Here is a 42760-nt window from a genome sequence, read left to right as displayed (position 1 = left end):
GGCGTGGTGAAGCCCATCTTGTCGGTGCGGTGGATCACCGAGCGCGGCAGCGTGCCCCCGGCCAGCCGGCGGAGGACGGGCTTCAGGTCGCCGTTCCCCAGCATCGCGCGCGGGTCGAGCTTCTGCACATGGCGCACGAGGCGCTGGTGCAGGAACGACGGTCGGCTCTCCAGCGAGTGGCGGCCGCACATCTTGTCGTCGATGTTCAGCAGCCCGCTCAGGAAGTAGCGCCGGTCGAAGCGCAGCATCGCCGCCAGGTCGTCACCTTCCAGCCGGCACTCGTCGAACGCGGCGCGGAAGGTCTGCTCCACCACGGGCTGGTAGAAGCGGTAGAGCGCCACGTCGCCCTTGCTGTGCGTGGCCTCGAAGCGGTCGGCCGCGGTGGGAAGCTGGCGCACGCGGTTGAAGAGCGCGCGGTAGCTGTCCTGGAAGCAGTCGCCCAGCACCAGCTGGTAGCGCACGTAGCCGGCGAACAACTCGTCGCCCCCCGTCCCCGTCAGAATCACCTTGTAGCGGCGCTTCACCTGGGCCAGCAGGTCGTCCAGCGGCAGGATCACCGAGCCGATGGTCAGCTCGTCGAAGTCGCCGACGATGTCGGCCAGCCGCTGCACCAGGTTGAAGTCCTCCTCCTGCGCGTTCACCGTGAACAGCCGCGTGGCCGACCCGTCCACCACCTGCTGGGCGAAGAAGGTCTCGTTGCACTCGGGGTCGGAGAAGTTGCAGTGGTACGCGATCTCCGGCTGCGCCAGGCGGGTGATCAGCGACGAGTCGATCCCGCCCGAGCAGAAGGTGGTGAACGAGGTGTCGGAGATGGTGGAGTCGAGCACGCACTCGGCCAGCAGCGCGCGCGTCTCCTCCAGCCACGCATCGGTCAGCGCGTGCAGCTCGCCTTCCGTGGGCGCCAGGATGTCCTCGTAGCGCCGGCTGGTCACCTGGCGGGTGGCCAGGTCGATCTCCACCCAGTGCCCGGGGAGGACCTTCTTGATCCCCCTGAGGAAGGTCTTGTCGCCGAAGGTGAACTGGTAGCGGCAGTACTCGCTGAGCGCCTCCCAGTCCAGGTCGCGCGGCACGTCGGCCGCCTCGAGCACGGTGCGCAGCAGCGACGACGCGCACACGGTGTCGCGCGACACGTGGTAGTACATCGGCTTGATGCCGAACTGGTCGCGCACCAGGGTCAGCGTGCGCCTGCGCTTGTCGTACACCACGAAGGCCCAGAAGCCGGCCAGCGCGGTGAGCACCGCCGGGCCCCAGTGGCTCCACGCCTGCAGCAGCACCTCGGCGTCGTTGGCGCCGCTGCAGCGCACGCCCTCGGCCTCCAGGCGGCGGCGGATCTCCTGGAAGTTGTAGATCTCGCCGTTGTAGACCAGCACGTGCGTGTCGTTCTCCATCGGCTCGGTGCCCCGCTCGTCGAGGCCGATGATGGATAGGCGCGCGTGCCCCATCTGCACGTCGGGGTTCACCCAGAACCCGATCTCGTCGGGCCCGCGCTTGCGCAGCGAGCGCAGGCTACGGTGGTGGAAGGGGCGCTCGACGCCGCTGGTGACCAGGATCCCGCACACGGTTCAGGCTCGTCGGGTTGAGTTCAGGGCCGCGCTCAGGCGGCGAAGGCCAGCGCCGCGCCGTCGCGGAAGGCCACGGGGTCGCGACCCAGCAGCGCGCGCAGCGTGGCGGGGTCGCCCAGGCAGTGGCGCATGTCGCCGGGGCGGAAGCCGCCCACCACGCGGGGCGTCACGGTCGACTCCACCGCCTCGGCGATGTACGTGCACGCCTCGGTGAGCGTGGTGCCCACGCCCGAGCAGACGTTGACCACCGGCGGCGCGTCGGCGCCGTTCAGCAGCGCCAGCACCGCGTCGACGATGTCGCCCACGTACACCCAGTCGCGGATCTGCCGGCCGTCCTCGAACAGCGAGGGCGCGTGGCCGTCGCGGATCCACCCCGCCAGCTTGGCGATGATGGTGGCCTCGCCGTCGTCCAGCCGCAGCCGCGTGCCGTAGACGGAGGAGAAGCGCAGCGTGGTCACCGGCGCCGTGTCGAAGCCGCGGAAGGCCAGCTCCTGCATGTACTTCGACGCGCCGTACCACTCCAGCGGGCTGGGCGGCGTGTCCTCGGTCACCGGCAGCACCTCGGTCTCGCCGCCGCAGCGGGCGCACAGCACCTCGAAGCGCCCCGCCTCCAGGTCGGCCACGTTGCGCTCCGCGTTGCGGTGCGCGCCGCAGTTCCGGCACCGGTAGCCGTAGTTGGAGCCGTAGACGCTGAACGATCCGGCCAGGACCACGCGCCGCAGCCCCTCCCACCCCTTCATCGCCTCCACCAGCCGGGCCGTGCCCCCCGCGTTGGCGGTCAGCACGTTCTCCGTCTCCTTGGCCGCGCGGCCCACGCCGCCCAGGGCCGCCAGGTGGACCACCGCGTCGACGCCGTCGAAGCGCGCGTCGGGCTGCCAGTGGCGCAGGTCGGCGAAGCAGTAGTCGACGTCGCCGCGCAGGTACCCCGGAGGCGCGTGGTGCACCCCCGGGTCCAGCGAGTCGATCACGATCACCTCGTCACCCCGCCCCGCCAGCGCGTCCACCACGTGCGAGCCGATGAACCCGGCCCCGCCCGTCACCACTACCTTCATCGCGCGGCCCCCGCGGTCTCCAGGACCTCGCCCGTGGGAGAGACGATCTCGGCGATGCGCTCGCGGTTCTCGCGGAACCAGGCCACCGTCTTCTCCAGCCCCTCGCGCAGCCGCACCTGCGGATCGAGCCCCAGCAGGTCGCGCGCCTTGCCGTTGTCGGCTTGGCGGCGGAGCGAGTGGTCCCACGCGCGGCGCGGGTGATACTGGATCTCCGAGTCCGACCCGGTCAGCTCGAGCACGGCCTGGGCCATGTCGATCACCCGCGTCTGCACGCCGGTGCCCAGGTTCACCGCCTCGCCGTGCGCCGCGGGCGTCACCGCGCAGCGCACCAGCCCGTCCACCAGGTCGTCGACGAAGATGAAGTCGCGCGTCTCCTCGCCCGTCCCGGTGATCGGCAGCGGCTCGCCGTTCATCGCCCGCCACACGAAGTTGGGGATGACGTTGCGGTAGCGGCCGGGGACCTCGCCGGGGCCGTAGGAGTTGAAGAAGCGGCAGCGAACCGAGGAGACCCGGGTGAGGAAGTAGTTGCAGTAGAACTCCCCCAGCGCCTTGGTGATCTGGTACGGCGTGTCGAGGTGCAGCGACACGGGCATGTCCTCGCGGATGGGGGCGTCGATCCCGTGCCCGGCGATGGAGCACCCGGCCGACGCGTAGACCACGCGGCGCGCGCCCGCGTCGGCCGCCCAGCGCAGCACGTTCAGCGTTCCCAGCCCGTTGGTGTGGAGATCCTCGTCGGGATGGTCCACGCTGTTCTGGTTGGCGAAGAAAGCCGCGAGATGGAAGACATGCGGCGTCTCGACGCCCAGCTCCATCTCGGGGAGATCGACGACGTCGTCGACCACCAGGCGGACGCGCGGATCGTCGGGAAGGAGCCAGGGATAGCCGGAGGAAAGGTCGTCGACCACGACCACCGTGCGCGCGCCGTCGTCCAGCAGGCGGCGCACCAGGCGCGAGCCGATCGCGCCCGCGCCGCCGGTGACCACCACGTCCCCAAAGTCCTGCTGCATCGTGCTCCTCGTATCGTCAGAAAGGCCCCCGCGGGGGAAGCCCGATAGTGTAAACCGTTGCGTGAACCCCACGCAAGTGAAGATCACGCCGGATTTTCGCCTGGACGGGTGGCCAAGGGCGCCGGCGGAGCGCCGCCGCAGACCTCGCGCACCAGCGCCACCAGCCGCTCGGCGGCCGCCTCGGTGGCGAAGCGCGCCCGCGCGGTGCGGTGCCCCTCCGCGCCCATCCGTCGCCGCTCCGCGGGGTCGCTGGCGAGGCGGGAGATCGCCTCCGCCAGCGCCTTCGCGTCCTCCACCGGAACGAGCAGGCCGTTCTTCCCCGGCTCGATCACGTCCGCCACGCTTCCCACCGGCGTGGTGACGACGGGAAGGCCGGCCGCCATCGCCTCCACCACCACGTTGGGGAAGCCCTCGAAGTGGCTGGGGAGGACGAACACGTCGGCGGCCGCAAAGGCGTCCAGCTTCTCCCGCCCGGTGATCCATCCCGCGAAGCGCACGCGGTCCGCGATCCCCAGCTCTTCCGCGCGCCGCTCCGCCTCGGCGCGCGCGGTCCCGTCGCCCGCGATCACCAGCCGCACCCCCGGCGCCGAAGCGGCGAGGGAGGCGACGGTGTCGAGGAGCTCGAACACCCCCTTGGTGCGCTCGACGTGGCCGACGAAGAGGAGGCTCACCTCGCCCGCGGCGGCGGCGCGGCGACCGCGATCCTCCGCCAGCGCCAGCAGCCCGGGCGAGGCGACCCAGTTCTCCACGATCGGCAGCCGCTCGCCGGGGAGCGCGAACGTCTCCGCGAAGTAGCGCTGCCAGGTGGCGCCCTGGCACAGGAGCATCCGCGGCGCGCCCACCAGGCGCCGCGCGAGCGCCCGGAACAGCCGCGAGCGCCGGTACTGCCCCATGAACCCGCCGTCGCGCATCGACAGGATCGACGGCACGCCGCGCAGCCGCGCGTAGGCCGCGTACGCCGCCTTCTCGGCGAAGCTGGCGCCCGCCGAGCAGAAGAGGAGCACGGCGTCGGGGCGCGACCGCTCGAGCGACGCCACGAACCGAACCGAGCGGGCCAGCCCGTAGCCGATGCGCGCCAGCAGCGGCGGCGCGGGCACGGTGCGGGCGCTGGAGTCGAGGGTGAGCACCTCGAGCTCGCGGGCGAACGCCGAGCCCATCAGCCCTGCGCACGCGGTGACGTTGCCGCCGAACACGTGCCGTTCCGGCGGCGGGAACGAGCCCACGAACAGGATGCGCGCGCGCGCGCGGCGGCGGCTCATCCGCCCGCCAGGCCGGCCGGGGTCCGCTCGCGCGGCGCGCGCGCGGGCGCCGCCAGGTACTCCTGCTGCCAGAGCGCCAGGTGCAGGATCTTCCAGAGGAGGAAGCCGTGGTCGCGCGCGCCGGAGCGGTGCTCGGCCACGCGGCGGGCCAGCGCGCGGGGCTCGAACAGCCCGGCGCGCTGCACCGCGGGGTCGCCCAGCACCTCGTCGAAGAACGGCGCCAGCGAGGTGCGCAGCCAGTGGCCGAAGGGCACGCCGAAGCCGGTCTTGGGCGCGTCGAGCACGAAGTCGGGAACCACGCCCCGCAGCGCCTGGCGCAGGATCCACTTCTTGGCCCCGCGCCGCACCTTCAGCCGCGCGGGAAGCCCCATCGCGTACTCCGCCAGCTCCGCGTCGAGGAAGGGGACGCGCACCTCCACCCCGTGCGCCATGGTCGACTTGTCGACCTTCTCCAGGAACTGGCAGGGGAGAAGGACCTGGGTGTCGGTATACAGCATCCGCTGCACCGGATCGAGCCCGGCGAAACGCGCGTCGGCCGCGCGGTAGGCGGCGAACGGGTCGGTTCCCTGCAGCCGCGCCCGCCACGCGGGCGACAGCAGCGCGGTGAGGTCCGACCCGGGATCCTCGGCCGTGAGGAGGAGCGCCATCCGCAGGGCGTCGTCGCGCTCGCCGGCCGCCAGGGCAAAGCGGCGCGCCCGCGCGGCCCGCGCCGCGAGCGAGGGCGGCGCCAGGCGCGAGAGCGCCACGGCCGCGGGCCCCAGCGCGCGCCATGCCGCGCCCGCCGAGAGCACCGCGTAGCGGCGGTAGCCGGCGAAGATCTCGTCGCCGCCGTCGCCCTGCAGCACCACCTTCACCTCGCTGCGCACGCGCTGCGCCAGCAGGTACAGCGGGAGGTTGGCCGCGTCGGCGAAGGGCTCGTCGTGGCTGCGCACCAGCGCGCGGATCACCTCCGGCAGGTCGCCGCCGGCCAGGTGCAGCTCGTGGTGCTCGGTCCCGAAGCGCTTCGCGACCGACCTCGCCCGCGGCAGCTCGTCCACCCCGCCCGCGAAGTCGAATCCCACCGAGTACGTCGCCAGCCGGCCCGCGTGGCGGCTGGCCAGCGCGGTGATGGCCGACGAGTCGATCCCCCCGCTCAGGAACACGCCCACGGGCACGTCGGCGATCAGGTGGCGGCGAACCGAGGCGTCCAGCAGCTCCAGCACCCGCGCGGCCGCATCCCCGGCGGAGTCGGCCACGGGGGCGATCTCCTCCGGCCGCCAGTAGGCTTCGATGCGAATCCCCCGCTCCCCGATCTCCATCCAGTGGCCGGGGAGGAGCCGCCGCACGCCGGCGTACAGGGTGCGCTCGCCCAGCGCGTTGCCGTACCACAGGTACTCGTGCAGCGCCTGGGGGTCGACGTCGGGGGAGACCATCCCCCCCGCGATCAGCGACTTGACCTCCGACGCGAAGGCGACCGCCGTTCCCCGCCGCGCGTAGTAGAGCGGCTTGATGCCGAAGCGGTCGCGCGCCAGGACGACGCGGCGCGTCCGGCCGTCGTACAGCGCCAGCGCGAACATCCCGTTCAGCCGCGAGAAGGCCGCGGGGCCCCACGCCAGCCAGGCCTGCAGCACCACCTCGGTGTCGGTCCGGCTGCGGAAGCGCGCACCCAGCGCCTCCAGCTCGCGGCGCAGTTCGGGGAAGTTGTAGACCTCGCCGTTGTACGCCATCACCGCCGTGCCGTCGCCGCTCCTCATCGGCTGGTGGCCGGCGGAGGAGAGGTCGATGATGCTGAGCCGCGCCTGCCCCAGCCCCACACCGCCCTCGCACCACGTCCCCTCGTCGTCGGGCCCGCGGTGGGCGAGGGAGCGCGTCATGGCGCCCAGCGCCGCCGCGTCGCAGACGGCGCCGGGGGTGAGGTCGACGGTCCCGCAGATCCCGCACATCAGAGCTCGGTCGGTTCGGGGTGCAGCAGGGCCGCCGGCGAACGGACCGGCGCGGGCGCGGCCAGGTGGCGCGGCCGGCGCAGCAGGAGCACCAGGGTGAACCCGAGGTAGACGAGGAGCGCCGTGGCCGCCGCGCCCATCAGCCCGTAGCGGGGGATCAGCAGCCACCCGCCACCCAGGCTCACGCCGAGGACCGCCAGCTGCCCCACCGTGCCGGCGAAGGGATCGCCCCGCCCCATCAGGTCGTGCAGCCGCAACAGGCCGATGGCGTGCACCCCCGCGGCCAGCAGGAGCGCGGCCAGGGCGGGCGCGCCCGCGGCGTACGCCGGCCCGAACACCGTCCCCAGCAGCCAGCGCCCCGCGAAAAGCGCCACCAGGGCGGCGATGGCCGCGACCCCGGCCACGATGCCGTACGCGAGCTGCTGGTCGGCCGCCGAATGCGAGCGCGACGCGGCACGCGCCAGCACCACCTGCCCCAGCGCGTTGGGGAGGTAAAGGAAGAGCTCGGCCACCGCCAGCAGCACCCCGTAGACTCCCACGTCGGTGGGCGAGAGGTAGAGGGCGATCAGGTACAGCCCCGCCCGCAGGTTCAGCGCGCGCGCCAGCGTGCCGGGGATGGTGCGCGCGCCGTAGGCCAGCTGCTCGCGCAGCACCCCCCGGTCCCACCCCACGCGCGCCACGGCGCCCGCGTCGGGGCCCAGCAAAACGGCAACGGCCACCAGCAGGGACGCGCCCCAGGCGGCCAGCACCGCGCCGTAGCCGACCGCGGTGGCCAGGAGCGCGCCAGCGAGCCACACGGCCGCCGTGGCCAGGTTGGCCGCCATCAGCCGCGCATAGCGGTGCGTGCCCAGCGCGTACGCCTGCAGCATCAGCTGCAGCGACATCAGCGCGGTGCACGCGGCGAGCAACCCCACCCGCGTCGCGAGCCCCGGCCCCTCGCCCGCCGCCTGCGGGAAGAGGGCGACGAACCCCAGCACCCAGAGAGGCGACACGAGCACGGCGGCGGCGAACACGCCCAGGGAGTTGCGCGCCACGGCCGGCGCGTGGGCGGGGTTCCGCCCCGCCACGTAGCTGTTCGCGTAGTCCAGCCCCAGCGCGAAGATCGCCGCGCCGAACGCCATCCCCGCGATGGCCAGCGAGAAGCCGCCCTGCACCGCCGGCCCCAGGCGCCGCGCCAGCAGCCAGAGCGCAGCGGCCTTGGCGGCGCCCAGCAGCAGCGTGCCCGCCAGCACCACGGCGCCGTGCCGCAGCACCGCGTAGCGCGGCGCGCCGGCCGGGCCTGTCGAGTCGGCCACGGCGCTCACAGCCCCCTCGCGCCCATGCGCACCAGCAGCTTGGCCACCAGCGCCACCAGCAGCATGGGCATCAGCGTCAGCAGGAGATAGCTCTTCACGAAGCTGGTCATGTCGAGCCGGAAGAAGATCACCAGCCAGGGCACCACCAGCGCGTAGCTCACCCCCACCCAGGGGGGAAGCGCGTCGTACAGCTCGAACTTGCGCTCCACCACGGCCACCGCGCCGCCGATCAGCAGGAAGACCAGCACCACCCCCGCGTAGCCGAAGTTCAGGTACGCCTCGGCCACGGGCGAGAACGCGAACCCGCCGCCGCTCTCGAAGTACGACGGGTAGAAGGTGGCCGAGTACCACTCGCTGGGGGCAAGGGGGCGCCCGGGCCAGAGCACCAGGGGCACCATGTTGGCCGCCACCATCAGGTAGGTGGAGCCCAGCCGGTACTCCACGCGCGAGGGGATGAACTCCACGATCTCGGAGACGGTGCCCAGCGGCGAGCCGAACTCGTTGTTGGCGGGATTGTACACGGCCACGGGCACCTCGCGGAGCCGCGCCAGCGAGCCGCCGCCGCGCACCAGCGACAGCACGATCCCTCCCCCCATCAGCGCCACGACGATCACCGCGAAGGTGAGGGTCCGCACGCGTCGCCCCGAGACGTGGCGCACCACCAGGAAGGCCATCGCCGCCTGCACCAGCGAGCCCCGCATCTCCAGGATCCCCGTCCACAGCACGAGCAGCGCCAGCGTGACCACCATCCCCACGCTCAGCAGGGTGCGGCCGCGGCGCACGTCGTCGGCGTACAGGATCACGCCGCCGATGGTGAGCATCGACAGCCCGCTCGTCAGCGGGCCCAGCCCCCGCAGCAGCACGTAGCGGCCGCCGTAGGTGCTCTGCAGCAGCGTGCCCAGGCCGATGACCGCCACCACCAGGTACAGCAGCAGCCCGCCGCCCATGAAGATCAGCCCCCACGCCACCAGCTTGGCGGCGGTCGGCTGCCAGGTGCTGAAGAAGCGGGAGAAGGGCTTCACCGGGGGCGCGTGCGACCGCACCAGCGCGTACCCCGTCCACGCGGCCAGCATCGCCCAGCCGCAGATCCACGCGGCGCGGGTCAGCGCGTAGGGGCGGATCTCGCGATCCTGGAGCAGCACGCCGCCCACCAGCAGCGTGAAGGCCATGGGCGCCATGTACATCAGCCCGCTTCCCATGAACACCGTGAACGGCGCCAGCAGGCCCAGCTGGCTGCGCCGCACGTGCAGCACCACGGCGGCCGCGATTCCGCCCGCCGCCAGCACCGAGCACAGCAGCCTCAGGTCGGGCACGGCGCCACAGGCCAGGCACGCCAGCGTCCACAGGTAGGCGAAGCCGCGCAGCGCGGCATACCGCCCCAGCCGGCCGGAGCGGACGGGGGCGGCCGCCGGGGCGGCGGGCACGGGGGCAAGGGCCAGGGTGGTCACTGCGCGGCGCGGGTCAGACGGCGGCCGGCCGGCGGCGGAGGGCGTCGTCGGCATACCAGCGGAGCGTCTCGGCCAGCCCCTCGGCCACCCGCCAGCGCGGCTGGTAGCCCAGCTCGCGCGCGGCGCGGCCGATGTCGGCCAGCGAGTGGCGGATGTCGGCCGCGCGGAAGTCCAGGTAGCGCGGCCCGGCCTCGGCCACCTCGGGGCGGATGGCGGCCAGCCCGTCGCGGATCAGCCGGAAGAGCTCGTTCAGCGTGGTCCGCTCTCCGCAGGCCACGTTGTACACCGCGTGCTCGCGGGCGGTCTCCGGCGTGGTCGCGGCCAGCAGGTTGGCCTGCAGCACGTTGTCGACGTAGCAGAAGTCGCGGCTGGTCTCGCCGTCGCCGAACAGCTCGCAGGGCTCGCCGGCCAGCAGCCGCCCCACCCAGCGGGGGATCACCGCCGCGTAGGCGCCCTCGGGGTCCTGCCGCCGGCCGAACACGTTGAAGTAGCGCAGCCCCACGCAGTCCATCCCGTAGGCGCGGCGGAACACTCCCGCGTACGCCTCGTCCGTGGCCTTGGTCACCGCGTAGGGCGACAGCGGCTCTCCGGTCACCTCCTCGCGCTTGGGGAGCGCCGGGTGGTCGCCGTACACCGAGCTCGAGCTGGCGTAGACGAAGCGGCGGACGCCGGCGTCGCGCGCGGCGGCCAGCATGTTCACGAACCCGTTGACGTTCACGTCGTGCGTGCGCAGCGGGTCCTTCAGCGACCGGGGGACGGAGCCCAGCGCGGCCTGGTGCAGCACGTAATCCACCCCGCGGCAGGCGGCGCGGCAGGCGTCGAGGTCGCGGATGTCGTCCTCCACGAAGCGCAGCCGCGCCGCGGCCTCGGGGCCCACCCGCTCCGCCACGTCCTCCAGGTTCTCGCGCCGCCCGGTGGAGAAGTCGTCGATCGCGACGACCTCCTGTCCGAGGGAGAGGAGGAGCTCGGTGAGGTTCGAGCCGATGAACCCCGCCGCGCCGGTCACCAGCCAGGCGGCCGGGCGGCGGCGCAGCTCGTCGAGGCAGCGCTCGTACGCGCTCATCGCGCCACCCCCGCCGTCAACACCTCGGTGGACGTCGATCGCCCGGTCGGGGACGCGCCCCGCCGCTCCAGCTCGGCGACGATGCGCTCGGCCGCCTTCCCGTCCCACCCGTCCGGACGCGGCACGCGGGGCGAGCGGCCGCGGGCCAGCGCGTCCGCGAACGCGCGGTAGACGCCGGCCGGGGTCAGCGGCCAGGGCGCCAGGCGGTTCGTTCCCTCGGTCACCGTGATCGGCCGCTCCGTCTGCTCGCGCAGCGTGACGCAGGGGACGCCCAGCGCGGTGGTCTCCTCCTGCACCCCGCCGGAATCCGTGAGCACCACGGCGGCGCCGTCGACCAGCGACACCATCTCCCGGTACGAGAGCGGCTCCTCCACGCGCAGCGCCTCCAGCAGGTCGCCCAGCCCGAACTCCTCCGCCCGCGCGCGCGTGCGCGGGTGCACGGGGAAGACCACCGGCATCTCCGCGGCCACGCGGCGCAGCGCCCGCAGCACCGCGCCGAGCGCCGCGGGCTCGTCCACGTTCGATGGGCGATGGAGGGTGGCCACGGCGTAGCGCCCGCGCTCGAGCCCCATCCGCGCGGCCACGTCGAGCTCGCGGGCGGCGGGAAGCTGGGCGAAGAGGGCGTCGATCATCACGTTGCCCACGAACGCCACGCGCGCGGGGTCGATCCCCTCGGCCTGCAGGTTGGGGTGCGCGTCGCGGCTGGGGGTGAGCAGGAGGTCGGAGAGGCGGTCGGTGAGCACCCGGTTGACCTCCTCGGGCATCCGCCAGTCGCCGCTGCGCAGCCCCGCCTCGACGTGGGCGATGCGGCACCCCAGCTCGTGGCGGAGCTTGGAGGCGACGAGCGCGCAGGCGAGGGTGGAGTTCACGTCGCCGACCACCACCAGCCAGTCGGGGCGCTCCTCCAGCAGCACCGGCTCGAACGCCTCCATCACCCGCGCGGTCTGCTGCGCGTGGCTTCCCGACCCCGCGCCCAGGTGGTGGTCGGGCTCGGAGAGCCCCAGGTCGGCGAAGAAGGCGTCGGACATGCGCGCGTCGTAGTGCTGGCCGGTGTGCACCAGAACCACGGCGTGCCCCGCGCGGCGCAGCGCCTCGACCACGGGCGCCACCTTCATGAAGTTGGGGCGCGCGCCCGCCACCACCATCACCCGCATGGCCACCCTGCTGCTTGCGTCCATGCTCAACGGGCGGCCGCCACCAGGTCGGGCGCGTCGGCCCGGCGCACGGTGCCGGAGATGCCGATCACCCGCGCGCGGCCGCCCGTGGCGCGCATGGCGCCGCGGGTGTCGACCACCAGGGTGGCCAGCTCGGCCACGCGCTCCCAGTCGGTGGTGCTGTGGTCGGTCACCACGACGACCACGTCGGCGGTGCGCAGCGCCGCGTCGGTTAGCTCCACGCTGCGCAGCGGCAGCCCGGCGATGGCGGTGTGGCCGTCGTCGCGGATCTCGGGGCAGAACGGGTCGTGGTACGACACGCTGGCGCCCTTCTCCTGCAGCAGCCGGATGATCTCCAGAGCCGGGCTCTCGCGCAGGTCGTCGATGTCGCGCTTGTAGGCCACGCCCAGCATCAGCACGCGGCTTCCCTTCACCGCCTTGCACTCCAGGTTCAGCGCGTCGGCCACCTTCTCCACCACGAACGCCGGCATCCCCGCGTTGATCTCGCTGGCCAGCTCGATCATCCGCGTCTTGAAGGCCAGCGTGCGCATCTTCCACGACAGGTAGTGCGGGTCCAGCGGGATGCAGTGGCCGCCCAGCCCGGGGCCGGGGGTGAACTTCATGAAGCCGAAGGGCTTGGTGTCGGCGGCCTCGATCACCCCCCACACGTCCACGCCCAGCTTCTCGCACACCTGCGCCAGCTCGTTGGCCAGGGCGATGTTGATCATGCGGAAGGTGTTCTCGTACACCTTCACCAGCTCGGCCGCCTCGGCGCTCTCCACCGGCACCAGCGTGTCGAACACGCGCCCGTACACCGCCGTCCCCGCCTCCAGGCACCCCGGGGTGACGCCGCCGATGACCTTGGGGGTGTTGCGCGTGTGCCAGACGGGGTTGCCGGGGTCCACCCGCTCGGGGCTGAAGCAGAGGAAGAAGTCCTCGCCCACCGCGAGCCCCGACTCGGCCAGGATGGGAAGCACGACCTCGCGGGTGGTGCCGGGATAGGTGGTGCTCTCGAGCACCACCAGCTGCCCCGGCCGCAGCGCGTGCATCACCGCGTGCGCGGCCGAGACCACGGCGGAAAGGTCGGGGTCCTTGACCTTGTTGAGCGGGGTGGGCACGCAGATGCACACCGCGTCGCACTCGGCCAGCCGCGACAGGTCGGCGCTGGCGGACAGGAGCCCCTCGCCCACGAAGGCGCTGACCAGCTCGCCGGGGACGTCCTGCACGTGGCTTTCGCCGCGGTTCACCCCCTCCACCACCCGCTCGCTGACGTCGAAGCCCAGCGTGCGATATCCGCTCTTGGCCATCTCCACGGCCAGCGGAAGGCCCACGTACCCGAGCCCCACCACCCCCACCACCGCCGAACGGTCCTCGAGGCGGGCGCGCAGTTGCTCACCGGCCGCGACGGAATTGCTCATCTTCTGCTCTGCATGACGTATTGGAAGGGCGGCCCGCCCGCCGGATGGCGCGCGGGCCCTGAACCGGCCTTGATGTTAACCCGGACACCGCGTTGTGGCAACACGACATGCCCCGCATTCGCGGCGTTTCCGCACCGTGGTCGCACGGTGACCGGGCCGCCGCCGGACGAGGCCGCGCGCGGCCGGCCCCTCTCCGCTTTTCCGGAAAACGCCCGGAAGGAGGCGTCTCCTTCGGTCGTAAACATCTGGGGATCGCCCGTCCCGCGAAAGGCCCCTCGCGCCGCCGGCCGACGCTCAGCGCACCCGGGCGGCCCGCGCGCCGCGCTCGCGCAGCGGCGCCACGCACTCGGGCACCAGCTCGCAGACGGCGCCCACCACGTCGTCGGGGCTGCCGATCTGCACCGCGGCGGCCAGGCGGTCGAGCCCTTGGGTCAGCACCTCGGGCGCGGGGTCGTCGGTGCGCACGATGCGCACCTTGGCGATGTCCGTGGCCGTGGTCTCCTCGCGCCCGCCCACCAGCTCCTCGTGCAGCTTCTCGCCCGGCCGCAGCCCGGTGAACTGGATCTGCACGTCGCGGTGCGGCTCGAGCCCCGAGAGGCGGATCAGGTTCTCGGCCAGGTCCACGATCTTCACCGGCTCGCCCATGTCCAGCAGGCAGATGCGCCCGCGCGCCTCGGGAAGCGCCCCGGCCTGCAGCACCAGCTGCACGGCCTCGGGGATGGTCATGAAGTAGCGGGTGACGTCGGGGTGCGTCACGGTCAGCGGCCCGCCCGCGGCCAGCTGCCGGCGGAAGAGGGGGACCACGCTGCCGTCGGAGCCCAGCACGTTGCCGAAGCGCACCGCGCGGAAGTCGGTGGACGACTGCCGCAGCTCTGGCCACCCCAGCACGATCAGCTCGGCCACGCGCTTGGTGGCGCCCATCACGCTCGAGGGATACACCGCCTTGTCGGTGGAGATCAGCACGAACTTCCTGGCCCCGGCGCGCGCCGACGCCTGGGCCACCAGGAGGGTGCCCAGGACGTTGTTGCGCGCGGCCTCCACCGGGTGCGCCTCCATCAGCGGCACGTGCTTGTACGCGGCCGCGTGGAACACGCAGTGGGGCCGGTGCTCGCGCATCACCTGCTCGACCCGCGCGGCGTCGGTCACGTCGCCCACCACGGCGGTGACCTCGAGCCCCGGGTGGTTGCGCAGCAGCTCCAGGTGGATGAAGTACAGCGCGCTCTCGGCCTGGTCCAGCAGCACCAGCCGGCGCGGGTTCAGCCCCGCCACCTGGCGCGCCAGCTCCGAGCCGATCGACCCGGCGCCGCCGGTGACCAGCACCACGCGGTCCTCGATGTCGCGGCGCGGGCCCTCCAGCCCCAGATCCACCTCGTCGCGCCCCAGCAGGTCCTCGATCTCCACCGCGCGCAACTGGCCCATGCGCGCGCGGCCGTCCAGCAACTCGCGCATGGAGGGAACGATCTTGAACTCGATCCCCGTCTCCAGGCAGTCGTCCACGATGCGGCGGATCTCCTGCCCGCTGGCCGAGGGGATGGCGATCACCAGCAGCTCCACCTGCTCCTTGTCGGCCAGCCGCCCCAGCTCCGCCGTGGTCCCCTGCACCGCGACGCCGTGGATGCGCATCCCCTGCTTGGCGGGGTCGTCGTCCACCAGCGCCACGGGGTAGAGGTCGGCGGCGTCGCTGCGCTGGCACTCGCGGATCAGCCGCTCGGCGGCGGCGCCGGCGCCCACGATCAGCGCGCGCTTCCCCGGCGGCGGGCGCCAGCGCCACTCGCGCACCCCGCGCGCGGCGAAGCGCACGCCGCCCAGCAGCAGCACGGCCATGATCCAGTCCAGCGCCAGCACCGCGCGGGGGAGCCCCTCGGCGCGCTGGGTGAGGAAGAGGAGGAGAAGGAAGAGCCCCGAGCTGAGCGTGACCGCCTTGATCAGCGCCAGCAGGTCGCGCATCCCCACGTGCCGCCAGAAGCCGTGGTACAGCCCGAACACGGCCAGGCAGGCCACGCGCAGCCCCGCCACGATCCACACCGTCTGCCAGAAGTACTGCGTCTGCTCGGCGGGCGGCACCAGGTCGAAGCGCAGCGCGAACGCCGCGTAGTAGCCCAGGGGCACCAGCGCCAGGTGCAGCGCGACGATCACGGGACGGCGGAACCGGACCAGCAGCGTCGGGGGGAGCATCAGCGTTCGTTCGGGGTTGTCCGCGGGCGGGCCGCACGGCGCGCGTCCGCGCCGTCACTGTGCAGGATGCGAATATTGGGCCGGTGGCGGGGCGGTGTCCACCCCGCGCACGCTGACGAGCGGAACGGGCCCACCGTCACCGGGCCCTCCGGGCGCGCGCCAGCTGCCGTGCCCAGTACGAGATCACCAGGTCGGCGCCGGCGCGGCGGATCGACGTCAGCGCCTCCTCGTGCGCGCGCGGGCCGTCGATCCACCCCAGCCGGGCGGCGGCCTCGATCATCGCGTACTCGCCCGAGACGTGGTAGGCGCACACGGGCCATCCCGTCTCGTCCTTCACCCGGCGGATGATGTCGAGGTAGGCCAGCGCGGGCTTCACCATCACCATGTCGGCGCCCTCGGCGATGTCCAGCCGCACCTCGCGCAGCGCCTCGTCCGCGTTCGCCGGGTCCATCTGCGCGGTGCGCCGGTCGCCGAACTCGGGGGCGCTCTCCGCCGCCTCGCGGAAGGGGCCGTAGAAGGCGCTGGCGTACTTGGCGGCGTAGGAGAGGATCGCCGTCCGCCCCAGCCCCGCCTCGTCGAGCGCGGCACGGATCGCGCCCACCCGCCCGTCCATCATGTCGCTGGGGGCCACCACGTCCGCGCCCGCGGCGGCGTGCGTCACCGCCGTCCGCGCGAGGAGGGGAACGGTGGCGTCGTTGTCCACGTCGCCGTCCACGATCACCCCGCAGTGGCCGTGGCTGGTATACTCGCAGAGGCAGACGTCGGTCATCACCACCAGCCCGGGCATCTCGCGTTTCACCGCGCGTACGGCGGACTGCACGATCCCGTCGTCCTCGTACGCGCCGCTCCCGCGCTCGTCCTTCTGCGCGGGGATGCCGAACAGGATCACCCCGCCGATGCCCAGCGACAGCGCCTCCTCCGCGTCCTTCAGCAGCTCGTCCACCGAGGTCTGCTCCACCCCCGGCATCGAGCCGATGGGCTTGCGCACCCCGCTCCCCGGGACGGCGAAGAGGGGGAGGATCAGGTCCGACGGAGACACGGTGGTCTCGCGCACCAGCGCGCGCAGCGGCTCGCTGCGGCGCAGGCGGCGGGGACGGTAGGCGGGATACTTCGGCAGATCGCTCACGGTGATACGCTGTGTCTCGATTCAGAACAGCCAGGCGAACGTGGCGCGCAGCGACTGCTCGCGCCACCCGTCGCCGTCTTCCAGCGTCCACCCGGCGCGCAGCTCCGCGCGCGGGAAGATGCGCAGCGCCGTGTCGAGCCGGCCGCCGGTGCTGCGCCCGGTGCGCTGCGGGGTGAACAGGTTCCCCGCGCCGAAGCGGGGGGACTGCAGGGAGTGGTCGCTGCGGTCGGCGATCCACGCGCGCCCCTCCATCCGCAACCGCGCGTCGAGCAGGTCGGCCTGGGCGTAGGCCGCGTACTCGGCGCCCTCGCCGCCGAGGGGATGCCCCAGTGGACGATCACGCACCGCCCAGTTCCCCGGGAAGGTGCTGTTGACGTACCAGGCGCCGTGCCCGCAGCACGCGGCCTTGAAGTACGTGTACTCCACCCCCAGCGCGGCCTGCGGGGCGCCGGGGAGGATGGGGAGGAAGAGGCCGATCACCCGCGCCGGCGTCTCGTCCAGCGCGCCCGCGGCGTCGTCCGCTCCCCACTCGATGTACGCGGTCGCGGGGAGGACGCGGTCGGTGGGAAGGCGCCAGCGCGCGTCCACCGAGATCACCTGGTTCTCGAAGCGGCTGCGGATCACCCCCAGCACCATCTTCGCCAGATTCGAGACGGTGATGGGGTCGTCCTCGCCGCCGAAGATGGCGCCGCGGTTGGCGCCGAAGGTGAGCCGCGGGTGCGGCTGGAAGGCGGCGCGCATCCCCCACAGGTTGGGCCCGGTGGGATGCCGCGCGTCGTCGTTCACCGGCCCCGCGAAGGTCTGCAGCGTTACCGGCCCCACGTGCCGCAGGAAGCCGGGGAGGCGGAACGGCCGCGTGGTCCGCAGCTCCACGCGCGGGAGCGGGTCGGGGTCGGCGTACACGAGCCCCCCCGTGCGCCCCCAGCCGTAGCCGACGGGCGCGCGGCCCACGGAGAGCTGGAAGGCGCCGGCGCCCACCGCCACGTCCCACTGCCGCAGCACCGCCTCGCCGCCGCGCCACGCGCCCTCGGCACTGGCGCTGGCGTTGGGGATCGCCACCCCGCCGAGGAGGCTCGCGCGCCCGTCGGAGACGTCCGGGAGCGGCCGCGGGTCCTGGCGGATGGAGAGGAAACCGATGGCGGGCGTGATCCGTCCCGTCCAGCGGTCGTATCCCACTGCGGCCTCGCCGCCCAGGAGCGTGACGCCGCCGCGGGTGCGGCCGGGGCCCGCGTACTCGGGGAACTCCTCCACGAAGCGCACCATCCACCCCTCGGCCAGGTCCTGCAGCGCCGGTGTCCCGGCGTTCGCCTGCGCCTCGAACAGCGCGCGGGCCACCTCGGCGCGGGGAACGGCGCGCTGCGCGGGAAGGAAGCGGGTGAGCCCCAGCGCCTCGGCCCGCCACGCCGCGCGCACCGCCCAGTGGTCCTCGGGCAGCAGCGGCGAGGCGTGGAAGCGGGTCTCCGGCACCCCGCCGCACTCCACGTCGCCGGGATTCGCCGGCGCCGCGGGGATCGCGACCCGCGCGGAGTCGACCGCGACGACGGTGTCGGTGAGGTAGGGAATCGTGTCCGTTGAGACGGCGATGGTATCTACGGAGACCGCGATCGTGTCCGTGGAGACGGCCGTGGTGTCCTGCGCCGCGGCACGCACGGAGACGCACACCGCGACGATCGCCATCATCCCCCCGCTCCACCGCCTCATCCGGCGCTCTCCGCGTAGAAGCCCCGGATGGCCTCCACCAGCCCCGGGATGGTGTAGTCCCGTGCCTCCACGTCCACGCGCATCCCCAGCTCGCGCACGGTCTTCGAGGTCACCGGGCCGATGGACGCCACCCGCGCCGCGCCGACCTCCGCGCCCACGAGATCGGCGAAGTTGCGCACGGTGGAGCTGGCGGTGAAGGTCACCAGGTCGATCTCCCCCGCCTCCAGCCGCCGCCGCACCTCGTCCGCGCCGGCGCCGTCCTGCACCGTGCGGTACGCCGTCACCTCGACGACCTCGGCGCCGCGCGCGCGCAGCCCGTCGGGAAGGACGGAGCGCGCGATCTCCGCGCGCGGGAGGAGGATGCGCTTCCCCTCGACGCCTTCCGCCGCGAGCGCCTCGACGGCCGCCTCGGCGACGAACTCGTCGGGGACCAGGTCCGCGCGGACGCCGTGGCGTGCCACCTCCTCGGCCGTGGCCGGGCCGATGGCGCAGACGCGGACGCCGGCCAGCGCGCGCGCGTCGCGCCCCGTCTCCTCCAGCACGGCGAAGAAGCGCTCCACGCCGTTGACGGAGGTGAAGACGAGCCAGTCGAAGGTCGCGACGCCTTCCGCCGCCTCGCGCAGCGGCGCGGGATCGTCGGGCGGGGTGATGCGGATCACCGGCAGCTGCACTACCTCCGCGCCCAGCTCCTCCAGCGCGGTAGCGAAGGTGCTGGCCTGCGCGCGCGCGCGTGTGACCACGATGCGGCGCCCCGAGAGCGGCCGCCGGTCGAACCACGCGAGATCTTCACGCAGGGAGACCACGTCGCCCACGATCACGACCGACGGCGCGCCGAGGTTGGCCGCGCGGACGATCTCCGGCAGCGTGGCCAGCGTACCCGTTACCGTGCGCTGCCGCGGATACGTTCCCCACTCCACCGCGGCCGCGGGGGTGTCGGCGGAGCGGCCGGCGGCGACGAGGTGGGCGAAGTTCTCCTCCATCCGTCCGACGCTCATGTAGAACACGAGCGTTCCCGTCCCCTTCGCCAGGAACTCCCAGTCGACCTCCGTCTCCGCCTTCGTGGGATCCTCGTGACCGGTGATGAGGGTGACGCTCGTCGACAGCCCGCGGTGGGTGACGGGAATCCCCGCGTACGCCGGCCCGGCCACGCCCGCGGTGACGCCGGGGACGACCTCGAACGGAATCCCCGCGCGCGCCAGCTCCAGCGCCTCCTCGCCGCCGCGCCCGAAGACGAACGGGTCGCCGCCCTTCAGCCGCACCACCGTCTCGTGCTTCCGCGCGAGATCGACCAGGAGCGCGCTGATCTCCTCCTGGGAGAGAATGTTCTTCTTCCCCCCGCGCTTACCGGCGAAGATCCGCTCCGCCTTCACCGCGCGGTCCACGATCTCGGAAGAAGCGAGCGCGTCGTAGACCAGGACGTCGGCGCGCTCCAGCAGCTCGGCGGCGCGGACGGTGAGGAGGCCGGGGTCGCCGGGGCCGGCGCCCACGAGGTAGACGGTGCCCGTCACGCCGCCTCCGCGTGCGCGGCCAGGGCGCGCTCCTCGTGCGCCAGCAGGTCCGCCAGCGTGCGCCGCAGGGGGATCTCCGGCGCCCACCCCAGCGCCCGCAGCGCGTCCGCGCTCCCGCAGAGGAGGGGGACGTCGACGGGGCGCACGCGGGCGGGATCGATCTCCAACCGCGCGCCGGTGCCGCTGATCTCCACCAGCTCCTGCACCAGCTCCACCATCGACCGGGCCACGCCGGACGCCACGTTGTACGCCCGCCCCGGCTCGCCGCGCTCGATCAGCAGGCGGTAGGCGCGGACCACGTCGCGCACGTCCAGGTAGTCGCGGCGCGCCTGCAGGTTGCCCACGCGCAGCACCGGCTCGGCCGCCCCCGCGTGGATCATCGCCAGCTGGTGCGCGAATGCGGAGAGGGCGAAGCGGTGGTCCTGTCCCGGGCCGGTGTGGCTGAAGGAGCGGGTGATGACGGCCTGAACGCCGCGTCCGCGCGCCGCCTCGGCCACCGCCATCTCCGCCGCCGCCTTCGACGCCGCGTAGGGATTGGTGGGATGGAGGGGACGGGATTCCGGGATCGGCTGCTCGCCCTCGGGAACGACGCCGTAGACCTCGGCCGAGCTGATGAAGAGCATCCGCGCGCCCTCGGGGAGCGCCTGGAGGAGCCGCAGCGTTCCGGTCGCGTTCACCTCCCACGTGGCCAGCGGGTCCGCGAACGAGTCGGCGACGGAGGCCTGGGCCGCGAGGTGGAAGACGCGCTCCGGCCGCGCCTCGTCCATCGCCGCCGCGATCGAGTCGGCGGCGGTGAGCTCCATCGGCAGCCAGCGCACGGCGGAGAGCGACGGCGGCGGCGCGTGGCCGGCCTGCAGCGTGCCCCACACCTCGCAGCCGTCGTCGAGGAGCGCGCGCGCCAGGTGGCACCCCGCGAACCCCGCGGCCCCCGTCACCAGGACGCGCACGGCGCTCAGCCCGCCGCCTGCGCGCCGCGTGCGGCCGGGGGACGCAGCCGGTCCAGGTCCGCGTCCACCATCATCCGCACCAGCTCCTGGAAGCCCACCTCGGGCTCCCACCCCAGCTCCTCGCGCGCCTTCGCCGCATCGCCCACGAGCAGGTCCACCTCGGCGGGACGCATGAAGCGCTCGTCCTGCACCACGTGCTCGCGCCAGTCCAGCCCCACGTGCCCGAAGGCCAGCTCCACCAGTTCCCGCACGCTGTGCGTCTCGCCGGTGCTGATCACGTAGTCGCGCGGCTCGTCCTGCTGCAGCATCATCCACATCGCGCGCACGTAGTCGCCCGCGAAGCCCCAGTCGCGCTGCGCGTCCAGGTTCCCCAGGTACAGCTTGTCGCGCAGCCCCAGCTTGATGCGCGCGGCGCCGTCGGTGACCTTGCGGGTGACGAACTCCAGGCCGCGGCGGGGGCTCTCGTGGTTGAACAGGATCCCGCTCACCGCGTACATCCCGTAGCTCTCGCGGTAGTTCACGGTGATCCAGTGGCCGTACACCTTGGCCACGCCGTAGGGAGAGCGGGGATAGAAGGGCGTGTCCTCGCGCTGGGGAACGGCCTGCACCTTCCCGAACATCTCCGAGCTCGACGCCTGGTAGAAGCGGATGCGCGGGTTGTGCACGCGGATCGCCTCGAGCATGCGCGTGACGCCGAGCGCGGTCACGTCGCCGGTGAGGGTGGGCTGGTTCCAGCTGGTCTGCACGAAGCTCTGCGCGGCCAGGTTGTACACCTCGTCGGGGCCGCACTCCTGCAGCGCGTAGAGGAGCGAGTTCTGATCGCCCAGGTCGCCCGACACCATCTCGATGCGGTCCTGGATGTGCTGGATGCGCTCGAAGGTCACGGTGGAGCTGCGGCGCGCCAGGCCGAACACGCGGTATCCCTTCTCCAGCAGCAGCTCGGCCAGGTAGCTGCCGTCCTGGCCGGTGATGCCCGTGATGAGAGCGGTCTTCATTCTCGTGGGGTTCGGTCGGAAGCGGGGTGGCTCGAACGCCGAAAACCACCGCAGCCGGGGCGGCGGTGTGCGTCTGCGCGTTCGCACGGCGGAAACGTAGCCCGCGGCCGAAGCCGTGTCAATCAAAGGAGATACGCCGCCAAGGGTTGACCGGAGGGCGCATCTGCCTTAGTTTTCATGGCTTGTTGTATACCCGGAAATTCAGAGATTCAGGAGACTCCGATGGCTTTCTGCGAGGTCTGCGGAAAGGGGCCGCGCAGCGGGAACAACGTCAGCCACGCGAACAACAAGACCAAGCGTGTGTGGCGTCCGAACCTGCAGCCCGCGCGGATCGTGACCGACAACGGCACGCACAAGCGTGTGCGCGTGTGCACGAGCTGCCTGTCGGCCGGCAAGGTCCGCAAGGCGGGCTGAAGCCGTCCGGCGCTTCCGCACCAGATTTTCGAAACGGCCGCATCTCCAGCGAGAGATGCGGCCGCTTCTGTTGTCCGCCTGCTGTCTACGATCGCGGGATGCTTTTCCCCTCGACGACAGGCATCTCCGCGGCCGCGGGCGGCCCCCTCCCCCCGACCCCCTCCCCCGCTGCGCAGGGGCGGGGGAGAACCAAGCGTGGAGATGGGATTTGCCCACCGCGCTGAGGTCTCCCCTCCCCCATCCCTCCCCCCTCGTGGGGGAGGGGCCGGGGGTGGGGGGGACCGGCGGCCGCGCCGGCCTCCGTCCCCCGCGCAGATTCCGACCCCGCCCCTCACCCCGTCGCCGCGGCGGCAGCGCTGCCCAGGTACACCGGCGTGATCGTCTCCTGTGTCACCTGGCCGTCATCCCCCCGCTCGAAGCGGTAGGCTTTCGCGTCCGGCCGCGAGGTCACGGCGCGCACGATCTGGCCGTCGCGGTAGTGCAGCGCCACGCCGTCCTCCGCCGCGATCGCGGGGCCGCCGAAGCGGGCCACGAAGTCCGGCCAGAGCGGCGGGCGGCGCCGGTCGCTGTCGTAGTGCGGGCAGAAGGCGCCGGGAAGGAGGCCCAGGCCGTTGGTCAGCGGCTTCAGATCGGGGCTGTAGCTGTCGGTGATCCCCCGCTCGAACCAGCACAGCGCGCCCGCGCTCACCCCGCACAGGATCGTCCCGCTCGCCAGCACCTCGGGGAGCACGCGGTCCAGCCCCTGCGCGCGCCACACCGCCAGCAGGTTCACCGTGTTGCCGCCACCCACGTAGACGAGGTCCTGCTCGGAGAGGAACCCCGCCAGGTCGTCGATCTTGCGGCTGAAGAGCGACAGGTACGTCGGCTCGCACACCTCGTCGGGGAAGGCGTCGAAGAAGCGCTCGATGTACCCGATCGCGTCGCCCGCGGCGGTGGGGACGAAGCAGACGCGCGGGTACCGCTTGCCCGTCGCGGCCAGCACGTAGCGGTCGAGCAGCGGGTTGTCGGGCTCCATGGTGAAGCCGCCGCCGCCCATCGCGATGATCTGGCCCGTCTGGATTGGCATCGCCTGCGTCGCGTTCGAGGGAGAAGGTGTGCCGCTCATTATGCGTCCTGGAACGCAGCGGCGAAAGCCCGCATGGCACGTCTCTTCTCCTGGTCTCCCTCCCTTGGCGAGCGATCCCGCGATGCGCGAGCCGAGCGTGCCCGCGTGTGGGGACTCCCCCGACGCGACAAACCGTTGCCGCCCGTCACGTGCGCACTGGCAGTAAACATATTATTCTCACGCCGCCGTAAATCTTCCGTGAACATGGATGGAGATCGTTATCTCGACCCGACGCCGGATCGTTCGCCATCTCGCGCTCCCGTTCCTGCTCGCCGCGGCGGCCGCCTGCGGTGACGAGCCAACGCGCCCGGTGGGCCTGACGCTGGCCGTGGCGCCGGGCACGCTGACGCTGCACGTGCTGGAGAGCGGGCAGCTTTCCGCGCGCGCGGCGCGCGGAGGCCTGCCGGTGACGGCGCGGGTGGCCTGGAGCAGCAGCGACACCTCCGTGGCGCGGGTGTCGGCCACCGGCGAGGTCAGCGGCCGCGCGCCGGGCACGGCGCGGGTGACGGCGACCGGCGGCGGCGCCGCGTCCAGTATCACCGTCACGGTCGTCGCCGACCTCCAGCCGGGCGAGCTGCGGCAGCCGTTCGCGGGCGAGTTCACCAACACCAACGTCTTCGACCACGACGTCCCGCGGCAGTTCGACCCGGCGGCCGCGAACGGCTTCGTCCTCAGCTTCTGGGGGCAGAAGCTGGGCGACATCGACGGCCACAACGGCTACGACTGGTGGCTTCCCGCGGGCACGCCGGTGCTGGCCGCCGCGCCCGGCGTGGTCACCTTCGCGGGGACCGAAGCGCCGGCCTGGTGCCCTCTGCTGAACGCGACCACGTCGGGTCGGTGGGTGGTGATCGCCCACGGCCTGGCGCCGCACGCGCTGATCTACACGCAGTACGGCCACTTCAGCCGCATCGCCGTGAAGGAGGGCGACCGCGTGGCGGCGGGGCAGCCGCTGGGGCTGTCGGGCAGCTCGGGATGCAGCACGGGGCCGCACCTGCACTTCTCCGTCTTCCGCGCGCGGGCCGACGGCCACGGCGTGGCGGTCGATCCGTACGGCTGGCGCACGGCCGCGCCCGACCCGTGGGCGGCCGACACGGCGGGGCTGCCCAGCGAGAACCTGTGGGGTGCCGCGCCCGCGATGTTCCGCGAGTTCCGCCCGGCGCCGCCGGCGCTCCCCGGCGCGGCGGCGGTCATCTCCGCCGTCCGCTACATGGGCGCGAACGACGCCGTGGACCCCGACGGCGAGTTCGTGGAGATCGTCCCCGGCCCCGGCGTGGCGGAGGCGGACCTGGGCGGCGCCGCGCTGGTGAACGGCGCGGGCGAGCGCTTCACCTTTCCCGCGGACGCGCGGGTGGCCGCCGGCGCGCCGCTGCGCGTGTACAGCGGCGCCGGAACGCACTCGTCGACCTCACTCTACTGGGGGCGGACCTCGCCCGCGTGGAACGACAACGCCGACTGCGCCGTCCTGCTCGACGCCGCGGGTCACCGGCTCTACGCGCTCTCCTGGGGCGTCGCCTGCCCGGCTTCCCCTTTGGCATCGCGCGCGGTGGCCGCGCCCGCCGTGCCGCGCGAGGTTCTGTCGCCGAGCACACGCGGGCTGATCCACCCGTTCCGCTGATCGGGTCGCAGCGGCGGAAATGGTGAGAAGCGGAGGAGGCCTGGGCGGCTTCCTCCGCTTCTCATTAGCCTCGACTCTGGCGCGCCGCGGCGGCCGTGACCAGGGCCGCGAGCGAATCGACTTCTTTTCCGCGCAGCACCTAATCGTCGGGATGCATCAGCAGCTCGCGTGTGGCGGCGTGCGCCGGGTTCGTGATCACCTCCCGCGCAATTCCCTGCTCCACCATCACCCCATCCGACAGGACCACCACGCGGTCGGCGAACGCCTCGGCGAAGTCGACGTCGTGGGTGGAGACGAGGAGGCCGCGGCCCTGGCCGACCAGCTCGCGCAGCGTCTCGCCCAGCGCGCCGCGGCGGGCGGGGTCGAGCGCCGCGGTGGGCTCGTCCATCAGCAGCATCAGCGGGTCCGGCGCCAGCGCGCGGGCGATGGCCACGCGCTGCGACTCGCCGCCGGACAGCTCGCGCGGGTAGGCCGACGCGCGGTGCGCCACGCCGAGCTCCTCCAGCAGCGCCGTCGCCGTCTCCCGCGCCTTCGGCCTGGTCCACCCCAGCGCGTGCACCGGCGCCAGCATCACGTTCTCCAGCGCGGTCAGGTGTTCGAACAGGGCGTGCGCCTGGAACACCATCCCCACCTTGCGGCGCAGCCCCTTCAGCCGCGACTCGCGCGGGACCGGGCCCGGGTGCAGCTCGAAATCCCCCACCACGATGCGGCCGCCGCTGAACGGCTGCAGCGCGGCCACGCTGCGCAGCACGGTCGACTTCCCCGCGCCCGACGCGCCCATCAGCGCGCAGATCTCCCCCGGCGCCACTCGCAGGTCCACGCCCTTGAGGATCTCCTTCTCCCGCCGCGCCACGCGCAGCCCGGCGACGTCGAGCCCCGCGCTCATGCCAGGCTCCAGCGCCGCTCCAGCCGCCGCGCGAAGCGCGACAGCGGGAGCGAAAAGGCCAGGTAGATCACCGAGCAGAGGATCCCCGGCACCAGCCAGCTCCCCACGTTGGTGGCGTAGATGGCCGTCTGTTTGGTCAGCTCCACCACGGTGATCACGGAGACGAGCGACGAGTCCTTCAGCAGCGCCACGAAGTCGTTGGTCATCGGCGCCAGGGCGAGGCGCAGCGCCTGGGGGCCGCGCACCAGCCGCAGGATCTGCGCTTCGGAGAGTCCCAGAGTCCGCCCCGCCTCCAGCTGCGCGCGGGGGATGGCTTCCAGCGCGGCGCGGTAGATCTCCGACTCGTACGCCGCGTAGTTCAGCCCCAGCCCGATCACCGCCGCCGCGAAGGCGGGGAGCCGAATCACACCGGACAAGCCGTAGTAGATGACGAAGAGCTGCAGCAGCACCGGCGTCCCCCGCATCACCTCCACGTAGATGGTCAGCAGCGCGCGGACGACCGGCGGCCCGTATACCCGTCCCGCGGCCACGAGGATGCCGACGGAGACGGCCAGCGCCATCGCCAGGCACGAGAGCACCAGCGTCACCCCCGCGGCGCGCGCGAGCGCGGGGAGATACGTGCGCAGCGCGCGGTCGCTGGCCGGCGCGGCAGCCGTGTCCGGGCGCGGCGCCTCTGCCAGCGCGCGGCGGAAGAAGTCGCCCTGCGCGGCGCTCCACACGCCCCAGCGGCGGAAGGTGCGCTCCAGCGACCCGTCCGCCATCCGCGCGCGCAGCACCGCGTCGGCCGAGTCGCGCAGCGCGGCGTTGGCGCGGGCGAACACGGCCACGTAGTGCCCCGTCGCGGCGGGCTCGGGCTGGATCACGAACCCGCCCGTGCGCCGCAGCGACCGCTCGGCGATGATGTTGTCCAGCAGCACCGCGTCCACGCGCCCGGCCACCAGGTCGCTGTACGGGTGCACGTCGTCGTCGTAGGAGATGGGGACCAGCCCGGAGCGCTGCTGCTCGTCCAAAAGCATCTGGTACGCCATCGTCGCCCCGAGCGTGGCCACCCGCTTTCCCGCCAGATCGGAGAGGCGGCGATAGCGGTTCCGATCCCCCGCCCGCACCGCCAGCACCTCGTGGAACTCGTAGTAGGGGATGGAGACGGCGTGGCGGGCGCGCAGCTCGGGGCGGTCCTCCAGCCCCGACATCCCCACGTCGAAGTCGCCGCGCTCGACGGATTGCTCCAGCGACGCCCACGCCACCTGCACGAACCGCGGCTCGCGCCCCAGCCCCCGCGCGATCATCTCCGCGATCTCCACGTCGAACCCGCGCACCTTCGACGGGTCCGCCGGGTCCGCCTCCACGAACGGCGCGCCGCCCTCCGCGTCGCCGCCCCACCGTAGCACCGGCCGCTGCGCGGACGCAGGCCCGGAAGCAGCGACGAGCGTCGCAGCGATCAGCGTGGCTCGCGCAAGCGATTTGCGCATCATCGTGGACGCACCGTGGTCGTGCGGACGCGGGGTCCGCGATCAGGAATCGGTTGGAGATGCACGGACGGCGCGGGAGAGAGTCGCCGGGAGTGGCGGGGCGATGCGGCGGCGGTGCGGCCGCCGGCGAGCGCGTGCAAGCTACGATTCTCCGCGGCCCGGCTCAAGCAGCTGGCGATTGACGAAGAACTTCGAGATTAACGAAACAGGCGCGGCCCGGCTCCCGTATTCGTCACCAACCGGCTCGCGGCACGGGTGCCGCCGCGCATGAACGACCTTATGTTCGCAGTATGCTGATCATCATCCTGCTCTGTATCCTCGGGATCCCGGCCACGGCCGTGACCGCGCTGGCGGTGGCCATCGGGGTCGCGCACCGCCGCGCCGAGCGCGAGCGGACGGCCGCCACCATCCGCGACGTGCAGCGGCGCGTGAGCGGCTTCCTGGCCCGGTTCGGCCCGGGGAGCCGGCTCGTCTTCCACGCCAACGGCCGCGAGGGCTTCCTGCAGCTCGCCGTCACCGCGCGCGAGCACGACTGGCGCCGCGTGCAGTTCTCCCTCCCCGACACCGCGTGGTCGCACGAGAACTTCGCCGTCGCCGCGCTCACGCTCTCAAACGGCGCCGCGGAATGCCTCGTCGAGGAGAACCCCGGCGCGCACCTGCCGCGCGTGCTCCGCATCACGCTCGAGGGCGACGCGGACGAGGTGGCGCAGCGCGCGGCGGAGCTGCTGCGCCGCGCCGAGCAGGTGCTGGAGTTCCCGGCCGGACAGACGTACACGACCGCGCTGCGCGGCCCCGAGCACCCCGACTACTACCGCCGGCTCGCCCAGCAGGCGGAGCGGATGCCGGGCCCTCGCTGGTTCGTGGGCCGCGTCAGCGCCTCCCTCCGCCGCCAGGCCGAGCAGCTCGAGCGCGCCACGGAATTGCGATAGCGGCGGACGCTCGTACACGTCACACGGAGGCACCGGCGGCATCGGAGGCATTCGGCCTCTGGTCTCTCCGGTGCCTTTGTGTGAATTTGTGTCTGGTGATTCTCACAAGCCTCCCGCGCACGCAGGCGAATGATCCTCCGGTGTACCCAGCGGCTGCTGAAAGGCAGTGGTCTCCAGCTCGCCGCCGATCCGCCGACGTCGGACGCCGCGCTCGGCGAATGGTTCGCGAACGTGGTTCCGCTGCCGTTCGCGGGGCGCTCCGTGGTCATGTACTCCAGCGCGAATACGCTGCTGACCGTTCTCGTGCCCGGGCGGGCGGTCCGCACCACGCTGCCGGGCTTCCGCGAGCGGCTGCCACGCCTGCTCGAGCGACTTGGTCTTCCGCCGGAATGGATCCGCGAACAGGCCCTGGCGCTCGAACCCGTCTACTACGCGCGCACGAACGACCGGCGAGTGCTGGGAACGATGAACGACCTCGCGAACGGAACCTGGTTCTGGGCCGAAGACGCCGGCTCGTTCGACCGGTTCGATCTGGACCGAACGGAGCTCGAGCTGGCCGGGACCCCGCTCAGGATGCTCGATTCTTCTTCACCCGACATCATGGTCACGCAACTGGCCCGGCCGGGAACTGATCGATATACCCTCGCTGCCGAGCTGCATCGCCGCCACGAATCGTATCGCCGGGATCCGGGTGATGTGATTCCGATCGAGGAGGCGCTCGACGACATCGAGCGATCGCTCGGCTGAACCCCGGCAACAGAAAAGACCCCGCGGCCGGCGAAGGCCTCGGGGTCTTCCTCTGTCGATCTGCCGGAGATCCGGCCTGATGGAGATCAGGCGCGGTCGACCAGCTCGATCAGCGCGGTCTCGGCGCCGTCGCCCTGGCGAAAGCCGGTCTTCAGGATGCGGGTGTAGCCGCCCGGCCGCTCGGCCACGCGCGGGCCGATCTGGTCGAACAGCAGCACCAGCACGTCGCGGTCCTGGATCTCGCGCGCGGCAAGGCGCTTGGAGTGCAGGTCGCCCTTCTTGGCCAGCGTGATCAGCTTCTCGGCGTAGGGACGGAGCTCCTTGGCCTTGGCCTCGGTGGTCTCGATCCGGCCGTGGCGGAACAGGCTGGTGGCCATGTTGCGCATCAGCGCGCTCTTGTGCTCGCTGGTACGCCCCAGCGCGCGGCCCTTGTTGTTGTGTCTCATCTCACAGCTCCTCGTCGGCCAGCGCGGCCGCGGTGTCGGTGTTCCCGCCGTCGCTCTCGGGCAGCACCCAGTACAGCGTGCCGTCGTCCGTCTGCTCCAGCTCCTGCCCGAAGCGGAGCCCGTGGCCCGCCAGGAACTCGCTGATCTCCTGCAGGCTCTTCTTGCCGAAGTTGTCGATGGAGAGCATCTGCTGCTCGGTGCGCTGCACCAGGTCGCGCACCGTGTGGATGTTCTCCTTCTGCAGCGAGTTGCGGCTGCGCACCGAGAGCTCGGTCAGGTCTTCGATGGGCCGGTTCAGCAGCTCCTGCAGCCGCGGGGGCACGGGCGCGCGCCCAGCCGGAACCGCCGCGCCCGGGCCGGCGCCCTCGCCCCAGCTCCGGTCCTGGCGCCACTCGGGGGTGCCGCCGGCCAGGAAGGCTAGGTGCTCGATGGCCAGCCGCGCCGCGTACTGCACGGCGCTGCGCACGTCGATGGCCCCGTTCGTCTCCACCTCGAGGACGAGGCGGTCGAAGTCGGTGCGCTGTCCCACGCGCGTGTCCTCGACCACGAAGTTGGCGCGGGTCACCGGGTTGTACACGGCGTCCACGCGCACCAGGTCGGCGGGCATCCCGCGCGGGATCGGGTGCGCCTCGGCCAGCACGAAGCCGCGGCCCTTGTTCACGTACAGCTCGATGCGGAGGTCGCGGTCCTCGGTCAGCGTGAGGATGTGGTGATCGGGGTTGACCACCTCGACCGCCGGGTGCGCGGTGATGTTGCGGGCCGTCACCGCGCCCGACTGGCGCGCGCGCAGCTCCAGCACCGCCTCGTCGGCGTCCTCGGTCATCCGCAGCACCAGCGTCTTCAGGTTGCGGATCACCTGGTGCACGTCCTCCACCACGCCCGCGATGGTCTGGTGCTCGTGCAGCACGCCGTCGGTGCGGAACGCCCACACCGCCGCGCCGCGCAGGCTCGACAGCAGGATGCGCCGCATGGTGTTGCCGAGCGTGTGCCCGAAGCCGCGCTCCAGCGGACGCAGCACGATCTGCCCCGTGCGCGGCTGCTCGGGGAGGTTCGGCATCTGCAGGCCGGTGATATCGAGTTCCACTCTATCCCTCCATAGTGAGGAAAGAATGCGGGAAAGGACCCGAGCGGCGGCCGCCCGTGAAAGGCGCCCGCCGCCAAGGCCCGCTCCGGCACCTGGTTACTTGCTGTAGAGCTCGACGATGAGCTGCTCCTGCACCGCCAGCGGGATGTCGGCGCGCGACGGGCGCGTCACCATCCGGCCGGTGCGGCTCCCCTCGTCCACCGCCAGCCACGACACCACGGTCGGGCGGCTCCGGGCGGCAAGGGCGGCCTCCACCGGGAGGATGTCCTTGCTCTTGGGGGCGATGCGCACCTCGTCGCCGGGCTGCACCTGCGCGCTCGGCACGTCGAGCTTGCGGCCGTTCACCTGCACGTGCCCGTGGCGGATGAGCTGGCGCGCCTCCTTGCGGCTGGCGCCGAAGCCCATGCGGTACACCACGTTGTCCAGCCGGCTCTCCAGCGCCACGAGCAGGTTCTCGCCCGTCACGCCGGTCTGGTGCGCGGCCTTCTCGAACAGGTTGCGGAACGGCTTCTCGGCCACGCCGTAGATGCGCTTCACCTTCTGCTTCTCACGCAGCTGGTGCGCGTACTCGCTGGCCTTCTTGCGGCGGCCGCCCCCGCTCTGGCCATGCTGGCCGGGGGCGTAGGGACGGCGCTCCACCGGGCACTTCTCGGTAAAGCACTTGATCCCCTTCAGGAACAGCTTCTGCCCCTCGCGGCGGCAGAGCTTGCAGACGGGTCCGGTGTAACGGGCCATGGTAGACCGTTCTCTCCCAGTGAGATGATGTTGGCTCGGCTTCGTCCCCCCGACGGTCGCGAGGGTTTACGCCTTCGAACTGCAAAGTCCAAAGTCCTAAGTCCCAAGTCCTGAGTGAGCCACTCAGGACTTAGGACTTGGGACTCAGGACTATCCGGTCACACGCGCCGCTTCTTGGGCGGGCGGCAGCCGTTGTGCGGGATCGGCGTGACGTCGCGGATCGAACGGATGTTCAGCCCCGCGGCGGCCAGCGCCTGGATCGCGCTCTCGCGGCCGCTGCCGGGGCCCTGCACGCGCACGTGCACGCGCTTCATCCCCAGCGCCAGCGCCTCGCGGGCGGCCTGCTCGGCGGCCACCGTGGCCGCGAACGGCGTGCTCTTCTTGCTGCCCTTGAAGCCGGCCTTGCCGGCGCTCCCCCACACGACGCCGTTGCCGGCCATGTCGGAGATGGTGACGATCGTGTTGTTGAAGGTCGCCTTGATGTGCGCGACCCCCTCGCTGTCCACGTGGCGCTTGGTCTTGGGACGCCCCGCTGCCTTCGGCTTGGCCATTCCTGCTCCTGTGGTGTGATGCGCGGCCTACCGCGCGTGCGGTTCCTTCTTCCCGCCGCGTGACGGGCGGGCGTGATCATCGGGGCGGGAGCGCCGCCCCGACCAGGGTTCGTCCGCGGAAGACGAATCTCCCGCGGACGGATCTTACTTCTTGCCCGGCTTCTTCTTGCCGGCGATGGCGCGGCGCGGGCCCTTCTTGGTGCGGGCGTTGGTGTGCGTCCGCTGGCCGCGCACCGGCAGCCCGCGGCGGTGCCGCAGCCCGCGGTACGAGCCGATGTCCATCAGGCGCTTGATGTTGCGCGCGATCTCGCCGCGCAGCACGCCCTCGACGCGGTAGGTCGCGTCGATGATGCGGCGCAGCTTGTTGATGTCCTCGTCCGAGAGCTTGTTCACGCGCTCGTCGGGGTTCACCCCGGCCTCCTCCAGGATCTTGCGCGCCGTGGGGCGGCCGATCCCGAAGATGTACGTCAGGCCGATCTCGATCCGCTTCTCGCGGGGAAGATCGACGCCGGCAATGCGGGCCATCCGTGTTCTCCTTCAGCCTGGATTGTCGTGGGCGCCGATCAACCCTGGCGCTGCTTGTGGCGCGGGTTCTTCTTGCAGATGATGCGGATCACCCCTCGGCGCCGCACCACTTTGCAATGCTCGCAGATCGGCTTCACGCTCGCGCGGACCTTCATCGTCGCCTCTCTATCTCCGTGGAAAACGAAGCCTGAAAACTTAACAACATCAACGCGATTTGGCAACCCCGAACGCGTCTCCATCGACCGAAACGCCGGGGATCGCCGCTCACCGCGAATCGACTCCGGATACGAATCCGGAAAAGACATTTGACTCACGCAGAGTCAGCAGAGTCAGCAGAGAAAACAGTGGCAGTTCTCCGCTGACCCTGCTGACTCTGCATGAGACCTGCTGTTCCTCAGCTCCCGTCGGTGAGGATGCGCGGGCCGTCGGCCGTCACCGCCACCGTGTGCTCGAAGTGGGCGGAGACCTTGCGGTCCACCGTCACCACCGTCCAGCGGTCGGGAAGGGTGCTCACCCGCTCCACGCCCAGGTTGAACATGGGCTCGATCGCGAGGACCATCCCCTCCACCAGCTTGAGTCCCTTCCCCCGCTTCCCGTAGTTGGGCACCTGGGGGTCCTCGTGCGGCTTGCGGCCCACGCCGTGGCCCACGAGGTCGCGCACCACGCCGTAGCCGGACGCGTCCGCCACCTCCTGGATGGCCGCGCCCACGTCACCCAGCCGATGCCCCGGCGCCGCCTCGGCGATGCCGCGGTGGAGCGCGGCTTCCGTCTTCTCCAACAGCGACGCCACGTCCGGGGCGACCTGGCCCACGGGATAGGTGTTGGCCGCGTCGGCGTAGAAGCCGTCGAGCTTCACCCCGCAGTCCACGCTCAGGATGTCGCCTTCCTGCAGCCTGCGCCGGTGGTTGGGGATCCCGTGCACCACCTCGTGGTTCACGCTGGTACAGAGCGTGGCCGGGAAGCCGTACAGCCCCTTGAACGCCGGCTCGGCGCCCGCGTGCGAGCGGATGAAGTCCTCGGCGAAGCGGTCGAGCTCGGCCGTGGTGGCGCCCGGCTTCACCCGCTCGGGGATCACCCGGTAGAGCGCCGCCAGGACGCGCCCGGCCCGCGCGATGGCGTCGATCTCCTCGGCGCGGTAGAGCTGGATCACCGCCGGAGCAACGCGAGGATGTCGTCCTGCACCGCGTCGATCGCCCGTCCCCCGTCCACCGTGTGCACGGGAACGCCGGCCGCGCGGTAGTGCTCCACCAGCGGCGCGGTGCTGCGGCGATAGACCTCCAGCCGGTTGCGCACCGTCTCCTCCACGTCGTCGGGGCGGATCACGCAGCGCGCGGCGATCCCGGCCGGCGGCGGATTGTGCTCCACGTGGTAGACCATCCCCGTCTCGGGATCGGTGCGCCGCCCGCTCATCCGGCGCACGATGTCGTCGTCGTCCACGTCGAGGTAGACCACGGCGTCGATCCGCCGCCCGATCCCCGCCAGCATCTCGTCGAGCGAGGCGGCCTGCGCGGCGTTGCGCGGATAGCCGTCGAAGATGGCGCCGTCGGCGGCGTCGGGCTGGGAGAGCCGCTCGCGCACCATCCCCAGGATCACCGCGTCGGGCACCAGCTCGCCCGAGTCCATGTACGTCTTCGCCTCGCGACCGAGATCGGTCCCGGCGCGCACCGCGTCGCGCAGCATGTCGCCGGTGGCGATCTTGGGGATGCCCAGCTTCTCGGACAGCAGGGCGCCCTGGGTGCCTTTGCCGGCTCCCGGGGCGCCGAGGAGGATCAGGTCCACGTCGATCTCTCGGTCAGAAGTGCCAAGTGCCCAGTGCCCAGTGCCCAGGAACGGTGTCACTGGGCACTGGGCACTTGGCACTGGGAACTGTCGTTCAGATGTACCGCTGCTGCCGGCCGCGGAACTTCACGCGGCCCTTCTTCATGAAGCCGTCGTACCGCCGCAGCAGCAGGTGCTGCTGCATCTGCTGCACCGTGTCGAGCGCCACGCCCACCACGATCAGCAGGCCGGTGCCGCCGAGCACGCGGTTCAGGGAGGTGACGCCGAAGGCGCGCTCCAGCGCCGCGGGCACGATGGCGATCATCGCCAGGAAGATGGCGCCGGGAAGCGAGATCCGGCTCATCACCCGGTCGATGTACTCGGCGGTGCGCGCGCCGGGCTTCACCCCGGGCACGAACGCCCCCTGCTTCTTCAGGTTCTCCGCGATGTCCACCGGGTTGTAGATGATCGCGGTGTAGAAGTAGGTGAAGAAGATGATCAGCAGGGTGAACACCACGTAGTACGGCAGCGAGTACACCTCGAACCACTGGGCGAACGCCTTCATCCGGTCGCTCCGGGCGAAGGTGGCCACCGTGGCCGGCAGGATCATGATCGACTGCGCGAAGATGATCGGCATCACCCCCGCCATGTTCACGCGCAGCGGGATGAAGCTCTTCTGCCCCTGCCGGATGCGCCCGCGCCCCATCACCTTCTGCGGGATCTGCACCGGGATCTTCCGCATGGCCATGGTGATCGCCACCGTCCCCGCGATCACCGCGCCCATGCTCACCAGCAGCACCACCACGCCGAAGGGCTTGATGTCGCCGTTGGCCACCTGCTGGCCGGTGGTGAAGAGCCCCGGGACCAGCCCCTCGAGGATCGAGAAGAAGATCAGCAGGCTCATCCCGTTGCCGATGCCGCGCTCGGTGATCTGCTCGCCCAGCCACATGATGAACACCGCGCCCGTGGTGAGCGTGAGGATCATCATCACCCGGAAGCCCCACCCCGGGTTGACCACCGCGCCCGGCACCTGCGTCTCCAGGAACATGGCATAGCCGTAGGCCTGGAAGATCGACACCACCACCGTGGCGTAGCGCGTGTACTGCGTGAGCTTCTTGCGCCCCTCCTCGCCCTCCTTCTGCATCTTCTCGATGCTGGGCACCACCGTGGCCAGCAGCTGGAACATGATGCTGGCCGAGATGTAGGGCATGATGCCCAGGGCAAAGACGGTGGCCTTGGAGAAGCCCCCGCCCACGAACATGTCGTAGATCCCGAACGCGGTGTTGCCGAGGGTCCCCGCATACTCCTTCAGCGCCGCCACGTCGATCCACGGCGCCGTCACGTGGGCGCCGATCCGGTAGGCGAACAGGGCCAGGAGCGTGAAGAGGATCTTCTCCTTCAGCTCCGGGATGCGGAACAGGTTCGCGACGGGGTTCGCCATGTCAGCCGATCTCCTGCACGGTGCCGCCCTGGCCCTCGATCTTCTCGCGGGCCGACTTGCTGAAGCGGTGCGCCGAGACGTTCACCTTGCGGGTGAGGTCGCCGGTGCCCAGCACCTTCACCGGGCGCCCGGCGTGGCCGATCAGCCCGTGCGCCTTGAGCGTCTCGGGCGTCACGTCGCCCTCGGCCAGCGCCTCGAGCTGCCAGAGGTTCACCACCTGGTACTCGGTGCGGTCGAGCGGGGTGAAGCCCCGCTTGGGCAGCCGCCGGTGCAGCGGCATCTGCCCGCCCTCGAAGTGGGGCTTGCCGCCGCCGGGGCCGCTGTGGCCCGCGCGGGCCTTGGAGCCCTTGTGCCCCTTCCCGGCCGTCTTGCCCTGCCCCGAGCCGGGGCCGCGGCCCAGGCGCTTGGTGTCGCGGTGCGACCCCTCGGGGCGGCGCAGGTTGCTCAGGTCAGCCATTCTCCACCTGCCCTTCGATTGGTTCCACCTTCACCAGGTGGCGAACCTGGAAGACCATCCCGCGGATCGCGTCGTTGTCGTCCTGCACGACCGACCGCTGGTGCTTGAGGCCGAGCGCCTGCAGCGTCTTGCGATGCTTCTCGGGGGCGCCCACGCCGCTCTTCGTCTGCGTGATCCTGATCTTAGCCACGGGCACCTCCCAGCGCCTCCACCGGCACGCCGCGCTCGGCGGCCAGCTGCTCGCGCGTGGTGAGGTTCTTCAGCGCGTCCATGGTGGCCAGCACCATGTTGAAGGGGTTGTTGGACCCCAGCGACTTGGTGAGGATGTCGTGCACGCCCACGCACTCCAGCACCGCGCGCACCGCGCCGCCGGCGATCACGCCAGTGCCCGGGGCCGCGGGGCGCAGCAGCACGCGGCCGGCGCCGCTCTCGCCGATCACGTCGTGCGGGAGGGTGCCCTCGCGCACGGGAACGCGCACCATCCCCCGGCGGGCCTGCTCCAGCGCCTTGCGCACCGCCTCGGACACCTCGTTGGCCTTCCCCGTTCCGATCCCCACCTTCCCCGCCTGGTCGCCCACGGCGACGAGGGCGGTGAAGCTGAACCGCCGGCCGCCCTTCACCACCTTGGCCACGCGGTTGATGTGGATCACGTTCTCCTTCAGGTCGCTTCCCTGGCGCTCGTCGCGGCGCCCGCCGTCGCGGCCCTCGCCGCGGCCGCGGCCGCGGCGCCCTTCGCGCTCGCCGCCGCCGGCCTGGTCGCCGCCCTGGCCGCCGAAGCCGCGCCCGCGCCCGCCGCCACGGCCGCCGCGCCCGCCGCCTCCGCCTCTGTTCTCAGGCATTGATCTGGTCTCCTCAGAAGTCGAGGCCGCCCTCGCGGGCACCCTCGGCAAAGGCCTTCACGCGGCCGTGGTACAGGTAGCCGCCGCGGTCGAAGACGACCCGCTCGACGCCGGCGGCCTTCGCCTTCTCGGCCAGGGCCTTGCCCAGCTCGCGGCTCGCGTCGGTCTTGTTCTGTTCCTTCCCGCGCAGGTCGGGGGCGTTCGTCGAAAGCCCCACGATGGTGCGGCCGGCCACGTCGTCGATCACCTGGGCCTCCAGGTGGTTGATCGAGCGGTGGACGACCAGGCGCGGGCGCTCCGCGGTGCCGTGGACCTTGCCGCGCACCCTGCGGTGGCGGCGGACGCGCTTGTCCTCGCGCGTCTTGGCCCGGATCCGTGCTCTCGCCATTTCTCCGTTTCCTCGTTGACTATGCGATGATCAGCCGTAGCGGGCGGGGCGGCTTACTTGCCGCCCGCCTTCCCCGCCTTGCGGCGGATCACCTCGCCCTGGTACTTCACGCCCTTCCCCTTGTACGGCTCGGGCGGACGGAGCGACCGGATCTCGGCCGCGACCTGCCCCACCACTTCCTTGTCGGTCCCGCTGACCTCGACCGTGGTGGGATTGACGGCCCGCAGGGTGATCCCCGGGGGCGCCTTGTAGTCGATGGGGTGCGAGTAGCCCAGCGCCAGCGTCAGCCCGAAGGGCTTCGTCTCCGCGCGGTAGCCCACGCCCACGATCTCGAGCGTCTTGGTGAAGCCGGTGGTCACGCCCTCGACCATGTTGGCCACCAGCGTGCGGCTGAGGCCGTGCAGGGCCCGGTGCTCGGGCTGGTCGCTGGGGCGCTCCACGATGATCTCGCCGTCCTCGCGGCGCACGATCACGTCCTTGTGCAGCGTGCGCTGCAACTCGCCCTTGGGGCCCTTCACGCGGACGGTGTTGCCGTCGAGCGTGATGTCGACCCCGGCGGGAACCGCCACGGGCTTTCTTCCGATGCGCGACATTTTATCGTCCCTCCTTACCAGACGATGGCGAGCAGCTCGCCGCCCACCTTGGCCGCGCGGGCCTCGCGGTCGGTCATCACGCCGCGCGAGGTGCTGAGCAGCGCCATCCCCAGGCCGTTGCGCACCCGCGGGATCTCGTCGACCCCCACGTACTGGCGCAGGCCGGGCTTGCTCACGCGGCGCAGCTCGCGGATCACCGGCTTGTCCTGGAAATACTTCAGGTACAGGCGCAGCACCGGGTGCTTGCCGTCGTCCAGGACCTTGTAGTCGTGGATGTAGTGATTGTCCTTGAGAAGGCGGGCCACTTCCACCTTCAGCTTGCTGACCGGCATGTCGACCCTCCGATGACGCGCCATCTGGGCGTTGCGGATGCGGGTCAGCATGTCGGCGATGGGATCCGTCACCATGCTGGGTCTCTCCTAGAGTATCCGGCGAGCGAGCGCCGGACTTTCAGGAAGTGAGTGATTGTCAACGAACCGCGAGTCCTAAGTCCTGAGTCCCAAGTCCTGAGTTGAACGTGCGCCGATGCGCAGTTCACTTAGGACTTAGGACTTGGGACTTAGCACTTTCGGTCCCCTACCAGCTCGCCTTGCGCACCCCGGGGATCTCCCCGTTCAGCGCCATCTGCCGGAAGCAGACGCGGCAGAGCCCGAACTTGCGCAGGAAGGCGCGCGGGCGGCCGCAGCGGTTGCAGCGGTTGTGCGCCCGGACGCTGAACTTCGGCTTGCGCTTGCTCTTCTCGATCAGGGCCTTGCGTGCCATTTCGACTGTACCTGGTTGCGTGTCTACTTCCGACTCTTAGTGCCCAGTGCCGAGTGCCCAGTGCCCAGTGGTTCAGTTACTGGGCACTTGGCACTGGGCACCTGGGCACTCTCCCCTTACGCGGCCACGAGAACCGGCGACTCGCCGCGGAACGGCATGCCCAGCTCGCGCAGCAGCGCCAGCGCCTCGTCGTCCTTCGTGGTGCTGGTCACGAAGGAGATGTCCATCCCGTGGACCTTCTCGACCTTGTCGTAGTCGATCTCGGGGAAGATGAGCTGCTCCTTCACGCCCATGGTGTAGTTCCCGCGGCCGTCGAACGAGCGCGTGGGCACCCCGCGGAAGTCGCGGATGCGCGGCATGGCCACGTTGACCAGCCGGTCCAGGAACTCCCACATGCGGTCGCGCCGCAGCGTCACCGTCACGCCCACGGGCGAGCCCTCGCGCAGCGCGAAGTTCGAGATGGCCTTCTTGGCCTTGGTGATCACCGGCTTCTGCCCGGTGATCTGCCCGACCTCGGCCACCACGCCCTCGAGCAGCTTGGGGTTCTTGGGCGCCTCGCCCAGCCCCACGTTGATGGTGATCTTCTCCAGCCGCGGCACCTGCATGGGCGTGGCGAAGCCGAACTGCTCCTGCAGCTTCGCGCGCACCGTCTCCTCGTAGTAGCGCTGCAGCCGCGGCTTGATCCGCGGGCCCGCCTCGGCGGCCGGCGCCTCGGGGGCCGCCGCCTGCGCCTTGTCCTTCTTCGCCATCGTTCGTCTCCGTTCCGTATCCCCCGCGCGATCGTCAACGATCCGGAGGGGCGGTCACGCTGTGATTTGAATCGGCCTGATACCCGGCACCCCCGCCCCGGTTCACTCGACGCTCACCTGGGCACTGGGCACTGGGCACTGGGCACTGGGCACTGGGCACTGGGCACTGGGCACTGTCGTTACGACGCGCGCGGGATCGCCTGGCCGCTGCGGACCGCGATCCGCTCGCGCTGGCCGTCCTTCCCCTGCCCCGAGCGCACCCGCGTGGGCTCGCCCGACTTGGGGTCCAGCAGCATCACGTTGCTGGCATGGATCGGCGCCTCGAACTCCACGATCCCCCCCTCGGGGTTGGTGGCCGAGGGCTTCCGGTGACGCTTGCGCACGTTCACGCCCTGCACCACCACGCGGTTCTTCTCGCGGTCCACGCGCAGGACGGTGCCCTCGCTGTCCTTGTAGTTGCCGGAGATGACCTTCACCCGGTCGCCCCGGCGGATGCTCATCTTGGCCATCAGATCACCTCCGGGGCCAGCGACACGATCTTCATGTAGCGCTTGTCGCGCAGCTCGCGGGCAACCGGCCCGAAGATGCGCGTGGCGCGGGGCTCGCCCGCGTCGTTGATGATGACGGCGGCGTTCTCGTCGAACTTGATGTAGCTGCCGTCCTTGCGCCGGACCTCCTTGGTGGTGCGAACCACCACCGCCTTGGCCACGTCGCCCTTCTTCACGGTCCCGTCGGGAAGCGCGTCCTTCACCGCCACGATGATCTGGTCGCCCACCGAGGCGTAGCGGCGCTTGCTCCCGCCCAGCACGCGGATGACCAGCGCCTTCTTGGCGCCGGAGTTGTCCGCGATCCGGACGATCGATTCCTGCTGCAGCATGAGTCTGCTCCTAAGATCCAGGGCCCGGGCCCCGGGAGACGGATCGGACCGTCACCCGGGCCGGGTCGCCGCCGTTGTCAGCGGGCGCGCTCGATCAGCTCGGACACGCGCCAGCGCTTCAGCTTGCTGAGCGGGCGGGTCTCGGTGATGCGCACCACGTCGCCGGTGTGGTACTCGTTGTTCTCGTCGTGGGCGTGGTACTTCTTGCTGCGCGTCACCTGCTTGCCGTACAGCGGGTGCGCGTAGCGGCGCTCCACGCGCACCACCACGGTCTTGTTCATCTTGTCCGACACCACGGTGCCGACGCGGGTCTTGCGACGGCCGCGCTCTTCGGCGCTCTCGTGGGTCGCGGCGTTGTCGGCGCTGCTCATGAGCGGCTTCCCTGGTTCTGCGTCTCGCGCTCGCGCTGCACCGTCTTCAGGCGCGCGATGTCACGGCGGAGGTTGCGCAGCAGCATGGGGTTCTCCAGCTGCTGCGTGGCGGAGCGGAAGCGCAGCCGGAAGCGCTCCTCCTGGAGCTGCTCGATGCGCTCCGTGATCTCCTCGTCGGTCATGTCGCGGATCTCGGGGGCGTTCACGCCTCACCTCCCTGCTCGGCGGCGGCGGCCGCCGGGGCCGCGGCCTCGGGGCGCTCGCGCTCCACGATCTTGCACTTCACCTTCAGCTTGGCCGCGGCCAGCTGCAGCGCGCGCTTGGCCACCTCGGGCTCCACCCCCTCGAGCTCGAACATGATGCGGCCCGGGCGGACGACGGCGACCCAGCCTTCCGGGTTGCCCTTGCCCTTGCCCATGCGGACCTCGAGCGGCTTCTTGGTGATCGGCTTGTCCGGGAAGATCCGGATCCACACCTTGCCGCCGCGCTTGATGTGGCGCGTCATGGCGATACGGGCCGCCTCGATGGAGCGGTTGGAGATCCAGCCGGGCTCCAGGCTCTGCAGCCCCCAGTCGCCGAACGCCACGTAGTTGCCCCGCGTGGCAGCGCCGCGCATGCGGCCCTTCATCTGCTTGCGGTACTTGACTCTCTTCGGTGCGAGCATCGGTCAGTTCCTCCCTCAGGCGTCGGTCGAGTAGGTGCGGCCGCGCCGGTTCTCGACGACCTCGCCCTTGAACACCCAGACCTTCACCCCGATGGTCCCGTAGGTCGTACGGGCGGTGGACTGGGCGTAGTCGATGTCCGCGCGCAGGGTCTGGAGCGGGATCCGCCCCTCCTTGTACCCCTCGGTGCGGGCGATCTCGGCGCCGTTCAGGCGGCCGGCCACCTGCACCTTGATCCCCTCGGCGCCGGCGCGCATGGCGTTCTGCACCGCGCGCTTCATGGCGCGGCGGAAGCTCACGCGCTGCACCAACTGGTGCGCGATGGAGTCGGCCACCAGCTGCGCCTCGACCTCGGGGCGCTTGACCTCCTCCACGTTGATGGCCACCTCGTTGCCGGGGCTCAGCCGGGCCAGCTCGTCGCGGAGCTTGTCGACCTCGGCGCCGCCCTTGCCGATCACCACGCCCGGACGGGCGGTGTGCACGGTGACGATGGTCTTGCCGGGCTTGCGCTCGATCTCGATGTCGCTGATCGAGGCGTGCCCCAGGCGCTGGTTGAGGTACTTCCGGATCTTCTCGTCCTCGACGAGCTTGGCCGGGAAGTCGCGCTCGGCGTACCAGCGGCTCCGCCACGGCGCCACGATGCCCAGGCGGAAGCCCTTCGGATGCGTCTTCTGTCCCATCGGGCTACTCCTTGCGGTCGACGACGATGGTGAGCTCGGTGGTCCGCTTGATGATCGGCGTGGCCCGCCCCATGGCGCGGGGCGAGAACCGCTTCAGCCGCGGCCCCTCGTTGGCGTACGCCTCGCGCACCACCAGCTCGTCCACGTCCACGAACTGCCCGGAGGCGTCCGCGGCCTGCGTCGCGTTCGCGACGGCCGAGCGCAGGGTCTTCTCGATGGGGCGGGTGGCCGCCTTCTTCGAGAACTTGAGGATCGAGTACGCCTCGTTCACGCCCCGGCCGCGGATCAGGTCCAGGACCATCCGCATCTTGCGGGGGCTCATCCCGACGTTGCGGGCGATTGCACGTGCCTTCATCTCGTCATCCCCCTTACCGCGCCTTGGCGCGCTTGTCGACGAGCTTGCCGCCGTGCCCCTTGAAGGTGCGCGTGGGCGCGAACTCGCCGAGCTTGTGCCCCACCATCTGCTCGGTGAGGTACACGGGGATGAACTTGTTGCCGTTGTGCACGGCCAGCGTGTGGCCGACGAACTCGGGGGTGATGGTGGAGCTGCGCGACCAGGTCTTGACCACGCGCTTCTCGCCCTTCTCGTTCATCGCCCGGATCTTCTTGTTGAGGCTGTCCTCTACGAACGGCCCCTTCTTCAGGCTCCTTGGCATTCTTCCTCTCGCACTTAGTCTCCCCGCGGGCCTGCGATTCTCCCGCGGATCTGAGTCCACGTGAGCGGCCGCGATGTCGGCCGCCAGTGGTGGACGCGAACTGAAAGTCCTGAGTCCTAAGTCCTGAGTCCTGAGTAACTGAAAAGCCACTTAGGACCTAGGACTTGGGACCTGGGACCTGCTGTATTACTTCGTGGCCTTGCCGCGCTTGCGGCCGCGCACGATCAGCTTGTTCGACGCCTTCTTGCTGTGGCGCGTCTTCACGCCTTCCGGCTTGCCCCAGGGGCTCACCGGGGGACGGCCGCCGGAGCTGCGCCCCTCGCCGCCGCCCAGCGGGTGGTCCACCGGGTTCATCACCACGCCGCGCACCTTCGGCCGCTTGCCGCGCC

At 71.6% G+C, this 42760-nt stretch carries 49 protein-coding genes; 4 read left to right on the top strand and 45 right to left on the bottom strand.

Annotated features, from left to right (window positions below; all coding sequences use genetic code 11):
• The 16 genes from asnB (VF092_28420) to gmd all read right to left on the bottom strand — a co-directional run.
• On the bottom strand, positions 1-1559 hold a 1559-nt coding region (gene asnB, locus VF092_28420), incomplete at its 3' end, for an asparagine synthase (glutamine-hydrolyzing) (protein ID HEX6751249.1).
• Between the two features lie 35 nt (positions 1560-1594).
• Positions 1595-2614, bottom strand: a complete 1020-nt coding sequence (locus VF092_28415) for an NAD-dependent epimerase/dehydratase family protein (GenBank protein HEX6751248.1) — start codon at positions 2612-2614, stop codon at positions 1595-1597.
• Complete coding sequence (locus VF092_28410; GenBank protein ID HEX6751247.1) at positions 2611-3621, bottom strand: NAD-dependent epimerase/dehydratase family protein; 1011 nt, start codon at positions 3619-3621, stop codon at positions 2611-2613. The genes VF092_28415 and VF092_28410 overlap by 4 nt, the downstream gene beginning before the upstream one ends.
• 83 nt (positions 3622-3704) lie before the next feature.
• Complete coding sequence (locus tag VF092_28405; protein HEX6751246.1) at positions 3705-4880, bottom strand: glycosyltransferase family 4 protein; 1176 nt, start codon at positions 4878-4880, stop codon at positions 3705-3707.
• Entirely contained in the window at positions 4877-6802 is a 1926-nt protein-coding gene (gene asnB, locus VF092_28400) for an asparagine synthase (glutamine-hydrolyzing) (protein HEX6751245.1), read from the bottom strand. Before asnB (VF092_28400) ends, VF092_28405 begins: the two co-directional genes overlap by 4 nt.
• On the bottom strand, positions 6802-8097 hold the full coding sequence (locus tag VF092_28395; GenBank protein HEX6751244.1) for an oligosaccharide flippase family protein: 1296 nt from the start codon (positions 8095-8097) through the stop codon (positions 6802-6804). The genes asnB (VF092_28400) and VF092_28395 overlap by 1 nt, the downstream gene beginning before the upstream one ends.
• A 5-nt stretch (positions 8098-8102) precedes the next feature.
• Entirely contained in the window at positions 8103-9545 is a 1443-nt protein-coding gene (gene wzy, locus VF092_28390) for an O-antigen polysaccharide polymerase Wzy (GenBank protein HEX6751243.1), read from the bottom strand.
• A gap of 13 nt (positions 9546-9558) precedes the next feature.
• Positions 9559-10608, bottom strand: a complete 1050-nt coding sequence (locus VF092_28385) for an SDR family oxidoreductase (protein HEX6751242.1) — start codon at positions 10606-10608, stop codon at positions 9559-9561.
• Positions 10605-11786, bottom strand: coding sequence for a UDP-N-acetylglucosamine 2-epimerase (non-hydrolyzing) (wecB, locus tag VF092_28380; GenBank protein HEX6751241.1), 1182 nt, complete (start codon positions 11784-11786; stop codon positions 10605-10607). Before wecB ends, VF092_28385 begins: the two co-directional genes overlap by 4 nt.
• A gap of 2 nt (positions 11787-11788) precedes the next feature.
• A complete protein-coding gene (locus VF092_28375; GenBank protein ID HEX6751240.1) occupies positions 11789-13180 on the bottom strand; it encodes a nucleotide sugar dehydrogenase in 1392 nt (463 codons plus the stop codon).
• A gap of 294 nt (positions 13181-13474) precedes the next feature.
• A complete protein-coding gene (locus VF092_28370) occupies positions 13475-15355 on the bottom strand; it encodes a nucleoside-diphosphate sugar epimerase/dehydratase (GenBank protein HEX6751239.1) in 1881 nt (626 codons plus the stop codon).
• 136 nt (positions 15356-15491) lie between these two features.
• Entirely contained in the window at positions 15492-16481 is a 990-nt protein-coding gene (gene hemB / locus VF092_28365) for a porphobilinogen synthase (protein ID HEX6751238.1), read from the bottom strand.
• A gap of 21 nt (positions 16482-16502) precedes the next feature.
• Entirely contained in the window at positions 16503-18182 is a 1680-nt protein-coding gene (locus tag VF092_28360; protein ID HEX6751237.1) for a capsule assembly Wzi family protein, read from the bottom strand.
• The gene (cobA, locus tag VF092_28355; protein HEX6751236.1) at positions 18179-19690 is read right to left on the bottom strand and encodes a uroporphyrinogen-III C-methyltransferase; all 1512 of its coding nucleotides are present in this window, start codon (positions 19688-19690) and stop codon (positions 18179-18181) included. The genes VF092_28360 and cobA overlap by 4 nt, the downstream gene beginning before the upstream one ends.
• Complete coding sequence (locus VF092_28350; protein ID HEX6751235.1) at positions 19687-20637, bottom strand: GDP-mannose 4,6-dehydratase; 951 nt, start codon at positions 20635-20637, stop codon at positions 19687-19689. Before VF092_28350 ends, cobA begins: the two co-directional genes overlap by 4 nt.
• Positions 20638-20642: 5 nt before the next feature.
• Positions 20643-21632: a GDP-mannose 4,6-dehydratase gene (gmd, locus tag VF092_28345; protein ID HEX6751234.1), complete on the bottom strand. Its 990-nt coding sequence runs from the start codon at positions 21630-21632 to the stop codon at positions 20643-20645.
• A gap of 222 nt (positions 21633-21854) precedes the next feature.
• Here gmd and rpmB point away from each other — a divergent pair, with 222 nt between their 5' ends.
• Positions 21855-22046: a 50S ribosomal protein L28 gene (rpmB, locus tag VF092_28340; protein HEX6751233.1), complete on the top strand. Its 192-nt coding sequence runs from the start codon at positions 21855-21857 to the stop codon at positions 22044-22046.
• A 331-nt stretch (positions 22047-22377) separates the two neighbouring features.
• Here rpmB and VF092_28335 read toward each other — a convergent pair whose 3' ends face one another.
• On the bottom strand, positions 22378-23112 hold the full coding sequence (locus tag VF092_28335; GenBank protein HEX6751232.1) for a peptidase E: 735 nt from the start codon (positions 23110-23112) through the stop codon (positions 22378-22380).
• 247 nt (positions 23113-23359) lie between these two features.
• Here VF092_28335 and VF092_28330 point away from each other — a divergent pair, with 247 nt between their 5' ends.
• The gene (locus tag VF092_28330) at positions 23360-24766 is read left to right on the top strand and encodes a peptidoglycan DD-metalloendopeptidase family protein (protein ID HEX6751231.1); all 1407 of its coding nucleotides are present in this window, start codon (positions 23360-23362) and stop codon (positions 24764-24766) included.
• Positions 24767-24905: 139 nt separating this feature from the next.
• Here the strand turns inward: VF092_28330 and VF092_28325 are convergent, their stop codons facing one another.
• Positions 24906-25652, bottom strand: a complete 747-nt coding sequence (locus VF092_28325) for an ATP-binding cassette domain-containing protein (protein ID HEX6751230.1) — start codon at positions 25650-25652, stop codon at positions 24906-24908.
• Positions 25649-27121: an ABC transporter substrate-binding protein/permease gene (locus VF092_28320; GenBank protein HEX6751229.1), complete on the bottom strand. Its 1473-nt coding sequence runs from the start codon at positions 27119-27121 to the stop codon at positions 25649-25651. The genes VF092_28325 and VF092_28320 overlap by 4 nt, the downstream gene beginning before the upstream one ends.
• 290 nt (positions 27122-27411) lie before the next feature.
• Here VF092_28320 and VF092_28315 point away from each other — a divergent pair, with 290 nt between their 5' ends.
• Complete coding sequence (locus tag VF092_28315) at positions 27412-28050, top strand: hypothetical protein (protein HEX6751228.1); 639 nt, start codon at positions 27412-27414, stop codon at positions 28048-28050.
• A 129-nt stretch (positions 28051-28179) separates the two neighbouring features.
• Positions 28180-28797: a hypothetical protein gene (locus VF092_28310; protein ID HEX6751227.1), complete on the top strand. Its 618-nt coding sequence runs from the start codon at positions 28180-28182 to the stop codon at positions 28795-28797.
• Positions 28798-28883: 86 nt separating this feature from the next.
• On the opposite strand, the gene rplQ is transcribed toward VF092_28310, so the two are convergent.
• The 26 genes from rplQ to rplB form a co-directional block, all read right to left on the bottom strand.
• Positions 28884-29243: a 50S ribosomal protein L17 gene (gene rplQ, locus VF092_28305; GenBank protein HEX6751226.1), complete on the bottom strand. Its 360-nt coding sequence runs from the start codon at positions 29241-29243 to the stop codon at positions 28884-28886.
• A gap of 1 nt (position 29244) precedes the next feature.
• Positions 29245-30327 carry a DNA-directed RNA polymerase subunit alpha gene (locus tag VF092_28300; GenBank protein ID HEX6751225.1) on the bottom strand — a complete coding sequence of 361 codons (1083 nt, stop codon included), beginning with the start codon at positions 30325-30327 and terminating at the stop codon, positions 29245-29247.
• Positions 30328-30423: 96 nt separating this feature from the next.
• Complete coding sequence (gene rpsD / locus VF092_28295; protein HEX6751224.1) at positions 30424-31062, bottom strand: 30S ribosomal protein S4; 639 nt, start codon at positions 31060-31062, stop codon at positions 30424-30426.
• Between the two features lie 158 nt (positions 31063-31220).
• The gene (gene rpsK, locus VF092_28290) at positions 31221-31613 is read right to left on the bottom strand and encodes a 30S ribosomal protein S11 (protein HEX6751223.1); all 393 of its coding nucleotides are present in this window, start codon (positions 31611-31613) and stop codon (positions 31221-31223) included.
• 144 nt (positions 31614-31757) lie between these two features.
• Positions 31758-32138: a 30S ribosomal protein S13 gene (gene rpsM / locus VF092_28285; protein ID HEX6751222.1), complete on the bottom strand. Its 381-nt coding sequence runs from the start codon at positions 32136-32138 to the stop codon at positions 31758-31760.
• A 38-nt stretch (positions 32139-32176) separates the two neighbouring features.
• Positions 32177-32293: a 50S ribosomal protein L36 gene (gene rpmJ / locus VF092_28280; GenBank protein HEX6751221.1), complete on the bottom strand. Its 117-nt coding sequence runs from the start codon at positions 32291-32293 to the stop codon at positions 32177-32179.
• Between the two features lie 239 nt (positions 32294-32532).
• Positions 32533-33288 (bottom strand): type I methionyl aminopeptidase, encoded by a 756-nt coding sequence (gene map, locus VF092_28275; GenBank protein ID HEX6751220.1) that lies wholly within the window; start codon positions 33286-33288, stop codon positions 32533-32535.
• Positions 33285-33917, bottom strand: a complete 633-nt coding sequence (locus tag VF092_28270; GenBank protein HEX6751219.1) for an adenylate kinase — start codon at positions 33915-33917, stop codon at positions 33285-33287. Before VF092_28270 ends, map begins: the two co-directional genes overlap by 4 nt.
• A 94-nt stretch (positions 33918-34011) precedes the next feature.
• A complete protein-coding gene (gene secY, locus VF092_28265; protein ID HEX6751218.1) occupies positions 34012-35337 on the bottom strand; it encodes a preprotein translocase subunit SecY in 1326 nt (441 codons plus the stop codon).
• Position 35338: 1 nt separating this feature from the next.
• Positions 35339-35794, bottom strand: coding sequence for a 50S ribosomal protein L15 (gene rplO / locus VF092_28260; GenBank protein ID HEX6751217.1), 456 nt, complete (start codon positions 35792-35794; stop codon positions 35339-35341).
• A complete protein-coding gene (gene rpmD, locus VF092_28255) occupies positions 35787-35984 on the bottom strand; it encodes a 50S ribosomal protein L30 (protein ID HEX6751216.1) in 198 nt (65 codons plus the stop codon). The genes rplO and rpmD overlap by 8 nt, the downstream gene beginning before the upstream one ends.
• On the bottom strand, positions 35977-36456 hold the full coding sequence (gene rpsE, locus VF092_28250) for a 30S ribosomal protein S5 (protein ID HEX6751215.1): 480 nt from the start codon (positions 36454-36456) through the stop codon (positions 35977-35979). Before rpsE ends, rpmD begins: the two co-directional genes overlap by 8 nt.
• A gap of 190 nt (positions 36457-36646) precedes the next feature.
• Entirely contained in the window at positions 36647-37021 is a 375-nt protein-coding gene (rplR, locus tag VF092_28245) for a 50S ribosomal protein L18 (protein ID HEX6751214.1), read from the bottom strand.
• A 53-nt stretch (positions 37022-37074) separates the two neighbouring features.
• Positions 37075-37614, bottom strand: a complete 540-nt coding sequence (rplF, locus tag VF092_28240) for a 50S ribosomal protein L6 (protein ID HEX6751213.1) — start codon at positions 37612-37614, stop codon at positions 37075-37077.
• A gap of 14 nt (positions 37615-37628) precedes the next feature.
• Positions 37629-38021, bottom strand: coding sequence for a 30S ribosomal protein S8 (gene rpsH, locus VF092_28235; GenBank protein HEX6751212.1), 393 nt, complete (start codon positions 38019-38021; stop codon positions 37629-37631).
• A 169-nt stretch (positions 38022-38190) separates the two neighbouring features.
• Entirely contained in the window at positions 38191-38376 is a 186-nt protein-coding gene (locus VF092_28230) for a type Z 30S ribosomal protein S14 (GenBank protein HEX6751211.1), read from the bottom strand.
• A gap of 116 nt (positions 38377-38492) precedes the next feature.
• Positions 38493-39059, bottom strand: a complete 567-nt coding sequence (gene rplE / locus VF092_28225; GenBank protein HEX6751210.1) for a 50S ribosomal protein L5 — start codon at positions 39057-39059, stop codon at positions 38493-38495.
• 245 nt (positions 39060-39304) lie between these two features.
• On the bottom strand, positions 39305-39625 hold the full coding sequence (gene rplX, locus VF092_28220) for a 50S ribosomal protein L24 (GenBank protein HEX6751209.1): 321 nt from the start codon (positions 39623-39625) through the stop codon (positions 39305-39307).
• 8 nt (positions 39626-39633) lie between these two features.
• Positions 39634-40002 carry a 50S ribosomal protein L14 gene (rplN, locus tag VF092_28215; protein HEX6751208.1) on the bottom strand — a complete coding sequence of 123 codons (369 nt, stop codon included), beginning with the start codon at positions 40000-40002 and terminating at the stop codon, positions 39634-39636.
• A gap of 77 nt (positions 40003-40079) precedes the next feature.
• Positions 40080-40373 carry a 30S ribosomal protein S17 gene (gene rpsQ / locus VF092_28210; GenBank protein HEX6751207.1) on the bottom strand — a complete coding sequence of 98 codons (294 nt, stop codon included), beginning with the start codon at positions 40371-40373 and terminating at the stop codon, positions 40080-40082.
• Entirely contained in the window at positions 40370-40579 is a 210-nt protein-coding gene (rpmC, locus tag VF092_28205; protein HEX6751206.1) for a 50S ribosomal protein L29, read from the bottom strand. Before rpmC ends, rpsQ begins: the two co-directional genes overlap by 4 nt.
• On the bottom strand, positions 40576-41037 hold the full coding sequence (gene rplP / locus VF092_28200; GenBank protein HEX6751205.1) for a 50S ribosomal protein L16: 462 nt from the start codon (positions 41035-41037) through the stop codon (positions 40576-40578). The genes rpmC and rplP overlap by 4 nt, the downstream gene beginning before the upstream one ends.
• Positions 41038-41052: 15 nt before the next feature.
• Positions 41053-41715 (bottom strand): 30S ribosomal protein S3, encoded by a 663-nt coding sequence (gene rpsC, locus VF092_28195; GenBank protein ID HEX6751204.1) that lies wholly within the window; start codon positions 41713-41715, stop codon positions 41053-41055.
• Between the two features lie 4 nt (positions 41716-41719).
• Entirely contained in the window at positions 41720-42070 is a 351-nt protein-coding gene (rplV, locus tag VF092_28190) for a 50S ribosomal protein L22 (protein HEX6751203.1), read from the bottom strand.
• Positions 42071-42083: 13 nt separating this feature from the next.
• The gene (gene rpsS / locus VF092_28185; GenBank protein HEX6751202.1) at positions 42084-42371 is read right to left on the bottom strand and encodes a 30S ribosomal protein S19; all 288 of its coding nucleotides are present in this window, start codon (positions 42369-42371) and stop codon (positions 42084-42086) included.
• 186 nt (positions 42372-42557) lie between these two features.
• A partial coding sequence (gene rplB, locus VF092_28180; protein HEX6751201.1) for a 50S ribosomal protein L2 occupies positions 42558-42760 on the bottom strand: 203 nt, incomplete at its 5' end.

It is taken from the genome of Longimicrobium sp. (genome assembly GCA_036377595.1).
Lineage (GTDB): Bacteria > Gemmatimonadota > Gemmatimonadetes > Longimicrobiales > Longimicrobiaceae > Longimicrobium.
Note: the sequence above shows the minus strand (reverse complement) of the source record. Positions and strands in the feature narration are given on the sequence as shown.

Bases quoted from the DNA above. Each gene is read 5' to 3' on its own strand.
- VF092_28415 (HEX6751248.1), bottom strand. From the start codon at position 2,614: ATGAAGGTAGTGGTGACGGGCGGGGCCGGGTTCATCGGCTCGCACGTG.
- VF092_28410 (HEX6751247.1), bottom strand. From the start codon at position 3,621: ATGCAGCAGGACTTTGGGGACGTGGTGGTCACCGGCGGCGCGGGCGCG.
- VF092_28405 (HEX6751246.1), bottom strand. From the start codon at position 4,880: ATGAGCCGCCGCCGCGCGCGCGCGCGCATCCTGTTCGTGGGCTCGTTC.
- asnB (HEX6751245.1), bottom strand. From the start codon at position 6,802: ATGTGCGGGATCTGCGGGACCGTCGACCTCACCCCCGGCGCCGTCTGC.
- VF092_28385 (HEX6751242.1), bottom strand. From the start codon at position 10,608: ATGAGCGCGTACGAGCGCTGCCTCGACGAGCTGCGCCGCCGCCCGGCC.
- wecB (HEX6751241.1), bottom strand. From the start codon at position 11,786: ATGGACGCAAGCAGCAGGGTGGCCATGCGGGTGATGGTGGTGGCGGGC.
- VF092_28375 (HEX6751240.1), bottom strand. From the start codon at position 13,180: ATGAGCAATTCCGTCGCGGCCGGTGAGCAACTGCGCGCCCGCCTCGAG.
- VF092_28370 (HEX6751239.1), bottom strand. From the start codon at position 15,355: ATGCTCCCCCCGACGCTGCTGGTCCGGTTCCGCCGTCCCGTGATCGTC.
- VF092_28360 (HEX6751237.1), bottom strand. From the start codon at position 18,182: ATGAGGCGGTGGAGCGGGGGGATGATGGCGATCGTCGCGGTGTGCGTC.
- gmd (HEX6751234.1), bottom strand. From the start codon at position 21,632: ATGAAGACCGCTCTCATCACGGGCATCACCGGCCAGGACGGCAGCTAC.
- rpmB (HEX6751233.1), top strand. From the start codon at position 21,855: ATGGCTTTCTGCGAGGTCTGCGGAAAGGGGCCGCGCAGCGGGAACAAC.
- VF092_28335 (HEX6751232.1), bottom strand. From the start codon at position 23,112: ATGCCAATCCAGACGGGCCAGATCATCGCGATGGGCGGCGGCGGCTTC.
- VF092_28330 (HEX6751231.1), top strand. From the start codon at position 23,360: ATGGAGATCGTTATCTCGACCCGACGCCGGATCGTTCGCCATCTCGCG.
- VF092_28325 (HEX6751230.1), bottom strand. From the start codon at position 25,652: ATGAGCGCGGGGCTCGACGTCGCCGGGCTGCGCGTGGCGCGGCGGGAG.
- VF092_28320 (HEX6751229.1), bottom strand. From the start codon at position 27,121: ATGCGCAAATCGCTTGCGCGAGCCACGCTGATCGCTGCGACGCTCGTC.
- VF092_28315 (HEX6751228.1), top strand. From the start codon at position 27,412: ATGCTGATCATCATCCTGCTCTGTATCCTCGGGATCCCGGCCACGGCC.
- VF092_28310 (HEX6751227.1), top strand. From the start codon at position 28,180: ATGATCCTCCGGTGTACCCAGCGGCTGCTGAAAGGCAGTGGTCTCCAG.
- rplQ (HEX6751226.1), bottom strand. From the start codon at position 29,243: ATGAGACACAACAACAAGGGCCGCGCGCTGGGGCGTACCAGCGAGCAC.
- rpsD (HEX6751224.1), bottom strand. From the start codon at position 31,062: ATGGCCCGTTACACCGGACCCGTCTGCAAGCTCTGCCGCCGCGAGGGG.
- rpsK (HEX6751223.1), bottom strand. From the start codon at position 31,613: ATGGCCAAGCCGAAGGCAGCGGGGCGTCCCAAGACCAAGCGCCACGTG.
- rpsM (HEX6751222.1), bottom strand. From the start codon at position 32,138: ATGGCCCGCATTGCCGGCGTCGATCTTCCCCGCGAGAAGCGGATCGAG.
- rpmJ (HEX6751221.1), bottom strand. From the start codon at position 32,293: ATGAAGGTCCGCGCGAGCGTGAAGCCGATCTGCGAGCATTGCAAAGTG.
- secY (HEX6751218.1), bottom strand. From the start codon at position 35,337: ATGGCGAACCCCGTCGCGAACCTGTTCCGCATCCCGGAGCTGAAGGAG.
- rplO (HEX6751217.1), bottom strand. From the start codon at position 35,794: ATGGCTGACCTGAGCAACCTGCGCCGCCCCGAGGGGTCGCACCGCGAC.
- rplR (HEX6751214.1), bottom strand. From the start codon at position 37,021: ATGGCGAGAGCACGGATCCGGGCCAAGACGCGCGAGGACAAGCGCGTC.
- rplF (HEX6751213.1), bottom strand. From the start codon at position 37,614: ATGTCGCGCATCGGAAGAAAGCCCGTGGCGGTTCCCGCCGGGGTCGAC.
- rpsH (HEX6751212.1), bottom strand. From the start codon at position 38,021: ATGGTGACGGATCCCATCGCCGACATGCTGACCCGCATCCGCAACGCC.
- VF092_28230 (HEX6751211.1), bottom strand. From the start codon at position 38,376: ATGGCACGCAAGGCCCTGATCGAGAAGAGCAAGCGCAAGCCGAAGTTC.
- rplX (HEX6751209.1), bottom strand. From the start codon at position 39,625: ATGAGCATCCGCCGGGGCGACCGGGTGAAGGTCATCTCCGGCAACTAC.
- rplN (HEX6751208.1), bottom strand. From the start codon at position 40,002: ATGCTGCAGCAGGAATCGATCGTCCGGATCGCGGACAACTCCGGCGCC.
- rpsQ (HEX6751207.1), bottom strand. From the start codon at position 40,373: ATGAGCAGCGCCGACAACGCCGCGACCCACGAGAGCGCCGAAGAGCGC.
- rplP (HEX6751205.1), bottom strand. From the start codon at position 41,037: ATGCTCGCACCGAAGAGAGTCAAGTACCGCAAGCAGATGAAGGGCCGC.
- rpsC (HEX6751204.1), bottom strand. From the start codon at position 41,715: ATGGGACAGAAGACGCATCCGAAGGGCTTCCGCCTGGGCATCGTGGCG.
- rplV (HEX6751203.1), bottom strand. From the start codon at position 42,070: ATGAAGGCACGTGCAATCGCCCGCAACGTCGGGATGAGCCCCCGCAAG.
- rpsS (HEX6751202.1), bottom strand. From the start codon at position 42,371: ATGCCAAGGAGCCTGAAGAAGGGGCCGTTCGTAGAGGACAGCCTCAAC.